Below are 54,055 nucleotides of genomic sequence, written 5' to 3' on the forward strand. Positions count from 1 at the left end.
GTCCACACTCGCGACGGCGACGACGAGTTCGATCACGTCATCCTGTGCCCCGGACCCTGGGCCCCAATGATGCCAGCCCTGGCCAGGCTGCCTCTGGAAGTACACCAGATCACGACGCTGTGGTTCCGGGCCGAAGATCCCCCGCAGTTCGACCCGCTCCACTCGCCAATCCTCATCCGCTCCGGACCGACCGCCTTTTCCTGCTTCCCCGCTGTTGACGGAGAAACGGTGAAGGTGAGCCTGCACAGCCTCCCCCGGCCACGGCTGAGCAGCGCCGACGAGGTCAGCAGGAATCCAAGTCCGGAACTGCTCACGGCCATGTGCGACGCCGTCCGCCGTTTCCTCCCAGGCCTCAATCCGGATCCGGTGCGTGTGGGCTCCTACGCCGATGCCTTCACCCCCGACCAGCACGGCATCATCGGGACGGTTCCAGGGCTACCCCACGTCACCGTCCTCACGGGCTTCTCCGGGCATGGGTTCAAGCTGGCGCCCACCTTCGGTGAGGTCGCAGCTGATCTGGCGCTGCGAGGGCATACCGACCATCACATTGACCACCTGGCCCCTGCCCGATTCGCGCCAGAAGGAGCGCTGTCATGACCACCGGAGAACTGTCCCTCGTCATTGTGTGCTGTCTCGTGGTCCTGAGCATCGGAGCATCAGTCTCGTTCCTGGCCGGGCGGCATGTCACGAGCGGAGAAGGCTGGCACGTCGCTGGCCGCTCATTGCCGCTGTGGGTCGTGGTCTTGACCCAGTTCGCCACCGCCACCGGCGGCGGAGTGCTGGTCGCCCACGTAGGGAATGCCTACAACGTGGGTTGGGCGTACTGGTTCTATCCAGGATGCGTCCTGGTCGGATTCCTGCTGCTCTCCTTGATCGGGGGCTGGCTCCGGCGCGAGGAGTTCACTACCGTCCCGGAGATCTTGCGGCGGATCTATGTCGAACATCCCCTGGTCACAGTACTTGCGGCCTTGGGCGCCATAGTGGTCCCTTTCGGCTGGCTGGCCACCCAGTACGTCGCTTTCGCGTCCCTGTTCTCCGAGCTCACCGGCGCTTCTCCCGTCGTCCTGACCGGCGTCATGGGACTCATCACGCTCATCTTCGTCTTGCCCGGAGGCCTGCGCTCGGTGGCATGGAGCGACGCCATCATGGGCGCCATGATGCTGGTGCTGTCCGTGGTCGTCGTCAGCTACACCCTCTCCCTGGCAGGTGGCTGGAGTGGCATCAGATCGGCCGTCCCCCAGGAGATCGTCAGCCTCCCCGAAGGCCTCGCCGCGGCCGGCGCCATGACAGTCCTGCTGTGGATGTTCGCCATCATTCCCGGGACACTGACGAACCAGATGTACTACCAGCGCGTCTTCGCGACACGCGACATCGCCAAGGCACGGCTGGGCCTGGTTCTCGGGGGCGTGGTGGTCTTCCTCGGCTCGGCCTACCCGTTTCTCCTGGGACTCACCACTCGTGCGCTCAATGACAGTTTCGTCGGCGACGATTCCGAGCAGGCCGCTGGATGGATACTGACCCAGCTGCCTATCGGCCTGCTGGCCGTCTTCGCCGCCTTTCTCCTGATCACCATCGCGACCACGACGTCAAGCGCCTTACAATCCGTGGTGACCAATGTCGTGCAAGACGTCACCATCCGTGTGCTGGGACGCTCCCCTGAACGGGACACCCGGAGCCTGTCGAGAATCATCTCCGTGGCGGTCATGATCCTCGCGGCGCTCTTGGCCATTGCGTACCCGGCTGCCCTGGCCTGGCTGGTCGCCACCTACGCCTATTCCGCTTCCCTACTGGCAGCCCCGATCTTCCTGGGTTACATCTTGTACCGCAGACGTGGCAGGCTCCGGGCTGTCACTGCCAGCATTTCTATGCTCGGCGGCCTGCTCGGGTGCGCCACGGCGCACATCCTCGATACCACCGTTCCGTACGCGATCTTCGGCATCGGAACGAGCGCTGCGTGCCTGCTCCTGACGCACGCCATGACGGCGCAGCGCGCTTCACGCGCAATCTCCCCGGACACCCCCAGCCGCATCAACCAGGAGGCCCCGTGACTCTGAACACTCATTCGTCCCAGCACGTCGTTGTGATCGGGGGCGGGATCCTCGGCATCTCGGTCGCGACAGAACTCGCGATTCGCGGCACACCTGTGACGTTACTGGAGGCCGCACGCATCGGGGCCGGAACCACCTCGACGTCGTATGCGTGGGTCAATGCCAACGGGAAAGAACCAGAGAGCTATTTCCGCCTCAACCAAGCAGGGCTCGATGCGCACCGGAGTCTCGCGACACCCCAGACGCCGTGGATCGCTGCCACAGGGCACCTTGAGATCGCCGAGGATGAGGCTCATGAACGGGACCTCAGAGCCCGGGCAGAACGCATGACTTCCCGCGGCTACGCCGTGGAAGAACTCACGTCCGCCCAGGCGCAGCGCCTCGAACCGGGGATCATCGTGCCGCCGAGCGCGAAAACGATAGTCTTCTTCCCCGACGAGGCACACGTCTACCCTCACCTCTACGTTGCTGAACGTCTCGTGCAGTTCCAGGCGCACGGCGGGATTCTGCGTGAAGGGGCACGGGTCACAGGAATTGATCGTTCCGGCTCCCCTCTGAACGTGCTCCTCGCTGACGGATCGCATATCGAAGCAGATCGAGTCGTACTGGCCACCGGACGATGGACCGGGCCGCTGGCTGCCTCGCTGGGGCTCGACGTCCCGATGGCCGCGCACACCGCCCCCGGAGACGTGACCGTGGGCCACCTGGTACGCACAGCCCCCACTCCCGCCCGCCTGCATCGGCTCGTGACCACGCCGTGGCTCAACGTGCGCCCAGAGGGCGGAGGCCGGCTTCTGATCCAGGCGCTGGACCTCGATGTCTCAGCCTCCCCTGAGGCCGCGGAATCCGACCGGGCCAGCCTTGTCCCGGAGTACCTGTCGCGCCTTCGTACGATCCTGCACGGGACGGAGTCACTCGAGACTGCCGAGATCCTCGTGGGTCAGCGCGCGATGCCCATCGACGGGCGGACCATTGCTGGACCTGCGCCGGAGGCACCGGACATCTACGTAGTGGCCACCCATAGCGGCGTGACGCTGGCGCCTTTCCTCGGGCGAGCCGTTGCCCGCGAGGTCCAGGGTGACATCGAACCTCTTCTGGAAGATTTTCGGCTCACCCGCTTCGCAGAAGGGGTCCCAGTCGACTTACCGCGAGGGCCGCGGAAGCCCGGTGAGCAATGAGGTGAGATCGTTCGCAGCGTGTACGACGAAGCCCCGGACCACTGTGACCAGTGATCCGGGGCTTCGGCGATGGGTGCCCCCTGCAGGATTCGAACCTGCGGCCTTCTGCTCCGGAGGCAGACGCTCTATCCCCTGAGCTAAGGAGGCGCGGGCCAGGTCAGCCGGGCTGACGTTCTGACCCAGTTAGATTACCAGCCCTCAGCCGGTGACCGAAATCTGGTAGCTCCACAGCTCCGAGGACATGCCGACCGGGGGTCGCTTCTGCTCCCCCTGGTCACCGGAGTCCCGATCTCCTGAGCCGCCCTGACCGTGCGAACGCTGGAAATGCTCGGAGTTCCGCCAGTTGTCGAAGTCCTCCTCCGATGCCCAGCGGGTGACGACGAGCCAGACCGTGCGGCCATCGGTGGGCTGCAAGAGCTCGAACCCTTCGAAGCCCGAAGTGCCCTCCATGGAGCCATGCCGTGCGGCGAAGCGGGCTCCCAGCTCATCGCCGGAGTCCTCAGGAACGGTGATCGCATTGATCTTGATGACGCTCATGGATTCATTGTGACACCCCCGGGCTGAGGCCGCGCGGAGATGTCAGCCAGAACTCGCCTGCCCCGGCAGTCAGAACAGCGCCGGCTGCCGGGGGCCGAGATCCGCGGCCGGCAGCTCCGGCGACACGCGCTCCCGCCACATGGGGTCCCGGCGACGGTCGACACCGTGCCTGCGCCGCGCCTCCTTCGCCCGCGCCGCAAGCCACGTTCTGTACTCGGAGGAGGCATAGGAGCCTCCCCGGTAGATCCGTCGATACCGCCGCACCAGGCGGGGATGCTCCCGAGCGAGCCAGTCCAGGAACCACTCCCGCGCCCCCGGCCTGAGATGCAGCGCTCCGGTGGTCACATCAGCCGCTCCCGCCTCGGCCAGCTCGGCATGCAGCGCATCCAGATGCTCCTCGGAGTCGGTGAGCCACGGCAGGATCGGCATCGCCAGCACCGTGCATTCCAGTCCGGCATCGACCACGGAGCGGATCAGGCTCAGCCGGGCGCGCGGGTCCGGGGTGCCCGGTTCGACGCGCTGCTGCAGGTCCCGATCCACCATCGCCAGCGAAACCGCCACGGAGACCGGCACCTGCTGCGCAGCCTCGCGCAGCAGCGGCAGGTCCCGCTTCAGCAGCGGGCCCTTGGTCAGAATGGAGAACGGAGTCCCAGACTCGGCCAGCGCCGCGATGATGTCAGGCATGAGCCGATACCGGCCCTCCGCGCGCATATAGGGATCCGAATTGGTTCCCAGCGCGACGTGCTCCCTACCCCAGCTGGGCTTGGACAGCTCAGCTCGCAGGACATCCGCGATGTTCGTCTTCACCACGATCTGGGTGTCGAAGTCCCGGCCGGAGTCGAAGTCCAAGTACTCATGGGTCTTCCGCGCGAAGCAGTAGACGCATCGATGGAGACACCCCCGGGTGGGGTTGATGGTCCAGGTGAAGGGCATGTTCGAACCTGCCGGCACGCGGTTGAGCGCCGACCGACAGGCGATCTCATGAAACGTGACACCGTCGAAGTCTGGGGTGCGCACCGTGCGCACCAGGCCTTTGAGCGGCAGCAGCGCCCCGCCGTCGTCGCCGTCGATCCTCTGACCCTGCCATCGCATACCTGCCATTCGAACACAGTTTCGAATGAAAGTCGAGAGACTCCGACCTCGGCGAGGCACCTCTGGGCCTGCCGTTCAGAGGAGCACGACCACGCCGATCAGCGAGACACCCAGGGCAAGGACCGTGCCGAACACGCCCAGCGCCAGGGCCGGCCCACCTCGACGCAGGAGGTCGGGCAGGTCCACCCCGGAACCGATCCCCACCATCGCCATCGTCATCAGCATCGTGGTGACAGCACGGACCGGATCCATGACCCCCTCTGGAATCCCCACCACAGAGGCCAGCACGGCCGCACCCAGGAAGCCCAGAACGAACCCGGGGATCAGCGGCGTTCGCCGCCGTCCCGCCTCTCGCTGTGCCGCGCTCCCGCCCGGATCGCGCCGACGCGCCACCACTCCGAGCCCCACCATGATCGGCGCCAGCAGCACCACTCGAGCCAGCTTGACCACGACGGCGACCGCGAGCGCCGTGGCGCCGACCATCCCTCCCGCAGCCACCACCTGACCCACTTCGTGGACACCGGCTCCGATCCAGATGCCGGCGGACCGCTCGTCCAGCCCGAGCATGGTGACGAGCAGCGGAAGCACGAGCATGGCGATGGTCCCACAGAGAGTCACCACGGCCACCGCGATCGCCGCAGCCGCATCCACCGGCCGACCGCGGCTGTCCCGTCCGTCTCCACGGTCCAGAGCAGCTGCGGCCGCGGCGACCGCAGAGGCGCCGCAGATCGCAGTGCCGGTGGCGAGCATGGTCGACTCCCCTCGAGGGGTGCCCAGCGCCCGACCTCCCAGCACTGTGCCGACGAAGGTCACCACCACCGTGCCGGCGACGATGACCAGTACCTCCCAGCCCAGAGCCAGCATGTCGCCCAGCACCAGCTGGAGCCCGAGCAGCACGATGGCCAGCCGCAGCACGGTCCTGGAGGCGACGCGCAGTCCCGCCTCGAAGGTCGGCGGGATCCAGCGCAGTCCACGCAGACCGATGCCGAGGAGGATGGCCAGCAGCAGTCCGGAGACGCCGGGGATCTGCTCGGCGAGCAGGTGGGCGGCCACGGCGGCCATCAGCGCCACAGCGAGCCCCGGGACGAGGCGCCGCACAGGGCGCCCGACCCGTCCGAGGCCTCGGCGGTCGGCGGGCAGCCCCTGGCGGAGGCGGCGTCGAGCAGGAGAGGTCACCGCGACAGTCTAAGCCGGAGGCGAGAGCCCGCAGGACCAGGGCCGCTCCGCCGTCGCCACCTCCTCTGCCACCCTTCAGGTTGACATGACTTTATGATGGATAGCATAGTGTCACAGATACCAGAAGGAGTGAGCTCATCGTGACGAGTCCCGCAGGGAGCCAGTCGACGGCCCGGGCACCGGCACCCCACCAGCACCTGGAGCTGGCCGTGTCCACCGTCGTGTTCTCCCTGCGCCCGGGCCCCGCACAGGACCGCCCGACGCTGTGGCTGCCGCTGGTCCGCCGCATCCGCGACCCCTTCTGCGGCCGCTGGGCCCTGCCCGGCGGACCCCTGGAGGACCATCACGACCTGGCCGCCTCGGCCCGGGAGACGCTGAAGGCCACCACGGGCCTGGAGCCCCGGCACCTCGAACAGCTCTACGCCTTCGGCGACGTCGACCGGTCCGGCCAGACGGACCAGCGCGTGGTCTCGATCGTCTACTGGGCCCTGGTCCGTCCCGAGGAGGACGCCGAGGCCGACCACGGGGACAACGTCGCGTGGTTCCCGGCCGATGAGACCCTGCGCCGCCATGAGGACGGCACCGCCCCGTTGGCCTTCGACCACGGCGTCATCCTGCGCTATGCCCTGCAGCGACTGCGCGCCAAGATCACCTACTCCCCCATCGCGCACGCGTTCTTGCCCGAGGAGTTCCCGCTGACCCGGCTCCGCGAGGTCTATGAGGCGATCCTCGGCAGAGACCTGGATCCGTCGAACTTCCGCCGCCAGGTGCTGGCCCAGGGCTCGGTGGAGAGCACCGGGCGTCGGATGACCGGCACGAACCACCGGCCGCCGCTGCTCTACCGCTCGGCCCCCAACCGCTCCCGCTACACGCTCACCATCGAGGAGAACCCATGAGCCTGTCCGTCCACGACCGCATCGAGCTCAAGCCCAAGGAGTCGTGCAACGACTCGCTGCCACGCGGCCCCTGGGAGTTCGACGTCGCCCCCGGATACGGGCCCGGCGCCTCCGAGTCCGACCCGATTCCTGACCGCACGGTCCGCCCCGGTCAGCTGCCGCAGCTGTACCGAGAGCTCGAGGACGAGCAGCTCCATGCTCGGATCCGTGCGGCGAAGGAGGCCCTCGGCGAGAAGCTCGTGATCCTCGGACACTTCTACCAGCGTGACGAGGTCGTCCAGTACGCCGACTTCGTCGGAGACTCCTTCCAGCTGGCCAACGCGGCACTGACCAAGCCGGAGGCGGAGACGATCATGTTCTGCGGCGTGCACTTCATGGCCGAGACTGCCGACATCCTCTCCTCGGCCGATCAGCAGGTGATCCTGCCCAACCTCGCGGCCGGCTGCTCCATGGCTGACATGGCCGATGAGGAGTCCGTGGAGGAGGCCTGGGAGGACATCGCCGAGGTCTACGGCTTCGACCCGGAGGATCCCCAGCCGGATGCTGAGGGCAAGCTCCCGGTGATCCCGGTGACCTACATGAACTCCTCGGCGGCGCTGAAGGCCTTCTGCGGCCGCCACGGCGGCATCGTGTGCACCTCGTCGAACGCCGCCACCGTACTGGAGTGGGCGTTCGAGCGTGCTCACCGAGTGCTGTTCTTCCCTGACCAGCACCTGGGCCGCAATACCGCCAAGGCCATGGGAGTGCCGCTGGAGCAGATGCCGATGTGGAACCCGCGGCAGGAGCTCGGAGGCAACACCGAGGAGGGGCTGCGAGAGGCGAAGGTGCTCCTGTGGCACGGCTTCTGCTCAGTGCATCGCCGCTTCACTGTGGACCAGATCTCCCAGGCCCGCGCCGAGCACCCCGGCTGCCAGGTCATCGTCCACCCGGAATGCCCCATGCCGGTGGTCGACGCCGCCGACGCCGCCGGTTCCACCGACGCGATCAGGAAGTTCATCGCCGCCTCGTCCCCCGGTGACACGATCGCGGTGGGCACCGAGATCAACATGGTCAACCGGCTGGCCGCCGAATACCCGGACCGCACGATCTTCTGCCTGGATCCGGTGATCTGCCCCTGCTCGACCATGTACCGGATCCACCCGGGGTACCTCGCGTGGGTGCTGGACGAGCTCGTCGCCGGCCGGGTGGAGAACCAGATCATCGTCGACGACGAGGTCGCAGCAGAGGCGAAGGTCGCCCTGGACCGCATGCTCGCGGCGAAGCCGAGGTGATCCCGTGACGACCCCCCTGCTCCCTGCCCGCGACGTCGCGGGGGACCCGCTGCTCACGCGCAGCCAGATCGAGACTGTGGTGCATCGCGCCTTGGAGGAGGACGCCCCCTTCGGGGACCTCACCTCGTGGGCATTCGTGCCGGCCGACGCACAGGCCGAGGCCGACCTGGTCGCCCGCGAGGCCGGCGTGTTCAGCGGCGGCGCGGTGTTCGCCGCGGCGATGACGGCGCTGTCCCAGGATGTGGAGGTCACGGTTCATCACGACGACGGCACACCCTTCGTCGCCGGCCAGCGGCTCGCCTCGGTGCACGGCCCGGCACGGCCCATCCTGACCGCCGAACGGGTGGCTCTGAACCTTGTGCAGCGCATGACGGCGGTCGCTGGTCTGACGGCCCGCTACGTCGAGGCGGTGGCTGGCACGGGGGTGCGCATCGCCGACACACGCAAGACGACTCCGGGGCTACGCGCGCTGGAACGTCATGCCGTGCGCTGCGGCGGCGGACACAACCACCGGTCAGGCCTCTCCGACGCCGTGATGGCCAAGGACAACCACCTCGCCCTGGTGGACGACCTCGCCGCGGCGATCTCCGCCGCACGAACCCGACTGCCGCACACCGTGCACATCGAGGTGGAGGTCGACCGGATCGACCAGATCGCCCCGGCGCTGGCCGGCGGGGCCGACACGATCATGCTGGACAACTTCTCCCTCCCGGAACTGCGCCGCGGAGTGGAGATCATCGCCGGCCGTGCCGTGGTCGAGGCCTCCGGAGGCATCACCCTGGACACGATCGGCCAGGTGGCCGCCACCGGCATCGATGTCATCAGTGTCGGCGCATTGACACATGGCGTGCCAGCTGTGGACCTCGGACTCGACATGACCACGTCGCGCTGACCTCCCCGACGCGCCGCAGCGCCCGACCCGGTGAAGGATCCTCAGATGACACAGACCGCCGACCCGCAGGAGCGGCCGACGCCCTCCCCCTCCGGGACGATCTACCTGGACTCGGCCGCCTCAGCCCCGGTGCGCAGGGAGGTCCTGGAGGCCATGTGGCCCCTGCTCGCCGGGGTGCACGCCAATCCTTCGAGCCGACACGAGCCCGGACTCGCCGCCGAGCGCGCCCTGACCGACGCCCGCGCCCGTGTGGCACGCTCCCTGGGCGCCAGGCCGGGTGAGATCCTGTTCACCTCGGGCGGGACCGAGGCTGACAATGCCGCGGTCAAGGGGATCGCCTTGGCGGCTCCCCGAGGCCGGCACGTACTGATCTCCGCCGTGGAACACCCAGCGGTCGCCGAATCGGCCTCCTGGTTGGAGAGGATCGGCTACGAGGTGGACGTTCTGCCTGTGGACGATGCCGGAGTCGTCGACCCCGACGAGCTGCAGCGCCGCCTGCGGTCTGACACCACCTTGGTCAGCGTGCAGACGGCCTCCAACGAGGTCGGCACGGTCCAGGACATCGCCTCCCTGGCGGCCGTCGCCGCCGAGACCGGCACGCCGTTCCACACCGATGCGGTCCAGGCGGCTGGATCCGAGACCATTGACGTCCGCGAACTCGGGGTGCAGGCCCTGAGCCTGGCCGGACACAAGCTCGGCACCCCGAAAGGCGTCGGCGTCCTGTGGCTGCGGCGTCGGACCCCGTTCGAGCCGCTGATCCACGGCGGCGGCCAGCAGCGCGGCCGACGCTCCGGCACGGAGGACGTCGCCGGCGCCGTCGGCATGGCCACCGCGCTGGAGCTCGCCGCCGCAGAGGACACCGAGACGCTGCGTCGCCGACGCGACGACTTCATCGCCGCCGTCGAGGAGGGTGTCCCCGGAGCTCGCCTGACCGGTCACCGCACCCGGCGGCTGGCCGGTCACGCCTCCTTCGTCCTGCCGGGCCGCAGTGGAGAATCCGTGCTGTTGGATCTGGAGCGGGCCGGGATCTTCTGCTCCTCCGGGTCCGCCTGCGCCGCCGGCTCCTCGGAGGCGAGTCCCAGCCTGACGGCTATGGGCGTGCCGGAGGACCTGGCACAGACCGCCGTCCGGTTCACCTTCGACGTCAACACCTCATCAGCTGACCTCGCACGTGCCGCTGAGGCGCTGATCCGCAGTGCCTGTGCGGCACCATGAGGGCCAGCGACACGGCGATATGAAAACCTGAGCATATGACGCTCAACTTTGGAATACGACGCCCCGGACAGCTGTTGATCTGACTGCAAGCCGTCAACCAGACAACAGATCGAAAGGGGCTGATCCTCATGACCACCCGTCTGACCCGCCTGGACCCGCTGTCCCTGATGGACGACGTCTTCCGGTCCCTGCGCACCCCGCTGTTCTACTCCGCGGCCTTCGCGGCTCCCCGCATGGAATCAGGACAAGGCACGGGCTTCGTCCCCGCCGTCGACGCCCACCGCGACGGCGAGGACCTGGTGCTGCGTGTGGACCTTCCCGGGGTGGACCCGGAGAAGGACGTCTCAGTGGAGCTGACCGGACTCAGCCTCACCGTCTCCGGTGAGCGCCGTGACGAGCGCGAGGCAGAAGGACTGCGCGAGGTCCGATACGGCAGCTTCTCCCGGACGGTGACTCTGCCGCAGGAGGTCCCCTCGGACTCCGTGACAGCGGACTACGACGCCGGCGTGCTGACCGTGAGGGTCGCAGGCGTCTACTCCGCAGAGACTCCGCAGCGCATCCAGGTGACCCGGTCCGGCTCCGGCGCCCAGGAGCAGATCGAGAGCTGAGCACCGATCCGTGACCGGGGTCTGCTCACAGCTCGGCGAGCAGCGCCTTCCAGAAGGGCTTCCACCGGTCGATCTCCTCAGGAGAGCCGAGCTTCGCATGCTCCAGGCCGACGGTTGCCCTCTCGTCACCCTTGGGTGTGACGCCCACACTCACCCTGGTGCCGTCCTCCAAGGAGACCCGCCAGTATCTCCACTTCGGGGTCTCAGAGGTCGTGGGCGCCTGGGCGAGCCCGACGCCGTTGAACTCCTCACGGTCGGCGACGAGTTCCGTCCAGGCCGCCCACGCTTCATCCCGCGTGCCGCGGAACGTCTTGCTGGCCGAGGCCTGGAACATCCCGTCGCTGGTCTGCCCCGGGACCCGCATCCCATGATGCTGCTCATAGGCCACCGCCACTCCCTGGGCCCACCAGCCGGGGTTGTCCAGGCTTTCGGGCATGCGGGCGATCGCGAGCCCGGCGATCTGCGGATGGTCCATCTCGCGGGCGCCTGCGCCGTCGAGCTCCTCGAGCCAGGCGTCCCACGGCCGGCCCGTCGCGCGGGCGATCGCTGCTGTGTTCTGTGACGTCACCATGGACTGATCGTAGTCGGCCCGCCCCGGCAGGAGTAGGCTTGCCAGCGGCCCGACGACCGAACAGGAGCACCCATGAGCCACCGGCCCTACCTCGCCGCCGACGACCGCTACTCGAGGCTGGACTACCGCCGGGTCGGTCGCTCCGGCCTGGTGCTGCCGCCGCTCTCGCTGGGCCTGTGGCACAACTTCGGTGACGACGTCCCTTTCCAACGGCAGCGGGACATCGTGCGGTTCGCCGTCGACTCCGGCATCACGCATTTCGATCTGGCGAACAACTACGGTCCCCCTCCGGGTTCGGCGGAGATCAACTTCGGTCGGCTCATGAGGGAGGACCTCGCCCCCTACCGGGATGAGCTGATCATCTCCACCAAGGCGGGCTGGACCATGCACCCGGGCCCCTATGGCGGGCCGGGAGGCAGCCGGAAGTATCTGCTCTCCAGCCTGGATGCCTCGTTGGACCGTCTCGGGCTGGACTATGTGGACATCTTCTACTCCCATCGCCCGGATGCGGACACCCCGCTCGAGGAGACGATGGCCGCTCTGGACACCGCCGTCCGCTCCGGCAGGGCCCTCTATGCCGGAATCTCCTCCTACTCCCCGGAGGACACCCGCCGGGCCGCGGCCATCCTGAAGGAGCTGGGCACTCCCCTGCTGATCCATCAGCCCTCGTATTCGATGTTCAACCGGTGGATCGAGCAGGACGGCCTGCTGGACACGGTCGAGGAGGAGGGCGTGGGCGTGATCGCCTTCAGTGCGCTCGCTCAGGGAATGCTCACGGAGAAGTACCTCGACGGCGTCCCGGAGGACTCTCGTGCCGCGACCAAGCCGTCCTTCCGGGACGGCTTCCTCAGCGAGGAGAACCTGGCTCGGATCCGCGCACTCTACGACATCGCCCAGCGGCGCGGCCAGACGCTGGCCCAGATGGCACTGGCCTGGGCTCTGCGAGACGAGCGGGTCACCTCGCTGGTGATCGGTGCGAGCAGGGTCGAGCAGCTGGAGCAGAACCTGCAGGCCCTGCGCAGCGCGCCGTTCACCACCGAGGAGCTGGCCGAGATCGACCAGCACGCCGTCGACGCCGGCATCGACATCTGGGGCGACGCGCGCCGCAGCACGTCCGCCTGATCCGGCTCATCAGGCGAGGCGGAAGCCGACGACGTCGACGACGTCCTCCTCCGTGATGTGCGGATAGTGGCCCCGCAGCCCGGAGCGCAGAGCCTCCAGCGACGAGGCGTTCTCCCGCCGCACGTCCTCGGCGGTCAGCTCCCCGAACCGGCGTTGCCCGATGGTCTCCACGACGCCGGAGAGCACCTGGAACCCTGCGACCTCCGCCTGCTCGAAGACCATGGTCACCGGGCCGATCCGTTGGGGGTCTCCCAGCCGGATGGTCACGGTCTTGCGACCGTCGGCGACATCGTCGTAGTACTGGCCGGCGAAACGCAGCACCCGCCCGGCATCAGCGTCCGGCGACCGGTACCCGTGTGGCAGCAGGTCGCGGATCGACACCGGCGTCGCCGCCTCCCCTGCGGTGGCGTCGGTCGGCGGCACCAGCACCTCGAGGTCAGGATGAAGATCGAGCATCACCTGGCGGCATCGTCCGCAGGGCGCGATGACGTCACGGCCGTCATCGCCCACAGCGGTGATGGTCATCAGCCGGTCAGAGGACACTGCGGCGGCCTGGCCCAGCACCACGAGCTCCGCGCAGGGGCCACCGGTGAAGTGGTGGACGTTGACCCCGGTGTGGATGCGCCCGGAGATGTCGATCGCTGCGGAACCGACGGTGTGCTCGTCCCCCGGCCCGAGACGGGACGTGACCTCCCGTGCGGCAGTCAGGACACGGCGGTCGTTGAGCGTCAGCATGGAGTGCAGTCTACGGGCAGACGATGAGGCCCGGCCCCGTGATGGGACCGGGCCTCAGAGCCTGCCTGAGCCGAGCGTGTCTGCTTGAGTCAGATCGCCATGAACTTGGCGAACACCTCCGGCACCTCGCCGTGGGCCATGAGACGGGCCAGGCGGGGGCCGATCTCAGCAGCCCTGGCGGGATCGCGGGTGATCAGGTAGGAGTGGCTGGCCCAGTCCCCGAACCCTGGCGGAGCCTGCCCCAGCCGCAGGTGGGTGCATCCCGTGGCCTGGGCCACCGCAATCCCCCCAGCGATGTCCCACGGTGCCGCACCGGTGAGTTCGAAGGCCCCGCTGGCCCGACCCGCGGCCACGTGAGCGACCTGCAGGGCGAACGACCCCGGATTCCGGACGATCCCGAAGCTGCGGCAGATCTCCACAAGCTCTTCGAGCTCGGCCCCGGTGGAGCGCAGCCCCTGGAAGGGCTGCGAGGTCAGCACTCCGGGCCGCCCGGGATCCTCGGCCGCCGAGGCCAGCACGGAGTCGTCGACCCACGCCTGATCGTCGGAAGCCCAGAAGGTCTCGCGCCGCAAGGGGTCATGCACTGCACCGGCCACGATCACCCCCTCCACCTCGGCGGCCACCGAGGTGGAGATGTAGGGGATCCCCGCGATGAAGTTGTGGGTGCCGTCGATGGGATCGATATGCCACCGCAGGGACGCAGAACCGACGGAATCGGTCGGCTCCGTGGCACCGAACTCCTCTCCGGCGATGGCCGCGTGCGGAGTCGCCTCCGCCAGGATCTCCCGGATCCGACGCTCCGAGGATCGGTCGACCTCGGTGACCGGATCGAACTCCGAGGTCTTGTGCTCGACCTCGACCGTCTCAGTGAAAGCCTGCCGAATGTCATCGGCCACAGCTTCGGCCGCGCGCCGGGCGATGCGGGCCAGACCCAGCGAGTCGTCCGTCGCGCCGTCGTGGTGAGTATGTGTCACAGAATCTGCCTCCTGAGCCAGCCGGAGAATCTCTCCGTGGCATAGACGGTGATGAAGATCATGATGATCAGGGCCAGGGTCTGATCCATCTGCCGGCCCCTGATCGAGGCATCCAGTGCGAGCCCGATGCCGCCGGCTCCGACGATGCCCATCACCGTGGCCGCTCGGACGAAGACGTCGAACATATAGAGCCCGACCCCGACGATCCCGGGCATCACCGTCGGGATCGTGGAGGTCACCGTGCGTTGCAGCCAGCTCGAACCCACAGCTCGCATAGCTTCGTTCTGCTTCGACAGGTCGGTGTCCTCAATCGTGTCGGCGATGAGTTTTCCGGCCAGTCCGATGGATCCGATGGTGAGGGCCAGCACCCCGGCCAGCGGTCCCATCCCGAAGGCGACCACCAGCAGCACCGCGATGATCAGCTCCGGCATGCCCCGGACCACGACGGTGGAGAACCGGGCCAGCTTCTCCGCGATCGGATGGAAGGTCGCGTTCTTCGCCCCCAGGATCCCGATCGGCAGCGAGATGATCAGCCCCAGCACGGTGGCGGCCAATGCCATCCAGATGGTCTCCAGCATCAGATCCAGATGGCGCGTGAAGTTGGTGACGAAGTCCGGCGGGAACATGCTCACCACATAGGGCACGATGTCCTGGATCGCGGCGATGAGCTGCACCGGGCCGAAGCCCAGCAGCACGAAGCTGCCGACCGTCAGCACCACCGCGGAGACGCCCATGATCCAGCGCCGCAGCCGGAAGACGTCCCAGCCCACACTGATACGGCCTTCGGCCTTGGGCCGACGCCAGGCAGGTGTGCGCGCGCGCTGCAGATCCGCATCCCTGGCACCAGCCTGAGCGGCGCCGAGGGGCGCAGCGCCGCCGCGTCCCGCGCGGCGGGCAGTGAGACCTCGATACATCGCACGCAGGGAGAAGGGATTCTCCTTGGCTGGAGCCTCGCGGCCCAGCACAGCGGCTCGCGCCATCGCGGAGAGCCGCTCCGTGAGCAGCACCAGGACGAAGATGATGATCGCAATGGCCATCACCCGGGCGTAGACCATCTGTCCCTGGACCCGCTGCAGCTCCAGACCGATGCCACCAGCACCGACGAAGCCCAGGATCACCGCGCTGCGCAGGTTGATGTCGATCCGGTACAGCGACAGCGAGATCCAGTTGGTCATCACCTGCGGCAGCACCGCCGAGAAGAAGGTCTGGATCCGGGTGGCGCCTGAGGCCCGACTGGCCTCCACGATTCCCATGTCGATCTCTTCGATCCGGTCCGCGAAGAACTTCCCGATCATCCCGATCGAGCTGATCCCCATCGCCAACACCCCGGCAGTGGGCCCCACACCGATGGCTCGGACGAAGATCAGGGCGAACACCAGAGAAGGCACCGCACGGGTCAAGGTGATGATGAATCGACAGATGTTGTACGCCACCGGCCCGGTGGTGATGTTCCGCGCCGCCAGCGCCGAGACCGGCACCGCCAGCACCAGGGCGATGGCCGTACCCGCCAGCACCATCCACAGCGTCTCGATGACGGCGACGACGTAGCGCTGCCAGTCCACGAAACTGGGCGGCATCATCCGATCGATCAGATTGACCACCGAATCCATCCGGCCCCACACGTTCCAGGGCGTGAACCCGGTCTGCCAGAGCGCCACCCCGAAGAGCGCGATCACCGCCAGACCGACCAGCTGCAGACGCCGTCGCTTCTTGTCCTTGGGCGGCCGCAGCACCCGCGGACGCACAGTCTCCATCACACTCATGCCGCCTCCGGATCAGTGCTGGCATAGATGGTCGAGGCATCTGCGATCGTGATCTGGGAGGCATCCCGGTCGAAGACGATCTCTCCATGGCGCAGGCCCACCATCCGGTCAGCCCACTCGATGGCCAGCTCCACCTGGTGCAGACTGCAGATCACCGTCAGCCCGTCCTCCTCACAGACCTTCAGCAGCAGCTCCATGATCTGCCGAGACGACTCCGGATCCAGGGAGGCCACCGGCTCGTCGGCCAGCACCAGCTCGGGCTTCTGGAACAGTGCCCGCGCGATGCCGACCCGCTGCTGCTGCCCGCCCGAGAGCGTGCCGGCCTTCTGGAAGGCCTGGTCCCCGAGCCCGACCCGCTCCAGCTGAGCCAGGGCCTCATGGCGCATCGCATTGGGATAGGTCATCACCCCGTACCGGGGTCCCCGCAGTGTGCCCAGCGCTCCGGCCATGACGTTCTCCAGCGCGGTCAGCCGACCCACCAGGTTGAAGTGCTGGAACACGAACGCCACCCGCTGTCGGAACCGGCGCAGCTGACGGGCCGACATCGCCATCGGGTCCTCACCGAGCACCGTCATCTCCCCGGAGGTCGGATCATGCAGCCGGTTCAGCACCCGCAGCGTGGTCGACTTCCCCGACCCCGAGAGCCCCATCAGCACCAGCTTCTGACCCCGCGGGACGTCCAGGTCGATCCCGCGCAGCGCCAGAACCTCACCGTCATTGAACTCCTTGGTGATCCCCCGCAGGCTGACCGCGAGGTCACTCGAGCTGTTCGTCATCGTCGCTCCTTCAGCTCTGGCAGGCCGGGGCATCGGTGAGCTCGCAGACCTCTGCGATCGGCTCCCAGTAGGACTCGTCCTCGGAGACGATCCCCCAGAACTGGCCCATGACCCGGCAGAAGTCCCCGGTCTCACCTTCGGCCTGCAGATCGTCAGGGCACTCGCCGCGCTCGTAGATGGCATCTCCGTTGAGCTCCAGGATGGTCTCGGTGATCATCGTCTGCAGCTCCTCGTCGATCTCCGTGGAGACGGAGATTCCACCTTCCGGCACCTCGTCCCGCCAGATGATGTCCAGGGCTCCGGGCTCGACGTCGTCGTTGTCGTTGTCGTCGAAGAAGATGACCTCGGCGTACTCGCGGTGGGTGAATACTGCGGCGCATTCGCCGTCGTACATGCTCCGGGCCGCCGAGGCGTGGTCACCGACGAAGATGCCGTTGACGTCACGTTCCGGATCCATCCCTTCGCTCAGGAAGGCGGCTGCTCCGAAGAGATAGCCAGTGGCGGATCCGGGTGAGATGAAGCAGATGTCCTCTCCGGCGAGCTGCGTGATGTCCTCGATCCCGGAGTCGGCCCGGACGGCGGCCACCGCCTCGTTGCGCGGACCCTGTTCGTCCGGAGCCGTCGCGCCCACGGTGTCGAGCTGGGCGCCGTTGTCTCGTGCGATCCACTGGGCGAACGGCCCCAGCTGGACGAAGTCCAGGTCCCCGGCGATGGTCGCCTAGATCACGGCGGCCGGATCCGTCGCCTCGAAGAGCTCGATCTGGTAGCCGGTCTCCTCCTCGAACTTGTCGATGAAGAAGCTCCAGTTGTCGAGGGTCTCGGTCGCCGTCTCCAACGGAACGACCCCGAAGTTCAAGGTGCCGCCGTCTCCCGCGTCGCCGCCGTCGTCTCCGGCCCCGCAGGCCGTCAGCCCCAGCGCCGCGACGGCGGCCCCTGCCGTCCAGCGCATGATGTGTCCCCTGTGTCCCATGATGCTCTGCCTCTCATCCGGTGCTGATGATCCAAGAGTTTGTACTACAAACTATTAGGACTATAAAGTGATACAGGTCACGAGGTCAAGAGACGGTCTACCAGAGACTGGCAGGACGCAGATCCGCCCTGGTCAGATGATGCCGCGGCGTGTGGCCAGCTCCGTCAGCAGCCCCCGCAGGGTGTCGATGTCACCGTCAGGAAGCCCCGCCACCAGCTCATCCTCAGCGACCCGAGACATGTCGGCGCAACGGCGCTGAAGCTCCGCACCGGCCTCGGTGAGGGTGATGGCATAGCGCCGTCGGTCACGGGCGTCCCTGACCCGCTCGATGAGCCCGTCCTTCTGGAGGGCATCAGCGATGATCGCCACACTGGCCTGATCCAGCACCAGGGCACGGCAGACCTCGAACTGCGCCACGGGCTGCGGCAGGCTCGCCACCGCCGTCAGCATCGCTGCCGACCGGGCGCTCAGCCCCAGGGGCTCCAGCAGCGTGCGCAGCCGGTCGGCCCGCAGCTGGTTCAGCCGATTCATGAGCCAGCCGATGTCGCCGGCCATCGGAAAACGGGAAGTCTGAGCAGTGGCCACCATGGGCACCACTCTAGTCGGGCACCGGACTTCCGCTTGGGTCAGGGCAGAAGCAGCTGGAAGGCATCATGTCGCGGCGCCGGCTCCACCACGATCTGTGTCAGGTCCTCCACCGCCCACGCGGGCTCATACTCCGCGGCATGAGATCCGACGCCGAGGACCGCCATGCCGGCAGCGACCCCAGCCTCGACCCCTGCCTGCGAGTCTTCGAAGACCACACACTCCGCCGGGGCGACTCCCAGCTTCTCCGCCGCCTTCAGGAAGCCCTCCGGCGAGGGCTTGCTGGCCGTGACATCTTCCGCAGTGACCCGCAGATCAGGCATCCGCAGCCCCGCCGCACCCATTCGGGCGGCCGCCAATCGGGCATCCGCCGAGGTCACCAGCGCATGAGGAAGGCCCTCCAGTGCGCCCAGGAGAGCAGAGGCTCCCGCGATCGCGACGACCCCGTCGGCATCGACCGCCTCAGTGGCGAGCATCTCGCGGTTCTCCCGCAGATTCTCCTCCTGAGGCCGGCCAGGCAGAAGCATGGCCATGCTCTCCTGCCCCTGCCGGCCGTGGACGGTCCGGAGCACGAGCTCCGGGTCGAGCTGATGCCGCCGCGCCCAGCGCAGCCAGAGCTTCTCCACCACCGCGCGCGAGTCCACGAGCGTTCCGTCCATGTCCAGCAGGGCGGCGTGGAAGGTTCTGGCGGACGGGGAACCGGAGGTGGCCATGAAAGCTCCTGGGGTCGACGACGGACATCACCCTGGTCTCACCTTCTGGACGGCGATTGATCCTGTGTGATGCAGATCATAAGGTGCGAACGGCGCCCGAAGGGCGTCTCGGCATCCAGATGAGGAGCGCATCATGAAGACCCGGGCGACGGCGCTGATGGCAGCGACGGTCATCACCACCCTATCCGTCTCGCCCGCTGCGGCCGAGCCGCCGGACGGACCGCCCGGCCACTCTCCCCAGGCGCAGTTCACTCTGCAGGCGGATGTCCTGGACGGCGGCGAGCAGGTGACCTCCGTGACGATCGACGGACACCGCCTGAGACCGCTGGACGAAGAGTCCCTCACCACCTCCACGTTCACCGTCCACGCTGAAGCCCGGTATCCCGACGACGTCGATCTGATGGGCGAGGAGCAGACCGTGTACGCGGAGGAACGCGCGGTGACCGACGCGCAGCTGACCCCGTCCGGCGACATCCAGCTCGACCTGGAGACAGCGTTCGACCTCCCAGGCGGGGCCACGCTGGGGTATCTCGACCCTGCAGGTCGCAACATCACCCTGGACCTGGACTACACGGTGGAGCAGGAGGAACCCCTGAGGCTGCGCACGGGGCGCGAGGTGACCTTCAGTGCGCTGGAACAGGGCGAACTCGTCAGTCCGGAGGTCGATGCCTTCGACACGGGAGTCTCCTCGACGGGAGTGAACTATCGACTGTCCCGCCCCGCCCCCGGCCGGGACCAGAAGCCCCTGATCGTCTGGCTCCACGGCAACGGCGAAGGCGGGCACGGAGGCTTCTACGACAATGAGCCGCAGCTGCGGGCGAACCGTGGCGCGGTCGGCCCGGCGACCCCTGAGGCGCAGGAGATCTTCGACGGCGCCTATGTGCTGGCCCCACAGGTCCCGGACACCTGGTACGAGACGCCGTCAGCCGACTACGCTCAGCAGCTGCGAGACCTGATCGACGAGGTCGCCGGACGGGAGCGCATCGACACCGACCGCATCCATGTCATGGGGGCCTCCGCGGGCGGCTACATGGCCACGGTGCTGATCTCCGCCTTCCCTGATGACTTCGCCTCGGCTGTGATCACGTGTCCGGCCTACACCACGACCGGAGCCGAGGATCGGCGCGTGGACGAGGAGGACATCTCCCGGCTCGCAGACACCCCCACCTGGTTCATCAATTCCACTGATGACCCCGTGGTGCCCGCGGAGGAGACCAGTATGTGGGCCCATGACCTGCTGCCGGACTCGATCCTGAGCCTCTATGATGAGGTGTCATTCCGTGGGGTCGACTACCCAGGACACTTCTCCTGGATCTACACCGCACAGAACGACCCCACATATGACGGGGTCTCCCTGTGGGAGTGGATGGCCGACCAGTCACGCTGAAGCCCCTGCCGGAGCGAGGTGGAGATGACCGACCCCGATCCCCCGACCATTCCCCAGCTGCGAGCTCTTTCCCATGACACCGACAGGGCCTTGTGCCCTGCGGCGCAGCACATCCTGGGCGTCCGCGTGACGCCGGAGCACCCGGTGTTGGTGAGCAGGAGACGCATCCTCGCCCAACGAGGAGCGCTGACCTTGCACCATGAGCAGCAGGACATCGACGCCGACCTGCGTCGGCAGCTCAAAGACAAGGGGTGGGGCCGTTCCGCCCGCGACAGGCGCTTCCGCCGTCGGCTGGCCCGGAGCATCGACATCGACGTCGCCGGAGGCCTCACGCTGACGGGGAACCTCAAGACGCATACGGCCAGCGGGGACGGCATGCTGTGGCTCGGGCGGCGAGGCGGAGACATCTCCCTGTTCGAGCTCCAGGAGGCCACCTTGGTGGTGCTCTCGCCCCAGGAGGTCCTGGCCCACGATGCAGGACTGACGTCCTCGCTGGAGGAGGCGATCCCGCTGTCGATGGCGGCGGTACGCGACACCACCTTCGCCTGGCTGATACGGGGCAGCGGAACGCTCGCCACGGCGACACCTGGTGAGACGGTCGTGGTGGAGGTCCACGAGGATGAGCCTCTCCGGGTGGAGGGAGACGCACTGCTGGCCTTCACACAGGGGATCGACATCTCCGTGCCGGAGGACTACACACGCCAGACCACGATTCGAGGCGTCAAGTGGTTGCTGCAGTTCATCCCTCGGCTCAACCTGAGGCCCGAACCGGAGCCCGTCTGGTTGACGCTGAGCGGCGCCGGACATGTCATCGTCCGCGCCCGAGATTGACCGGCCTCTTCGAGTGGGACCTGCGGGTCAGGAGTCGTCCATCCGGGCCCGCAGCACGTCGAACTCGCACCCCGGGGCGTCCGGATCGAAGCCATGCTCGATGAGCCAGCGCGACGCCGTCAGGCTGCGCAGTGACCACCAGGCGCGGATCACCTCACGGTCGACGTCGGCGGTGCCGTAGCCGACGAGCAGATCATCGAGACGTTCCTCATGCCCGAGCGTCAGGATGGCGAGGTCGAACATGGCGTCGCCGGGGGCGGCCTCGGACCAGTCGATGACGCCGGTGACCTCATCAGCGTGGACGAAGACGTGGGTGAGCTGAAGGTCACCGTGGATGAACACCGGCCTCCGGGGTCTCAGTGCAGGCTCGGCGATCTCCCGGTTCCGCCGGACCACCTCGGCAGGCAGCACACCAGTGTCGAGCAGCCATGCACATTCACGGTCGAGCTGGTCCGCCACGTCCTCGAGTCGGCGACCCGGCCACGGCGGCAACGGCGCCTCGTGCAGTCTGCGGACGGCGGCTCCCGCCGCGGCCCACGCCTGCCGCGACGCCGGCGAAGGCTCTCCGAGGACTCCAAGTGCTGCACCCGGCACGGCAGCGATGGCGAGCACCGGCGGCTCATGCCAGAGGATCCGTGGGGTGGGAATCGGCGCCCTGGCCATCGCCCGGATCTCGACCTCGGCGTGCGCCGGGTCCCCGTCGATCTTCAGAAAGACGTCCCCCACGCGCAGGGTGGCACGCTGCCTGTGCGCGACGACGACCTCGACCTCAGCCATGCCGGCCATTCTTGCAGAGGTTCGGCTTCGCAGCTGGACGCACGAGGGCCCCGGCGAGGTGGTCCTCGCCGGGGCTCTCGTGATCGGTCGGGATGACAGGATTTGAACCTGCGACCCCACGACCCCCAGTCGTGTGCGCTACCAAACTGCGCCACATCCCGATTCGTCGTGGCCGTTCCGGCCACCAGAAGAGTCTACAACAACTCAGGGCCGGATGCCGCATCGGCAGCGGGTGTCTCGGCCCTCACTTCTTCTTGCGCCGCTTCTCCCGCACGCGCATGGAGATCTCGATCGGGGTGCCCGTGAAGTCGAAGGTCTCCCGCAACCGACGCATGATGAACCGCCGGTATCCGGGGTCCAGGAAGCCGGTGGTGAACAGCACGAACTTCGGCGGCCGGCTCGAGGGCTGGGTGCCGAAGAGGATGCGCGGCTGCTTGCCGCCGCGCACCGGATGCGGGTGGGCCGCCACGAGCTCACCGAGGAAGGCGTTGAGCCGCCCGGTGGGGATCCGCTGCCCCCAGTTCGTCAGCGACGTCTCCAGCGCCGGCGCCAGTCTGTCCTTGTGCCAGCCCGTCTGCGCCGAGACGTTGACCCGCGGAGCCCAGGAGACATGCCCCAGATCCCGCTGGATCTCCCGCTCCAGGTAGTACCGACGCTCGTCGTCGAGCAGGTCCCACTTGTTGTAGGCGATCACCAGCGCCCGGCCGGAGTCCACCGCCAGCTGCACGATGCGCACGTCCTGCTCAGAGATCGGTTCGTCCACCGCCAGGAGCACGACGGCGACCTCCGCCTTGTCCAGGGCGCGCTGGGTGCGCAGCATCGCATAGTACTCCGAGCCCTGCGCCATGTGCTGACGACGTCGGATGCCCGCCGTGTCCACAAATCGCCAGGTCTCGCCGCCCAGCTCCACCAGCTCGTCCACGGGGTCTCGGGTGGTGCCGGCGACGTCGTCGACGACCACACGCTCGGATCCGGCGAGCTTGTTCAGCAGGGAGGACTTCCCCACATTCGGCCGCCCCACCAGTGCCACACGGCGCGGCCCGCCCAGCGGCACCAGTCCCCCGTGCTGGGCGGTGTCCGGCAGAGCCTTCACCGCGGCGTCGAGCAGGTCACCGGTGCCGGTGCCGTGCAGCGCCGAGACCGGGTACGGCTCGCCCAGACCCAGGTTCCACAGGGCGTAGACCTCGGCCATCTGGGCCTCGGAGTCCACCTTGTTGGCGGCCAGCAGGACGGGCTTCTTCTTGCGGCGCAGCATCCGCACCACGGCCTCGTCCACCGCCGTGGCACCCACCAGTCCGTCGACGACGAAGAGCACGGCGTCCGCCTCGTCCACGGCGACCTCCGCCTGGTCGGCCACCTGCCGGTGGATCCCCCGGGCGTCCTGCTCCCAGCCGCCGGTGTCCACGATCGTGAAGTCCTTGCCGTTCCATTCGGCGTCGTAGGAGACCCGGTCCCGGGTCACCCCGGGAACATCCTCTACGACAGCCTGCTTGGAGCGGATGATTCTGTTCACCAGGGTGGACTTGCCCACGTTCGGGCGCCCCACGATCGCCAGCACCGGGGGCGCGGGCACGAAGGGCATCGCCTCCTCGCCGAAGTCCGCATCGCTGAGCAGCGCCGAGTCCTCGTCGTCGAGCTCGTAGTCCTGCAGGCCCGCGCGCAGCGCAGCGGCCCGGGCCTCCGCCTCCTCGTCGGTGATCGCGGCGAGCCGCTCGGCCAGGCGGTCGTCCTCGACAGCGGGAGCAAACTCCTCGGCGCCCTGGAGGGTCTCGTCATCGTGTCGGGCCATTGCTGCTCCTGGTGGTGGGGGTTCCGCCGGGGCGGAGTTCTCTGATGAATGTGTGCGGCACGGGGCCACATCGGACGGGCGTCGGGTCGACGCCGGCGGGGCGAGAGGTCAGCGGACCGACTTCACACGGGAGACCAGGGCCTCCACGGTCTCCTCGAAGGTCAGGTCCGAGGAGTCGAGCACGGCGACGCCGTCGGCGGCCTCGGTGAAGTTCACCGCCGTGGAGTCCCGGGCATCCCGGGCGAGCACCTGACGCTGCAGCGCCTCGGCGGACTGGCCCCCGCCCATCTGCAGCCCTCGGCGCGCCAGCCGGACCTCCGCGGAGGCGGTCAGCAGCACCCGCACCTGAGCGTCCGGGGCCACCACGGTGGTGATGTCCCGGCCTTCGGCCACGACGAATCCCGCCTGATCGATGATCCGGCGCTGGGCGGCCACCAGCAGGGCTCGGGCCGCCCGGTTGGTGGAGATCTCCGAGACGCTCTCGGAGATCCGCGCCTCCCGGATGCTCTGCGTGACGTCGCACTGACCCACTGTGACGGTCTGATGGTCCGGGTCGGTGGAGATCGTCAGCGGCAGCTCCTCCACGGCGACGGCGACGGCGGCTTCGTCGTCGAGGTCCACGCCGCGGTCCAGGCAGTACCAGGTGGCCGCCCGGTACATGGCGCCGGTGTCCAGGTAGGCCGCCCCCAGGCGCCGGGCGGCGGCCCGACACACGCTGGACTTGCCGGATCCGGAGGGGCCGTCCACCGCGATGATGAGACGCCGCCCCTGCGCGTGAGGATCTGATGCACCGGTGACGGTGCGATCGGCCGCGCCTGCCGTCATGACTGGACCACCTTCCATCCGAAGTGGGTGAGCGCCTCGGCCAGCTCATCACGGCGGCCGGGCAGCACGGACAGCTCCACCATACCCACCTGATGGCCGGCGGAGTGGTCCATGCGCATGTCTTCCACATTGACCCCGACCTTCGCCACATCGTTGAGCACCGCGGCGATCTGACCTGGACGGTCATCGACGATGACGATGAGTCGGGCGAACGACTGCGGAGGCGCCCCGTGCTTGCCGGGCACCCGGGCCCGCCCCGAGTTGCCCTCGGAGATCAGCTGGGCGATGTCCGCCTGGCCGCCCGGGGCACGGGGGTCCTCGAGCGTGCGGATCAGACGCGCGACGTCGTCGCGCAGCCCGTGCAGGATCTCCACCACCGGGGCGGCGTTGGAAGAGAGGATCTGCACCCACAGATTCGGGTCCGAGGCGGCGATCCGCGTCACGTCCCGCAGACCATTGCCCGCCAGTGCCAGCGCCGAGGTGGGAGCATCCTGCAGCCGGGAGGCCACCAGGGAGGCCGCGATCTGCGGCAGATGCGAGATCAGGGCGACCGAGTCGTCATGTTCCTGCGGGTCCATGTAGTGGACGGTCGCGCCGCAGCGGCGGGCGACCTCCTCCGCCCAGGCCACGGCCGCCTGCGTGGGCACCTGCTCCCCGGTCGCCGGATCCTGGGCCGGAGAGATGACCCACGGCATCGAGGTGAACAGCTCGCCACGAGCCGCCACAGGACCGGACTGCTCGCGTCCGGCCATCGGATGGGTGCCCACATAGCGGGTCAGGTCAACCGGTGTCACCTCGTGGGCACGGCCGTCGGCCAGCTCGCGCAGCGCGCGCAGGATCTCAGCCTTCACGGAGGCGACGTCGAGGACCACGGCCTGCGGAAACTCCACCAGAGCGTCGGCGACCTCCTCGGCGACGACCTCGGGCGGAGCCGCGATCACCACGATCTCGGGGTCGGGATCCCCGACCTCTCGGATGGACCCGGCCCCGATGTCCCGAGCGATCGCCTCGGCGGTGCCGGACGGGTCGGAGAGCTGCACCTCGTGCCCATCTGCGCGCAGGCCGATGCCGATGCTGGCACCGAGCAGGCCAGTGCCGCGGATCAGCACGCGCGGGGTCTCCCGACCGGCGTCGGGTGTCGTGCTCAGGGGGTTCACCGATGTCCTCCTCGCCCGCGATGGCCGGCACCACGGTGCGTCCGGCTCGTCGGGGCCTGCTGCGTCGTCGAGTCCTGCTGATCCTGCTTGCCTTTCGACGTCCCCTGCCCGGAGGGCGGCGGCGCGCTGGTCAGGTCCATCAGATGCCCCAGCTCCCGGGCACCCAGGTCCCGCACCGTGCCCTGGGGCTGGTCGCCGATGGTGATCTCCCCGATGGCGGTGCGCACCAGGCGCGTCACCGGGTGTCCCACCTGTTCGAAGATGCGGCGGACGATCCGGTTCCGCCCGGAGTGCAGCGTGACCTCCACCATGCTGCGCCCCTGGGCGCTGGCGATCTCCCGGAACGCGTCCACCGCGATGGGACCATCTTCGAGCGCGATCCCCTCGGTGAGGGTGCGTCCCAGCGAGCGGGGCACCTTGCCCCGGACCTCCACGAGGTACGTCTTGGGGACCTCGTAGGAGGGGTGGGTCAGCCGATGGGCAAGCTCGCCGTCGTTGGTGAGCAGCAGCAGCCCTTCGGTCTCCCGGTCCAGGCGTCCCACATGCACCAGCCGCGCCGCCTTCATGGAGGCGTCGAGGTGGTCTTCGATGCAGGGCCTTCCCTGGGGGTCAGTCATGGTGGTCACCACACCGGCAGGTTTGTTGAACATCACATAGCGATGCGTCACATCGAGGCTGAGGCGCACTCCGTCCACGTGGATGGTGACCTTCTCCGGCAGCACCCGCACACCCGGCTCGACGACGACCCGCCCGTCGACCTCCACACGCCCTTCGGCGATGAGGTCCTCACACACGCGACGAGAGGCGACGCCGGCCTGCGCGAGCACCTTCTGCAGGCGCACACCGTCAGAGTCATGCACCGCAGCGAAGTTCTCCTCCGCCTCGCTCAGGCGCGGCTTGGCGCGCCGGGGCTCCGAGGAGATGAGCCGCTGGGGATCCTCACCGGCGAAGGGCCCGCCGGACTCCCCCGCCCGGGGTGTGCGAGGGGCCCGCGCCGCGCGCGGCTCTCTGGGCGCCCGACGGCGCTTCCCGGAAGAAGTCATGGGCTCCATTCTACGGGCGTGCGCAAACCGGGACGCCCGGCGGTTCAGCCGTCCTCGGCAAGCTCTTCGGCCGCCTCCACACCCGGCAGATGGGGAGACAGCTGAGGCAGCTCTTCCAGGGTGTCCACCCCCAGCTTCTCCAGAAACATGCGCGTGGTGGTGTACAGGGTCGCGCCGGTGACCGGGTCGGTGCCGGCCGTGTCGATCAGGCCCCGGTGGACCAACGTGCGCACCACCCCGTCGACATTGACGCCGCGGATGGCGGCCACCTGCGAGCGCGCCACCGGCTGCCGGTAGGCGATGATCGCCAGGGTCTCCAACGCGGCCTGGGAGAGCCGAGCGGTCTGCCCGCCCAGCACGAAGGCCGAGACCTGGTCCGCGTAGTCCATCCGGGAGTAGTAGCGCCAGCCGCCGGCGACCTCGCGCAGCTCGTAACCCCGACGCCGTCCTCCCTCGTGCCCGTCAGCCTCGGCCCGCAGTTCGTCGAGCAGCCACACGACCTGGTGTTCGGGGATCTTCACGGCGGCCGCCAGCTCGGCCGGTGTCACCGGCTCCTCCGTGACCATGAGCACCGCCTCCACTGCGGCCAAGAAGTCCTCATGGGCAACGAGCTGAGCGTCGGTGGAGGACTCCAGCGCAGGGTCAGCCTCCCGGACCCCAGGCGCCGTTCCCGGCTCGCTGTGCTGCTCCGGGTCAGCCATCGTGGTGCTCCTCGTCCGTCGGTCTCATGTCCTCATCCCCGGGGCCCGGGCTCTCCGCGGCGCCGTCCGCCGCATCGTCCCACTCTGCCGCAGCCCGCTGGGCGGCCTCGGTCTCACCCTGCGCCGAGCCGGACCAGGTCACGCTCAGCTCCCCCAGCGGAGAGTCCTGGCTCAGCTCCACGTCGCGGTCCCGGAAGAGCTCCAGCAGTCCCAGGAAGCGCACGACGACGACCAGCCGATTCTCGGCGTCGCGCACCAGCTCAGAGAAGCTCAGCGTGCCGCCCTGCCGCAGCATGCCGGTCATGGTCGCCATCTCATCGCGCACGTTCACCGCGTGGGCGTGGAGATGCTCGAGTCGGACGTCGTCGGGCTCCATGGCGGGCCGGGCGAAGACCTTTTCGGCGATGGCGCGCAGATCCTCCGGCGTGGTGCGCCAGACCAGCTCGGGAAGCAGCCCCGCCAGCTGGGGATCCGTGCCGGGGTGGCGCGGGTGTCGGTCGGCGTTCTCATCGAGCGTGGCCCGCACGTGGGAGGCGATCTCCTTGAACGCCCGGTACTGCAGCAGGCGCGCGAAGAGCAGGTCGCGGGCCTCCAGAGCGGCGATGTCCTCCTCCGACTCCACCTCTCCGCTGGGCAGGAGCTGGGCGGCCTTGAGGTCCAGCAGCGTGGCGGCGATCAGGATGAAGTGGGAGGACTCGTCCAGCGCCTGGGGGCTGAAGGTCCCCTCGGCGGCGCCGGCATCGGCGGAGAGCTTCCGCACATAGGCCACGAACTCGTCGGTCACGGCGGCCAGGGCCACCGTGGTGACGTCCATCTGCCGTTTGGCGATGAGCCCGAGCAGCAGGTCGAAGGGGCCGTCGAAGTTCTCCAGCGAGACGGTGAACCCGCTGGTGCCCTCGAGCTCTGCCGCGCTCTCGACATCCATGCTCGTGACGCCGGACCGGGCGTCCGGCTGCGGGCTGGTCTCGCTCACCGGCTGCTCCGCAGAGGTCAGGGCGCGCCGCCGCGGACCACGAGCTCCCGGGCCAGCTGGCGGTAGGCCTTGGCGCCCTCATGCTTATGGGCGTAGGAGGTGATGGGTTCGGCGGCGACCGTGGCGTCGGGGAACTTGACCGTGCGCTTGATGACCGTCTCGAAGACCTTGTCCCCGAAGGCCTCCACGATCCGGGAGATGACCTCCCGGCTGTGCAGGGTGCGGGTGTCCACCATGGTGGCCAGCACGCCGTCGATCTCCAGGTCCGGGTTGAGCCGGTCCTGGACCTTCTCGATGGTGTCCACCAGCAGTGCCACGGCGCGCAGCGCGAAGAACTCGGCCACCAGCGGGATGATGACCCCGTGCGCGGCGGTCAGGGCGTTGACGGTCAGCAGCCCCAGGGACGGCTGGCAGTCGATGATGATGACGTCGTAGTCGTCCCGCACCTGGCGCAGGGCCCGTTCGAGGACCTGCTCGCGGGCGACTTCGTTGACCAGTTGGACCTCCGCGGCGGAGAGGTCGATGTTGGCCGGCAGCAGGTCCACTCCGGGCACGTGGGTGGTGAGGATGGCGTCCCGTGCGGTGACCTCACGCTCCATGATCACGTTGTACACGGAGGTCTCCAGCTCGTGCGGGCTCGTGCCGAGACCGGCGGAGAGGGCGCCCTGCGGGTCGAAGTCGACCATGAGCACCCGACGCCCGTACTCGGCGAGCGCGGCGCCCAGGTTGATCGCCGAAGTGGTCTTGCCGACCCCGCCCTTCTGGTTCACCATCGCGATGGTGCGGGCCGGCCCGGTGCCCTCGAGAGGACTCGGGACGGGGAACTCATGCTTGGGACGGCCGGTGGGGCCGATGATCGCCTCACCGTGGATGGTGAAGAGCTCGGTCGGCTGGTCGTTGCTCACTGACTCCCTCGCTTCTCCGTCACGCCGTCGTCTGGTCGGTCGCACCGTCGGGGCCCTGTCCGGGGGCGTCGTCGGCTCGACAACCCGACCAGACTACCCCTGCGGCGGCGTCGACCACACGCCGACTGTTCATCCCGAGATTGAAGGACGACCCTCACCGGCTCCGCGAGCCATGCCTCACCGACTGCGACGCAGCACCGGGACGAGCTCGTCGAGCACCGCCCGGTCCTCGATCGTGGAGGGCACCTGAGGCTCCTCGTCGTCGGCGATCTGCCGCATCGTTCTGCGCAGGATCTTCCCGGAGCGGGTCTTCGGCAGCCCGGGCACCACGGCGACGTCCTTGAAGTCGGCCACCGGCCCGATGGTCCGCCGCACCAGGTCGGTCAGCTCCTCGCGCAGGAGCTCCGGGTCCCGCTCGTACCCGGTCTTGAGCACCACATAGCCGGCGGCCCGCTGGCCCTTGAGATCGTCGGCCACACCGATGACGGCGCATTCGGCCACCGCAGGGTGCGAGGCGACGGCGGCCTCGATCGCCCCGGTGGAGAGACGGTGACCGGCCACATTGATGACATCGTCGGTCCGGCCCATGACGAACAGGTAGCCGTCCTCGTCGAGGCAGCCGGAGTCCCCCGTGGCGTAGAAGCCGGGGAAGGCCGACAGGTAGGAGTCGATGTAGCGCTGGTCGTCCCCCCACAGGGTGGGCAGCGTGCCCGGAGGCATCGGCAGACGCAGGGCGATGTTGCCCTCCTCCCCCGGTGGCAGCTCCTGCCCGTCAGCGCCGAGGATGACGACGTCGTAGCCCGCCATGGGCAGGGTCGCCGAGCCCTCTTTGATCGGCAGGGGCTCGATGCCGACGGGGTTCGCCGCGATGGGCCATCCCGTCTCGGTCTGCCACCAGTTGTCGATCACCGGGACTCCGAGGGCCTCTCCGATCCACCGCTGCGTGTCCGGATCGAGCCGCTCGCCGGCGGCGAAGAGGTGCTGCAGCGAGGAGATGTCATGGTCGCCCACCAGAGCTGCCTCCGGGTCCGCCTTGCGGATGGCGCGCAGCGCCGTCGGTGCGGTGAACAGCGCGGAGATCCGGTGCTCCTCCACCATCCGCCAGAAGGCCCCGGCGTCGGGCGTCCCCACCGGCTTGCCCTCGTAGAGCACCGTGGTGGCGCCGACCAGCAGAGGACCGTAGACGATGTAGGAGTGCCCCACCACCCACCCGACGTCGGAGGCGGTCAGCATGGTCTGCCCGGGGCCGACGTCGAAGACAGCGGACATGGACCAGCTCAGCGCCACTGCCGTGCCGCCCTGATCCCGGACCACCCCCTTGGGGCGTCCCGTCGTCCCGGAGGTGTAGAGGATGTACAGCGGGTCGGTGGCGGCCACGGGAACAGGTCCCGCCGAGGTCGCCTGGGCCGAGAGCCGCTCCCAGTCCTGCCAGCGGGCGGTCGAGTCCCCCGCGACGTCCGCCATGCTGTGGGAGAACCCGTCCCGGTGCTGGACGACGACCTCACGGACCGGATGCTGCGCCAGGCTGATCGCCTCCGCCACAGTGGGCAGGTACTCCACCCGCCGGGACGGCTCGATCCCGCCGCTGGCGGTGAGCACGACGTCGGCGGAGGAGTCGTCGATGCGGGACGCCAGCTCCTGAGCTGCGAACCCGCCGAAGACCACCGAATGGACTGCCCCGAGCCGGGCGCAGGCGAGCATCGCGATGGGAGCCTGCGGGATCATCGGCAGATAGATGATCACCCGGTCTCCGGCACCGACGCCGAGACCGGCGAGCATCCCGGCGGCTCGGGCCACCTCCTCGGTGAGCTCCGCATAGGTGTAGCGGCGCACCGTGCCGGTGACCGCCGAATCGTGGATCAGGGCGACCTGGTCGCCGCGGCCCGCCTCCAGGTGGCGGTCCAGGCAGTTGCGGCTCAGATTGAGCCTGCCGTCGGGGAACCAGCGGTGGATCGGTGCCGCCGAATCGTCCAGAGCCTGGTCCGGCATCCGGTCCCAGTCGACGCACCGGGCCGCGTGCAGCCAGAAGTCCTCGCGGTCGCGCAGCGATCGACGGTGGACATCCCGATAACCGCCCGGCACTGTGCGCTCAGCTCCCATGGTGCTCCTCCTGATCCATGATCCGTCCTCTGCTCGATTCCCCGCCCGGCGCTGCGTGGCACCCTGCCAGACTATGACGCCGATCACATCTTGTGAAGGCCTGTGTATACACAAGTGCGCGGCATCGTCGAATCGACCGTGAATCATCGCCCTGAACCGCCATCTGTGTATACACTTCCGGTATGCGTGCCAGTGACCGTGCTTACCGACGCCTGCGCGAGGAGATCCTCGACGGCGCCCTCGCCCCGGGGACGGTCCTCGGCGAGGTCGAGCAGTCCGAGCGCCTCGGAGTCTCTCGCACCCCGGTGCGGGAGGCGCTGTCCCGGCTCACCGCCGACGGCCTGGCGGACCAGGCCCAGGGCCGGGGCACCGTGGTCAGCTCCGTCTCCCTGGGCGACGTCGATCTGCTCTTCGAACTGCGCCTGCCGCTGGAGATGCAGGCCGCTCGGCTGGCGGCCCAACGCGGCGACCCGGAGCGCTTCACCGCACTGGCCCGGCGGTTCGCCCAGGCCGAGGAGGCGCTGAGCTCCGCCGCCGGCGCCGTTCCCGAGGACCAGGAGGCGCGCTACTACGACCTCGCCGAGGAGCTCGACGACGCCGTCGCGGAGGCCGTGGACAACCCCTACCTCACGGGCATGCTGCGCAGTCTGCGCGTCCATCTCGTCCGAGTGCGTCGCCTGGCCCGGGACGAACCCGCCCGCCTGACCGAGTCCGCCCGCGAGCACCGGAGCGTGTGCAGCGCCATCGCCTCCGGCGACCCCGACACCGCCGCGGCCGCCATGCTCATCCACCTGCGGCGCAGCCTGGCCTACATCACCGGCCGGGCCGCGTCCCCCGCCGAGTCACCCCAGACCTGAGAATCACCCATCGGAGAGGAACGTCAGCCCATGATCACCCACAGCGTGCGCGTCTACCGCAGCGAGGAGAACCTGCCCCGCGAGGACCAGCTGGCCTGGAAGATCGCGCAGGTCGCCGTCGACCCGGTGTCCGTGGATCCGGAGGTCACCGACATGGTGATCAATCGCATCATCGACAACGCCTCGGTCGCGGTCGCCTCCCTGAACCGGGCCCCCATCGTCGCCGCCCGTTCCCAGGCCCTCGACCAGCCCGTCTCCGCCAACGGTGCAGGGGCCTCCGTCTTCGGCATCACGGAGCGGACCAGCCCCGAATGGGCGGCCTGGGCCAACGGCGTCGCCGTGCGTGAGCTGGACTATCACGACACGTTCCTGGCGGCCGACTATTCGCACCCGGGCGACAACATCCCGCCCATCCTGGCTGTGGCCCAGCACACGGGGCGCTCCGGCCCCGAGCTGATCCGCGGCATCGCCACCGGCTACGAGATCCAAGTCGACCTGGTCAAGGCCATCTGCCTGCACCAGCACAAGATCGACCACGTCGCCCACCTCGGCCCCTCCGCGGCCGCCGGCATCGGCACCCTGCTGCGCCTCGACGCCGAGACGATCTTCCAGGCCGTCGGCCAAGCTCTGCACACCACCACCGCCACGCGTCAGTCCCGCAAGGGCGAGATCTCCACCTGGAAGGCCCACGCCCCCGCCTTCGCCGGGAAGATGGCCGTCGAAGCCGTGGACCGGGCCATGCGCGGCCAGACCTCGCCGGTGCCGATCTACGAAGGCGAGGACGGCGTCATCGCCTGGATGCTGGACGGCCCGGAGGCCCGCTACGAGGTGCCGCTGCCCGCCACCGGCGAGGCCAAGCGCGCCATCCTCGACACCTACACGAAGGAACACTCGGCCGAGTACCAGGCCCAGGCCTGGATCGACCTGGCCCGGAAGCTGCACCAGCAGCACCCCGAGGCCACGGACCCGAACGCCGTCGAGTCCATCCTGATCCGCACCAGCCACCACACCCACTACGTGATCGGCTCGGGCGCCAACGACCCGCAGAAGTACGACCCCACCGCCTCCCGCGAGACGCTGGACCATTCGATCCCCTACATCTTCACCGTCGCGCTGCAGGACGGGGCCTGGCACCACGTGGACTCCTATGCCCCTGAGCGCGCAGGCCGTGAGGACACGGTGGCGCTCTGGCACAAGGTCACCACGGAGGAGGACCCGGAGTGGACCCGCCGCTACCACTCCCTGGACATCGCGGAGAAGGCCTTCGGCGGGTCCGTGGAGATCCGGCTGACCGACGGGCGCACCATCACCGATGAGATCGCCGTCGCCGACGCCCACCCGCTGGGCGCCCGCCCCTTCGCCCGGGAGCAGTACATCGACAAGTTCCGCACCCTGGCCGCGGGCGTCATCGCCGACGACGAGATCGAGCGCTTCCTGGACGTCGTCCAGCGACTCGAATCGCTGCCCGCCGGCGAGCTCCACCAGCTCAACCTCCAGGCCGCCGACGGAGTCATCGACCCCACCGAGGCGCCGAAGGGGATCCTCTGAGATGCTGTACTCCACCACCACTGCGCAGCAGAAGCGCCGTGCCCTGCGCGAGATGCTCGCCCCGGGTGCGGCCCGGCAGTTCCCCGGCACCTTCACCCCTCTCTCGGCCCCGCTGATCGAGGAGAAGGGGTTCGACGGCGTCTACATCTCCGGGGCCGTGCTCGCCAACGAACTGGGCCTGCCCGACGTCGGGCTGACCACGCTCACCGACGTGGCCCACCGGGCCGGGCAGATCGCCCGCGCCACGAACCTGCCGGCCCTGGTCGACGCCGACACCGGCTTCGGCGAACCGATGAACGTCGCCCGCACCGTCCAGGAGCTCGAGGACGCCGGACTGGCCGGCTGCCACATCGAGGACCAGTTCAACCCGAAACGCTGCGGTCACCTGGACGGCAAGAACATGGTGGACCTGCAGACCGCGACCCGCCGGATCGCCGCCGCCGCCCAAGGACGTCGGGACGAGGACTTCCTCATCATGGCGCGCACCGACCTGCGCGCGGTCGAAGGGCTCGACGCCGCCATCGACCGTGCCAAGGCGCTGATCGACGCCGGAGCCGACGCCATCTTCCCCGAGGCGATGAAGGACCTCAGCGAATTCGAGGCCGTCTGCGCCGCCGTCGACGTCCCGGTGCTGGCCAACATGACCGAGTTCGGCAAGTCCGCGCTGTTCACCCGGCAGCAGCTCGCCGACGCCGGCGTGGCGATGATCATCTACCCGGTCACCTCGCTGCGCGCGGCGATGGGCGCGATCGAACGCACGCTGGACACCCTGGCCGCCCACGGCACCCAGGAGCCCGCCGTGGCGGAGATGATGACCCGCGCCCGGCTCTACGAGCTGGTCGACTACGAGGCGTACAACACCTTCGACACCGGCATCTTCAACTTCGAGGTGCCGGACGTACACTCCCCGAGCGGCACCGACCACTGAGCGGGACCCACCACTGACCTGAGGAGGTCACCGATGTCCGAGAACCACGACGCCGAGCAGATCCGCAAGGGACTGGCAGGCGTGGTCGCCGACCACACCGCCATCTCCAAGGTCAACCCGGAGACCAACTCGCTGCTCTACCGCGGCTACCCCGTCCAGCAGCTGGCCGCTCAGCTCTCCTTCGAGGAGGTGGCCCTGCTGCTGTGGACCGGTGAGCTGCCCACGGAAGCTGAACGGGACGAGTTCCTCGCCTTCGAACGTTCGCACCGCGCCCTGGACCCCCAGGTCAAGGCCGCCGTCGACCTGCTGCCCACCGACTGTCACCCGATGGACGTGGGCCGCACCGCGGTCTCCGTGCTGGGTGCGCGCCACCCGCAGGCCGAGGACTCCTCCCCCGAAGTGGAGCTGGCCAAGGCCAAGGCGCTCTTTGCGGCGTTCCCCGCAGTGGTCGCCTATGACCAGCGCCGCCGTCGGGGTCTGGCCGCCGTAGAGCCGCGTGACGACCTGGACTACTCCCAGAACTTCCTGTGGATGACCTTCGGACAGGAGCAGGCGCCCGAGGTGGTCGACGCGTTCCGGGTCTCGATGGTGCTCTATGCCGAGCACTCCTTCAACGCCTCCACCTTCACCGCCCGGGTGGTCACCTCCACCCTGGCGGACCTGCACTCGGCGGTCACCGCGGCGATCGGCGCCCTCAAGGGCCCCCTGCACGGGGGAGCCAACGAGGCCGTGATGCACACCTTCGAGGAGATCGGCATCGACACCGCCGAGACGCAGGCCGACGCCGCGGTGCGCGCGAAGGCCTGGATGGAGCAGGCGCTCGCCGAGAAGCGCAAGGTCATGGGCTTCGGCCACCGGGTGTACAAGAACGGCGACTCACGGGTCCCCACCATGAAGAAGGCCCTGGACGCCATGGTCGCGCACTACGGCCGCGGTGAGCTGATGGGCCTCTATGACGGGCTCGAGGCGGCGATGGACGAGGCCAAGGGCATCAAGCCCAACCTCGACTACCCGGCGGGCCCCACCTACCACCTCATGGGCTTCGACACCGAGATGTTCACTCCGCTGTTCATCGCCTCCCGCATCACCGGCTGGACGGCCCACATCATGGAGCAGCGAGCCTCCAATGCGCTGATCCGCCCGCTGAGCGCCTACAACGGACCCGCTGAGCGGAGCCTATGAGGCTCCGTTCAGCGGGTCGGTGAGACGAATGGGGCCGGCGGGCAGGCCAGGCAGGGACTGCCCCCGCTGCCCTGATCAGCGCAGCGGGGAGCCCAGGGCCTGGTCTGCGGCGGCCAGGATGTCGCCGTCGCGGACCAGGTCCACCACCTCATCGATCTCCGGGGCCAGGTACCGGTCGGTGTCCGGGCCGGCGACCCGGGAACGCACGGCCCGGCGCACCGCGGTGATCGCCGGGGCGGTGCGGGCCTGGTCCACTCCGCCGTCGCGCATGTCGAGGCCACGGGCCGCGGTGAGGATCTCCACCGCCAGCACCCGGATGATCCCGTCGACGGCGCGGCGCAGCTTCAGCCCGGCCGCCCAGCCCATCGAGACGTGGTCCTCCTGCATCGCCGAGCTGGGGATGGAGTCCGCCGAGGCGGGCACGGCGAGCCGCTTGAGCTCGGAGACGATGCCGGCCTGCGTGTACTGGGCGATCATGTGTCCCGAGTCCACACCGGGGTCATGGGCGAGGAAGGCGTTGAGGCCGTGACTGCGGGAGGAGTCCAGCATCCGGTCGGTGCGCCGCTCCGACATCGAGGCGCAGTCCGCCACGGCGATGGCCAAGAAGTCCAGGACGTACCCCACCGGGGCCCCGTGGAAGTTGCCGTTGGACTCCACACGGCCGTCCACCGTGACCACCGGGTTGTCGATCGCGGAGGCCAGCTCATAGCCCGCCACGGCTTCGGCGTGGGCGAGCGTGGAACGTACCGCGCCGTGGACCTGGGGCGCGCAGCGCAGCGAGTAGGCGTCCTGGACCCGGGTGTGACGGTGCTCGCCGCCTCGGGTCTCGGCGATGAGGTCCGAGTCCGCGAGCAGGCGCCGCAGGTTCGAGGCGGCGTCAGCCTGCCCGGGCTGTGGGCGCAGCGCGTGGAGGTCCTCGGCGAAGACGGAGTCGGTGCCGCGCAGCGCCTCGATGGTCATCGCCGTGGCGATGTCTGCGGTACGCACCAGCCGCCGCAGATCGGCGGCGGCCATGAGCAGCATGCCCAGCATGCCGTCGGTGCCGTTGATCAGCGCCAGGCCCTCCTTCTCCTGCAGCTCGATCGGCTCGATTCCGGCCGCGGCGAGCGCCTCACCGGCCGGACGACGCACGCCGTCGGCGTCGAAGACCTCTCCCTCCCCCATCACGGCCAATGCGCAGTGCGACAGCGGCGCGAGGTCACCCGAGCAGCCCAGTGAGCCGTACTCGCCGACCACAGGAGTGATCCCGGCGTTGAGCAGCGCGGCATAGCGCCGAGCGACCTCCGGGCGGACGCCGGTGCGGCCGGTGGTCATGGTGGCCAGCCGGTTGAGCATCAGCGCACGGACGACCTCGCGGTCCACGGGCGCACCCGAGGAGGCGGCGTGGGAACGCACCAGGGAGCGCTGCAGCTGGCGGCGGCGCTCCGGCGGGATCTGCTTGACCGCGAGCGCGCCGAAGCCGGTGGAGACTCCGTAGTGCGGCAGCGGATCCTCGGCCAGCGTGTCGATCACCGCGCGGGAGAGCCTCATGGCCTCCTCGGCCTGCTCGCTGAGCGCCACCGGGGCACCGTGTCGGGCGACGGCCAGCACCTCTTCCTGCCGCAGCGGGCCCGGGCCCATGGTGACCGTCTGCTCAGCCGCGTGCTGCGCTCCGTCTGCTTGTGTCGTCGACGCTGACGTCATGATCCGAACCTCCAGGTGTTGCCATCTGATGAAAATCGCGTTTCAATAAGTGAAACGCACTCACGCCGTCTTGGCAAGGCCCACCACCCCGGGCCGGAGAAGGAGAGCATCGTGGCAGAACCGTCGACACGCACCGTCAGCCGCGCCCTGGACCTGCTCGCCGCCGTCTGCGACGCCGGCGACGTGTCCTTGGCGGACGCGGCTCGGCGCACCGAGCTCAACTCCTCCACCGCGCTGCGCCTGCTGCGCACCCTGGAGGGCGCCGGCTTCGTCCGCCGCGACGACGACGGCGTCTACCGCCCCGGACTGCGCATCGTCCAGCTCGGCGCCCAAGCGCTGAGTGCGGAATCCCTGGTCTCCCTGGCCGAGGCGCCGCTGCGTCGGCTCGTGGAGGCCACCGGCGAGTCCTGCTACCTGAGCGTGCCTCACCTGCAGGGCACCCGCGGCGAGCATGGGATCTACCTGGCCATGGAGGAGGGCACGCACTCCATCCGCCACACCTCCTGGGTCGGACGGACCGTCCCGCTGGAGGGTACGGCCGTCGGCGCCGCCCTGCGCGGCGACGTCCCTGACGCCGGACCGGAGGCCGGCTACGTCGTCGCCGGCGACGTCGTCGAATCCGACGTCACGGCGATCGCGGCCCCGGTCCGCGTGCCCGCCGCCGACCGGGAGGGCCGCATCGTGGCGGCCCTCTCCGTGGTCGCCCCCTCCTACCGGATGGATGAGACCACCGTGACCGCCTGCGGGCGGCTGCTGGCCGAGGAGGCCCGCAGCATCCTGCACGCCGTCGAGACCGCCGACTCCTGAGCCGTCCAGACCCGAGCCGTCCAGACCCGAACCACCGACCGCTGACACCCGCTGACACCCGCCGTCACCGACCACCGAGGATCACCGATGACCACTCACACCACTGACACCACGCACGCCACCGGCACCGCCGCTGACTCCGCCGCTGACTCCGCCCGGCCGGCCGCCCACACCCGCCACGACCCGTCCCGCAGCATCCGCGCACCGCGCGGCACCGAGCTGACGGCCAAGAGCTGGCAGACGGAGGCCCCGCTGCGGATGCTGATGAACAACCTCGACCCCGAGGTCGCCGAGCATCCCGAGGACCTGGTGGTCTACGGCGGCACCGGACGCGCCGCCCGCGACTGGGAGTCCTACGACGCCATCGTCGCGACGCTGAAGGACCTCGAGGACGACGAGACCCTGCTGGTGCAGTCGGGCAAGCCGGTCGGCGTCTTCCGGACCCACGAGTGGGCGCCCCGTGTCCTGATCGCCAACTCGAACCTGGTCGGCGACTGGGCCACCTGGGAGCAGTTCCGCAAGCTCGACGCCGAGGGCCTGATGATGTACGGCCAGATGACGGCCGGGTCCTGGATCTACATCGGCACCCAGGGCATCCTGCAGGGAACGTACGAGACCTTCGCCGCGGTGGCCACGAAGCGCTTCGGCGGCACGCTGGCCGGCACCCTGACCCTCACCGGAGGATGCGGGGGGATGGGCGGCGCCCAGCCGCTGGCGGTGACCCTCAACGACGGGGCGTGCCTGATCGTCGACGTCAACGAGACCCGCCTGCGCCGCCGGGCCGCCAAGCGCTACCTCGACGAGGTGGAGCTGGACCTGGACCGCGCCCTGGAGAAGGTGCTGGCCGCCAAGGCCGAGGGCCGGGGCCTCTCGGTCGGCTATGTGGGCAACGCCGCCGAGGTGTTCCCCGCCCTGCTGGAGCGGCACCGTGCCGGTGAGTTCACCGTCGACATCGTCACCGACCAGACCAGCGCCCACGACCCGCTGTCCTACCTGCCGGTCGAGCACACCATGGAGGACTGGGAGGCCGCGGCCCAGGCCGATCCAGCCGGGTTCACCGCCAAGGCCCAGGCCTCGATGGCGGCCCATGTCCAGGCCATGGTGGAGTTCCAGGACGCCGGTGCCGAGGTCTTCGACTACGGCAACTCGATCCGTGACGAGGCCCGTCAGGGCGGCTACGACCGGGCCTTCGAGTTCCCCGGCTTCGTGCCGGCCTACATCCGCCCGCTGTTCTGCGAGGGCCTCGGCCCGTTCCGCTGGGTCGCGCTCTCCGGCGACCCGGAGGACATCCGCGTCACCGATGAGGCGCTGAAGGAGCTGTTCCCGGAGAAGGAGCACCTCCACCGCTGGCTGGACGCCGCCGCCGAGCGCGTCGAGTTCGAAGGACTGCCGGCCCGCATCTGCTGGCTCGGCTACGGCGAGCGCCACCAGGCAGGCCTGCTGTTCAACCGGCTCGTCGCCGAGGGCAAGGTGTCCGCGCCGATCGTCATCGGACGCGACCACCTGGACTCCGGATCGGTGGCCTCCCCCTACCGGGAGACCGAGGCCATGGCCGACGGCTCCGACGCGATCGCCGACTGGCCGCTGCTCAACGCCCTGACCGCCACCGGCTCGGGAGCCTCCTGGGTCTCGCTGCACCACGGCGGCGGGGTCGGCATGGGCCGCTCCATCCACGCCGGGCAGGTCTCGCTGGCCGACGGCACCGAGCTGGCCGCGCAGAAGCTCGAGCGGCTGCTCACCAACGACCCCGGCATGGGCGTCATCCGCCACGTCGACGCCGGCTACGACCGCGCCGTCGAGGTCGCCGAGGAGCGCGGTGTGCGCATCCCGATGCACGAGAACCGCTGATTCCGGAGCACCGCACCATGGACCCCCGAGACCACTCCAGCGCCCCTGCGGACGGGAGCCAGACGTCCTCACGCCCGCGGGGCCGCTGGCGGTTCTTCCTCTACAGCGCGGTCGGCGTCGTCATGTTCTTCGTGCCGGTCACGATCGGCGAGTCGACGACGATCCCGCTGGACCACCTGGTCACCGCGCTGCGTGAGGCACTCGGCGGCGCGGCCGCCTATGTCGCGCTGGCGATCATCCTGGCCGGCACCGTCCGTCCCTTCGTCACCGGCCGGTGGCGCCGCTCCCCGGCCCGCACCGTCTTCGCCCTGCTGAACGTCGTCGGCCTGACCACCAGTGTCATGATCGTCAGCGGGGTCGGCCCGGACGTCCTCTTCGCCCCGGAGCTGGGTCCGTTCCTCTACGAGGCGCTGGTGATCCCGGTGGGGCTGCTGGTGCCGGTAGGAGCGATCTTCCTGGCCCTGCTGGTCGGCTACGGCCTCATGGAGTACCTGGGCGTGCTCATGCAGCCGGTGATGCGCCCGCTGTGGCGCACCCCCGGCCGGTCGGCGATCGACGCCGTCGCGTCCTTCGTGGGCAGCTACTCGCTGGGTCTGCTGATCACCAACCGGGTCTACACCTCCGGGCAGTACACGGGACGCGAGGCCGCGATCATCGCCACCGGCTTCTCCACGGTCTCGGCCACCTTCATGGTGGTGGTCGCCCGCACCCTGGACCTGATGCACCTGTGGCTGTGGTACTTCTTCCTGACCCTGGTGGTCACCTACGCAGTCACGGTGATCGTGGTGCGGATCCCTCCGTTGAGCCGCATCCCCGACGACCACTTCCCCGGCGTCGAGCCGCAGCCGGAGGAGCGCATCACCCAGCACCGGATGCGCGCCGCCTGGTCCGCCTCCGGCGAGGCCCTCCAAGCCGCGCCCCCGGTGGTGAGGAACATGTCCCGCAGCTTCCTGGACGGTCTGCTGATGGCTATGCAGATCCTGCCCTCGATCATGTCCATCGGGCTCATCGGGCTGCTGCTGGCCACCTTCACACCCCTGTTCGACTGGCTGGGATATCTGTTCCTCCCGCTGACCTGGGCGCTGCAGCTGCCTGACCCGCAGCTGGCCGCCACCGCCTCGGCCCTGGGCATCGCGGAGATGTTCCTGCCGGCCACGCTGGTGGCGGGACACGAGTCCGAGCTGCTGCGCCTGGTCATCGGCGTCGTCTGCGTCTCCGGGGTGATCTTCTTCTCCGCCCTGGTGCCGTCCATCCTGGCCACCGAGATCCCCGTGAAGATCTGGCACCTCGTGGTCATCTGGGCGCAGCGGGTCCTGCTCACCCTGCTCTTCGCCACTCCCCTGGCCGCACTGATCCTAGGAGTCACATGACTGAGACCGCATCCGCCGTCACCTCCCTGATGGCCGCCATCGCCGACGTCGGCACCGACCCGCGGCGCGGCGGGTACAGCCGCCCCGTCTGGTCCCCCGCGGAGAAGGACCTGCGCAGCTGGTTCCTCCAGGAGGCCCACAGCCGCGGGCTGGACACCGAGGAGGACCGCAACGGCATCCTCTGGGCGTGGTGGGATCTGCCCGCCGGACGCCGCGTCACCTCCTTGGAGGCCTCCCGGCAGGGTGCCCTGGTCACCGGCTCCCACCTGGACTCCGTGCCCGGCGGCGGGGCCTACGACGGCCCGCTCGGGGTCGCCTCCGCCCTGGCCGCCGTGGACGTGCTGCAGGCCCGGGAGGCCGCCGGAGCCCTAGACCGCCGCCGGCCGCTCGCCGTGGCCGTCTTCCCCGAGGAGGAAGGCTCCCGCTTCGGCGTGGCCTGCCTGGGGTCCCGTCTGCTGGCCGGGACCATTCCGGTGGAGCGGGCCCTGGGGCTGCGCGACGCCGCGGGCATCACCTTCGCGGAGGCCGCCCGCGCCGAGGGCCTGGACCCCGCCCACATCGGCCCCGACCCGGCCGCACTCGCCCGGATCGGACAGTTCGTCGAGCTGCATGTGGAGCAGGGCCGAGGACTCAACACCGATGAGCACCTCAGCGCCGGGGCGCCGGCGATCGCCGTGGGCTCCACCATCCTGGGCCATGGACGCTGGCGGATCAGCTTCCACGGCCAGGGCAACCACGCCGGCACCACGCTGATGTCCGATCGCTGCGACCCGATGGTCGCCGCCGCGGAGACCGTGATCGACGTACGACGCCTGGCCCGGGTGCAGCCCGAGGCGCGGGCGACGGTGGGGCGGGTCGAGCCTGTTCCGGGCGGCACCAACGTCATCGCATCCCGCGTGGACCTCTGGCTGGACGTCCGCCACCCGGAGGACGAGGTCACCGCCGCCCTGGTGGAGGACATCTGGCGCCACGCCCAGCAGGCGGCCCTCAGCGAGGGCTGCACGGCCGAGCTGACCGAGGAGTCGCTCTCCGGCACCGTGCACTTCGACCCGCAGCTCGCGGCCTCCCTCACCGAGGCGGTGCGCCGCACCGCGCCCGCCGCTCCTCTGCTGCCCACCGGCGCGGGCCATGACGCCGGCGTGCTCGCCGCGAAGGTGCCCACCGGCATGATCTACGTGCGCAACCCCAGCGGCGTCAGCCACGCCCCGGAGGAGCATGTGGAGGACGACGACGCCGTGCTGGGAGTCCACGCCCTGGCCGACGCCCTGGAGGATCTGCTGTGAGCGCCACCCACAACCTGCCCGGGCTGGTCAACGCCCATTCCCACGCGTTCCACCGGCTGCTGCGCGGGCGCACCCACGCGGGTCCGCACGGCGCGCCCGGCGACTTCTGGCGGTGGCGGGAGGAGATGTACCGCTCCGCCGAGGCGCTGACCCCGCAGACCATGGAGCAGCTGGCCACCGCCGTCTACGCCGAGATGGCCGCCTCGGGCTGGACCGCCGTCGGCGAGTTCCACTACCTGCACCACCGGCCGGACGGGACCCCCTATGGCGGCGCGGACGCCGAGGGCGAGCACGCCATGGAGCGGGCCCTGGCCCGTGCCGCCCGGCGGGCCGGGATCCGGCTGGTCCTGTTGGACACCTGCTACCTGCGCGGCGGCCTCTCCCCGGCCGGGGAGCCGCTGGCGCTGAGCCCCGTGCAGCAGCGGTACGCCGACGACGGCGTGGCGGGCTGGGCGGCCCGCTGGGAGCGGCTGCACGACGCGCTGGTCCAAGAGGACTGCGGCTCCGGACTCATCACTCTCGGAGCCGCCATCCACTCCCTGCGCGCCGTCGACGCCGACCAGCTCGCCGAGCTCTCCGAGTGGGCCTCCGAGCACCCTGAGGTGCCGCTGCACATCCACCTCTCCGAGCAGCCGGCCGAGAACGCCGCCGTGGAGGCCGAGCACGGGATGAGCCCCACCCGGCTGCTGCAGGAGCACGGCCTGCTCGGCCCCCGCCTGTCCGCCGTCCACGCGACGCATCTCAGCGACGAGGACATCGCACTGCTGGGCGACGCCGCCGCCACGGTGGTGATGTGTCCGACCACCGAAGCCGACCTGGGCGACGGGATCGGCCCGGCCCACGAGCTCGCCGATGCCGGGGCGGTCATCGCCCTGGGCTCGGACCAGCACGCCGTGGTGGACCCCCTGCTGGAGATGCGGGCGCTGGAGCATGGTGAACGGCTGCGCAGCGGCCAGCGGGGACGGTTCAGCCCAAGCCAGCTGGTGGAGGCGGCCACCGGCGCCGGGCGCCGCAGCCTGGGGCTGCTGAGCGTCGCCGAGACCGAGGACGCCGTGCTCCTCGACGCCGCCTCCGTCCGCACCGCCGGCGGTGACCCGGCCCAGAGCCCGCTGACCGCCACAGCCGCCGATGTGCTCTCGGTCCGCGTCGCCGGCACCGAGATCGCCCGCGAAGGCCACCACATGAAGCTCGGCGACCCGGCAGATCTCTACCGGGCCCTGTTCGCCGACCACCCCGAGCTGAGGAGCTTCCGATGACGAGCACCCCTGCCAGCGCCTCCCCTGCCAGCGCCTCACCTGCCAGCACGGTGATCACCGGAATCGGTGAGCTCACCACAGTCGACGCGGAGCACCGGGTCCTCCACGACGCCGCCGTCGTGATCGACGACGGCCGGATCGCCTGGATCGGGCCCTCCGCCCAGGCGCCCGCCGCCGACACCTCCTACGATGCGGAGGGCCGGGCGGTGCTGCCCGGCTGGGTCGACTCGCACACGCATCTGGTCTTCGCCGGCGACCGGGGCGCGGAGTTCGAGGCCCGTATGGCCGGCCAACAGTACTCCGCCGGAGGCATCGGGGTCACCATGTCCGCGACTCGCGAGACCGACGACGCCACCCTGGCGTCCCTGCTGGCCGCGCGCGTGGGCGACGCCCGCCGCGGAGGCACCACCTTCCTGGAGACCAAGACCGGCTACGGCCTGAGCGTCGAGGAGGAGCAGCGGCACGCCCGGCTGGCCGAGCAGGCCGCCGACGTCGTGACCTTCCTGGGCGCGCACTTGGTCCCGCCGGGGGCGGATGCGGACGAGTACCTGGACCTGGTGTGCGGACCCATGCTGGAGGCGGTGGCCGAGCATGTGCAGTGGGCCGACGTGTTCTGCGAGCGTGGAGCCTTCGACGTCGACGCCTCGCGGCGCGTGCTGCAGGCCTGCCGCGACGCCGGTCTGGGACTGCGCGTGCACGGGAACCAGCTCGGCCCGGGCCCCGGGGTGAAGCTGGCCGTGGAGATGGGTGCCGCCAGCGTGGACCACGTCAACCACCTCGACGACGCCGACGTGGCGGCTCTGGCCGACTCCGAGACGGTGGCGACCTGCCTGCCGGCCTGTGACCTCTCCACCCGGCAGCCTCTGGCGCCGGGGCGCCGGCTCCTCGATGCCGGCGCAGAAGTCGCTCTCGCCTCGAACTGCAACCCGGGCACCAGCTACACCACGGCGATGGGCTTCTGCGTCGCCACCGCCGTGCTGCAGATGGAGCTCACCCTGAAGGAGGCGCTCCGAGCGGCGACCATGGGCGGGGCACGTGCCCTGCGGGTCGAGGACGAGGTCGGGTCCGTGGAGGTCGGCAAGCGGGCCGACCTGCACGTGCTGGACGCGCCGGCGGCGATCCATCTGGCCTACCGGCCGGGGATGCCGCTGACCCATGCGGTGTTCAAGGACGGCCGCCGCGAGGTCTGAGCCGCCCGGCAGGCGCTCACAGGGCCCGAGGGTGGGCGGAGACGTAGCTCTCCTGCAGCGCCTCCGCGGTGACCTTGGTGTAGATCTGCGTGGTGGTCACCGAGGCGTGGCCCAGCATCTCCTGGACCAGGCGGATGCCGGCCCCGCCCTCCAGCATGTGGGTCGCGCAGGAGTGCCGCAACGTGTGGGGTGAGACGTCGGTCTCCAGGCCCGCCGCCCGGGCGTGCTGCTGCAGCACGGTCCAGGCGGACTGGCGGGAGAGCCGGCCGCCCCGCTGGTTGAGGAACAGGCCCGGTGTGCCGGGCCGGCGCGTGGCGGATCGGCTCACCGCCTCGGCCAGCGCGGGGCGTCCCGCGGTCAGATAGTCGGCCAGCGCCCGCTGGGCGAAGCTGCCGACCGGCACGATCCGCTGCTTGTCGCCCTTGCCGGTGACCCGGACCACGACGAGCCCGTCCTGGGACCGGTGCTCAGAGTCCTGGTGAGCAGAGTCCCGGAGCTCCACCAGGTCGTCCACGTCGAGGCTGACGGCTTCGGTGATGCGGGTGCCGGTGGCGTAGAGGAACTCCAGCAGGGCCCTGTCCCGCAGTCCGAGCGGCGTGCTCGTGTCCGGAGCCTCCAGCAGACGGCGCACCTGGTCGATGGTCAGTGCCTTGGGCAAAGACTGCCGCGGCTTCGGGGCGGCAACCTGCGCCGCCGGGTCCCCGGCGGTGCGCCCCTCCGCGGCCCACCACCTGTGCAGACCCCGCACCGAGGCCAGCGCCCGGGCCATGGAGCTCGCCGCCAGCGGCGCGCCGCCGTCGTCGCCGGTGCTGAGCCCACGCAGGTAGGAGGCGACGGTGTCCTCCCCCACCTGGTGGGGCGCGGTGATCCCCTGCTCCAGCAGGTGAGCTCCGTATCGCAGCAGGTCCCGGCGGTAGGAAGCCAGGGTGTTCGCCGCCGAGCCGCGCTCGATGCGCAGGTGGGTCAGGTAGTCCTGGATCTCTCGCCCCACCGGGCTCTCCGGCACCGCCTCGCGCAGGCGGCGATGGCGGCGCCGGAGCTCCTGGTCCTCCACCGTGGCGGCGGGCGCCGGATCAGGCGCGACGGTCCAGGCCGGCCTTGATCAGACCGGCGAACAGCGGGTGGGCGTCGGTGGGACGGGACTTCAGCTCCGGATGCGCCTGCGTGGAGACGTAGTAGGGGTGCTGGTCCCGGGGCAGTTCCACGAACTCGACCAGACGGCCGTCCGGGGAGGTGCCGGAGAACACCAGTCCCGCCTCGGCCAGCTGCTCACGGTAGGTGTTGTTCACCTCGTAGCGGTGGCGGTGACGCTCGGAGATCGCCGTGGCGCCGTAGGTCTCGGCCACCACGCTGTCCTCGGCGAGGACGGCGTCGTAGGCGCCCAGCCGCATGGTGCCGCCCAAGTCGCCGTCGCCGGAGACGATGTCCTTCTGCTCGGCCATGGTCGCGATCACCGGGTAGGCGGTGTCCGGGTCGAACTCGGTGGAGTTCGCCTCCGTCATGCCCACCACGTTGCGCGCGTACTCCATGACCATGGTCTGCAGGCCCAGGCACAGCCCCAGGGCGGGGATGCCGTGCTCCCGGGCGTGCCGGAAGGCCCCGATCTTGCCGTCGAGGCCGCGGACCCCGAACCCGCCGGGCACGCAGATCGCGTCCACGCCCTCCAGCGCCTTGGCCGCGCCCTCCTCGGAGGCACACAGGTCCGAGGCCACCCAGCGGATCTTGGTCTTGGCCCGGTGGGCGAAGCCTCCGGCGCGCAGCGCCTCGGTGACTGAGAGGTAGGCGTCCGGCAGATCGATGTACTTGCCGACCAGCGCGACCTCGACCTCGTGGTCGGGATGGTGGACGACGTCCAGCAGGCGGTTCCACTTGGACCAGTCGACATCCTTGAACTTCAGGTCCAGCTTCTGCACCACGTAGGCGTCGATGGCCTGCTTGTGGAGGATCCGGGGGATGTCGTAGATGCTGGGCGCGTCGGGACAGTTGATGACGGCGTCCTCGTCGACGTCGCACATCCGGGAGATCTTGCCCCGCACGTCCTGGGGAAGCTCCCCGGCCGAGCGCAGCACGATGCCGTCGGGCTGGATGCCGAGGCTGCGCAGCGCCGCCACCGAATGCTGGGTCGGCTTGGTCTTCAGCTCCTGGCTCGGACCGATGTAGGGAACCAGGGAGACGTGGAGGAAGAAGACGTTCTCCCGCCCGACGTCCTGCCGCACCTGACGGGCCGCCTCCAGGAACGGCTGGGACTCGATGTCACCGACTGTTCCGCCGATCTCAGTGATGATGACATCCGGGGCGTCCCGCTCGCCGTCGGCCTCGGCCGGCAGACGCATGCGGCGCTTGATCTCATCGGTGATGTGCGGGATCACCTGGACGGTGTCGCCGAGGTAGTCGCCGCGACGCTCACGCTCGATCACCGAGGAGTAGATCTGCCCGGTGGTGACGTTGTTCAGGCCGTCGAGGTTCTCATCCAGGAAGCGCTCGTAGTGGCCGATGTCCAGATCCGTCTCGGCGCCGTCTTCGGTGACGAAGACCTCACCGTGCTGGAAGGGGTTCATCGTGCCCGGATCCACATTCAGGTACGGATCGAGCTTCTGCATGACGACCGAGAGGCCGCGGGCCCGGAGCAGATGCCCCAGGGAGGAGGCGGTGAGCCCCTTGCCGAGAGAGGAGACGACGCCACCGGTCACGAAGATCTGACGGGGGGTCTGGGGACTGGACTGGTTCCGAGAACTGTTTCGATGCACCACGGAGTTCAAGACTATCAGCACCGGTCCACCGGCAGTACCCCGCCGCGGCACCGGCAGGTGCGACGTCGGCCACTCGCCTCCTCCCAGCTCCGGGTGCGCGAGCGGAGACCTCAGACTCCGGAGGCCGCCTCGAGCAGCTCGCGGGCGTGGGCACGGGCGGAGTCGGAGTCCTCCTGGCCCGCGAGCATGCGGGCCAGCTCGCTGACCCGCTCCTGCTCGTCGAGGGTCCGGACGTCGGTGGCGGTGAACCCGCCGCTCCCGGAACCGTCCTCCACCGAGGACTTGAAGACCCGCACATGATGCTGGGCGAAGGCGGCGACCTGCGGCAGATGGGTGACGACGATGACCTGCACATGGCGGGCCAGCATCGCGAGGCGACGTCCGATCTGCACCGCGGCCTTGCCGCCGACCCCGGCGTCGACCTCGTCGAAGATGAACGTGCCGGCCGAATCGTGGGCCGCCAGCACCACTTCGAGGGCGAGCATCACGCGGGAGAGCTCACCTCCGGAGGCGCCTTTGCCCAACGGCAGAGGGTCCGCGCCGGCGTGCGGAGCCAGCAGCATGGTCACGGCGTCCGCCCCATGAGGGCCCAGCTCCTCGGTCTCGGTGACCTCCACGACCATGCGCGCATGCGGCATCGCCAGGGCGGCGAGCTCCTCTCCGACCGCCTCGGCCAGACGACGCCCGGCCTCGGCGCGGCGGCGTCGCAGCTCGGCGGCGTCGGTACGCAGTCCCTCCTCGAGACGCTCGATCTCCGCAGAGAGCGTCTCGAGGCGGTCGGTGTCTGACTGCAGGGTCCCCAGGCGTCGCCGGGACTCCTCGGCCCAAGCCAGGACCGCGTCGACGTCGGGGCCGTACAGCCGCACCAGGCGGTCGAGGTCGGCTCGTCGCTGGTGCACCTCCGCCAGGCGCTCGGGGCCCGATTCGTCGAGTCCGGCGGCATAGATGCCCAGCTGGGAGGCGGCGTCGTTGAGCAGTCCCGAGACCGAGCTGATCTGCTCAGCGATCGCGGCCAGTTCCTCATCCTGGTCCTGCACGGGGCCCAGCGCGGTCGAGGCCGCTTCGACCAGCTCGACGGCGTGCGGGGCGTCTCCGACGGCCTCCGCCGCGTCCGGGCCGGCGAGCGCCTGCTGCGCGGACCGGGCCGCCTCACGCAGCCCCTCGACGTTCTCCAGCTTCAGGGACTCGGCCTTGAGCCGGTCGTCCTCCCCCGGCTGAGGGTCCACCTCATCGATCTGTTCGAGCGCCTGCTGCAGCTGCTCGGCCTCCAGCCGACGTTCCCGCTCGTGGGTGGTGATCTCCTCCAGCTCTGCCCGGCGGGCCTGGTAGGCCTCGTAGCGGGCCCGGTAGTCGCGGGCCAGTGCGGCGAACTCCTCGCCGGCGTAGCTGTCCAGCGCCCGGCGCTGGGCGGCGGCGGACTTCAGGCGGAGCTGGTCGGTCTGCCCGTGGACGGTGACCAGAGATGAGCCGATCTCGCCGAGCAGGGAGACCGGCACGCTGCGCCCGGAGACGCTGGCCCGGCTCCGGCCCTTGGCGCTGACCGCGCGCCCCAGCAGAAGCGTGGACCTCGGCGTGGCGTCCGGCGTCGTCGGCGCCTCGGCGGCCTCCTCGTCGTCGAACCACGCGCCGGCCTCACGCGCAAGCTCCACGGCCCGATGGTCCGCCTGCACCTGCAGCTCGGCGTCGACGGCGGCGCGCGGCGCGCCGCTGCGCACAGCAGCGGCCTCCGCCCGGGCGCCCAGGAGCAGCCCCAGGGCCGTGACGACCATCGTCTTGCCGGCGCCGGTCTCGCCCGTCACCACGTTCAGGCCGGGGTGGAGCTCGAGTTCGGCGCGTTCGATGACGCCGAGGTCGGTGATGGTGACGTGGTCGATCACGAGGTGGGTCCCTCCTCGAGGTGTCGGGCTCCTGTGGTCATCTCTCCCCCCATGGGGTGATCGGTGGGGTGGTCCGGGCCCTGGACGGTGTTCGCCGCATCCACGGGTCCCCTCCAGCCGGAGGTGGGCAGGTTGAACTTGTCCACGAGCCGCTCGGAGAACGGTGTCTGCTTGACCCGGGCGAGCAGGACGGGCTCGGCGGATCGGGTCACCTCGACACGGGAGCCGGCCGGCAGCTCGGTGGCGCGGCGTCCGTCGCACCAGAGCACCCCCTGCTCCTCCTCGCGCTGCAGGACCTCGACGGCCAGCACGGAGTCCGGTGCGACGACGAGCGGCCGGGCGAACAGGGCATGGGCGGAGATCGGGACCATCACCAGGGCCTCCACCTCGGGCCAGACCACGGGGCCGCCCGCGGAGAAGGCGTAGGCGGTGGAGCCGGTCGGGGTGGCCATCACGACGCCATCGCATCCGAAGGCGGAGATGGGGCGGCCGTCGACTTCTACGACCAGGTCCACCATGCGTTCCCGCGCGTGCTTCTCCACGCTGGCCTCGTTCAGCGCCCAGGTGCTGCCGATATGGTCGCCGGACTGCCAGACCTGCACATCGATCGCCATGCGACGCTCGACGGTGTAGTCCTGCTCGACCACCCACTGGACGGAGGCGTCGAGCTCGGTGCGCTCGGATTCGGCGAGGAACCCGACATGACCCAGGTTGATTCCCATCAGCGGCAGGTCCGCGCCGCGGACGAGCTCGGCGGCCCTCAGGATAGAGCCGTCGCCGCCCAGGACCATGCCGACCTCGCAGCGCGACAGCGGCACATCGGTGTCGGCGACGGCGATCGGGACGTCCCGCAGCCGGTCTCCGACGAGGTGTCCCAGCGAGGCGATGTCCCGCTCGAGCATGACGGGGGTGAGTCCTGCCTGATGGAGACGCTCCGCCACCGCGGCGGCGGCGTCGACGGCGTCGTGGCGACCGGTGTGGGCGAGCACGAGGATCTCCCGGCTTCCGTGCGCCTCCGTCATAGGGCCTCCTCCAGAGTTCGTTCGCCGTGGTGCTGGTCCGTGCCACCCGGTCCCAGGCCGGTGCCGGTCAGTCGCGGTAGTCGACCTGGTCCAGCCTAGCGGCACTCGCCGGGCCGCTGCTGGCCCCGGTCGACGTCTCGGAGCGTCTCAGGTGCAGGAAGAACTCGAGGTTGCCGTCCTGTCCGGGCAGCTGGGACCGGTGGGCGGAGAGCAGGTGCAGTCCGTGCTCCTCGGCCGAGCCGACGATGGCGGTCACCGCCTCCCGGCGCAGCTCCGGGCTGGTGACCACGCCGGTGCGGGCGATTCTCTCGCGGCCCACTTCGAACTGGGGCTTGACCATCAGCAGCAGATCGGCCCCGGCACGAGCCTGTCCGGCCAGTGGGGCCATGACCAGTCGCAGGGAGATGAAGGACAGGTCCGAGACGATGAGGTCGAAGGGTTCGCCGAGCTGCCCAGGGCTCAGGCCACGCAGATTCAGACCCTCATGGTTCTCCACACGGGGATCCTCCCGCAGTGCGGGCGCCAGCTGGTCATGGCCGACATCGACGGCGACCACCCGCCGGGCTCCCTGCGCCAGCAGCACCTGGGTGAATCCGCCGGTGGAGGCTCCGGCGTCCAGGCATCGACGCCCCTGCGCAGCGATCTCCGGACAGGCGGTGAGAGCCCCGAGCAGCTTATGAGCCGCCCGGCTCACCCAGGGGTCGTCCTCGGTGACCTCCACTCGCTGGGAGGTGCGCACCGTCGTCGCCGCCTTGGACACTGCGCGCCCGTCCACGCGCACGGAACCGGCACGGATGAGCTGCCCGGCCCGGCTGCGGCTCGTCGCCAGGCCGCGGGAGACGAGAGCTCGGTCCAGTCGCTCGGAGCTCATGGGGCGTCACCGTCCATCGAAGCTCAGTGCCGCCCCGTGGCCTCGAGGCGCTCCGACAGCTGCCGGTGCAGGTGCTCGGCCTCGGTGATGTGGGCGTCGAGCTCGTCGATCTCCATGTCGGTCACCGACTCCCCCTGGTGGGGGCTTGCCGGCTCCGGGTGCTGCTCGGTCATGCGGTGGCTCCTGCGAGGTCTTCGGCGAAGAGGTCGGCGAGGGTCTCGAGGATGTGGTCCGGACGGCTGGCGGCTTCGGCCGCCCCGACCGATTCCCGGGTATCGATGCCGGTCAGCACCAGGGCGGTGGTGAACCTCGCCCGGTTGCCGCCGAGGATGTCGGTGTCCAGCCGATCGCCGATGACCAGAGGGGCCTGCAGACCGAGAGCCTGGGCGGCCTGCACGAACATCACGGGCTCCGGCTTGCCCGCGGCGGTCGGGATGGTCCCGGTGGCACGGCCGACTGCTTCGATCAGCGCACCGTTCCCCGGTGCGATGCCGTGCTCCCGCGGAATGGTCAGGTCGCAGTTGGTGGCGAACCAGCGGGCGCCGTCGTTGACCGCATAGGCGGCCTCTGCCAGGTCGATCCAGCGCAGCTGGGGGTCGAAGCCCTGGATGACGGCGGCAGGCCGGTCGGCGGCGGAGTCCACGACCTGGAACCCTCCGTCCTCGACCAGCTGACGCAGATACCGACTCCCGGTCACCAGCACCCGGGCGCCCCGCGGGATCTCCCGTGCCATCAGGCTCACTCCGGCAGGAGCCGAACCGAAGACCTCGTGGGGGGAGGCGGGCATGCCGAGATCAGTGAGATGGCCGGCGACCTCCTCTGCCGAACGGGAGGCGTTGTTGGTGACGAACGCGCACGGGATCTCCCGACGCCGCAGCTCGGCCAGAGCCTCGACCGCTCCGTCCACGGCTCCGGGACCCGCATAGAGGACGCCGTCGAGGTCGAAGAGGACGCCATCATGGTGGTCGATCACGGCGCGCGTCATCCCTGGTCCTCACCCGCTCGAGGCCTGGGGGCACCGCCCATCACGTCCTTGACCTTGGGCAGCTCTGCAGGTTCGTCGTCGAAGTCCATGATCTCCGGAGACTCGAAGGCGCCTGCGCCGAGGGCCCTCTCCGCGACGAAGGCCTGGCGGCGCCACTGCTCCGCCTCCTCGCCGCGGCCGACGGCCTCCAGGGCATCGGCGTAGACGGTGAAGAGACGGGGTGAGAAGCTGAACGCGCGATCGCGCTGCAGCTCAGGGACTTCAAGCGCGGTCACGGCTGAGGCGTGGTCGCCCAGATCTGTGTGGGCCCCGGCGACGACGATGGCCAGCTCCGCGCGGACCGCACCGGTGAGTCGCTGGGCCTCGGGGCTCTCCCCCAGCTCCACAGCCTTCTGCGGTCGACCGAGCCCGCGTTCGCAGTCCGCTTGGACCGGGAGGTGGGTCTGGTCGCCGCTGATCCGCCGGTAGGTGCGCAACTCACGCAGCGCCTCGGAGAAGTCGCCCGCCGCGTAGGCGGTCAGCGCCACAGCCTCGCGCACGACGGCGAGTCGGCCGCCGCGCCGCGACGCCGCCAACGCGTGCTCCTGGGCCAATGCTGGGTCCACGTCGATGAGGCGTCCGGCCATCACGAGATGCTTGGCCACCCAGGTGCGGTTGGTGTCATTGAGCGTGCCCAGCTGGGAGGCCGCCTCCCGGTCCAGCTCCTTGCCGGTGACGTCCTCATCGATCTCCGGTGACCGCGGACGGTCCTCACGGTTGGAGCGGCGCAGGTCTCCCCTGGAACGGGAGGCACCGGCGCTACGCTCCTCGGGACGGTCAGGGCGGCTGCGACGCGGGCCGCGACGGTCGTCATATCGAGAGTTCACTGATCCAGGATACCTTCCGTGCCGAAGGATGACGGGAGTGAGCGCCTGTCAGCGCTGAGGGCAGACGCAACAAGAGCCGGGTCGAAGAATCAACGGTGATCCTTCAACCCGGCTCTCGTCCT

General features: G+C 69.7%; 51 protein-coding genes and 2 tRNA genes (1 of these 53 running past the window's edge). 21 read left to right on the forward strand and 32 right to left on the reverse strand.

What is annotated here, in order from left to right; translation table 11 throughout:
- The 3 genes in view from solA to Q7C18_RS07910 are tightly spaced (each overlapping or abutting the next) and all read left to right on the forward strand, a layout consistent with a single transcriptional unit that may run on beyond the window.
- A protein-coding gene (gene solA / locus Q7C18_RS07900; RefSeq protein ID WP_311024938.1) for an N-methyl-L-tryptophan oxidase crosses the window boundary here: on the forward strand, window positions 1-597 show its 3' portion. Its footprint begins 504 nt before the window's first position; only the last 597 of its 1,101 coding nucleotides appear in the window; the start codon falls outside the window, past its left edge; the stop codon is at window positions 595-597.
- Window positions 594-2,048: a sodium:solute symporter family protein gene (locus tag Q7C18_RS07905; protein WP_311024883.1), complete on the forward strand. Its 1,455-nt coding sequence runs from the start codon at window positions 594-596 to the stop codon at window positions 2,046-2,048. Before solA ends, Q7C18_RS07905 begins: the two co-directional genes overlap by 4 nt.
- The gene (locus Q7C18_RS07910; protein ID WP_311024884.1) at window positions 2,045-3,226 is read left to right on the forward strand and encodes an FAD-dependent oxidoreductase; all 1,182 of its coding nucleotides are present in this window, start codon (window positions 2,045-2,047) and stop codon (window positions 3,224-3,226) included. Before Q7C18_RS07905 ends, Q7C18_RS07910 begins: the two co-directional genes overlap by 4 nt.
- Before the next feature lie 74 nt (window positions 3,227-3,300).
- On the opposite strand, the gene Q7C18_RS07915 is transcribed toward Q7C18_RS07910, so the two are convergent.
- The 4 genes from Q7C18_RS07915 to Q7C18_RS07930 all read right to left on the reverse strand — a co-directional run bounded on the left by Q7C18_RS07915 (window position 3,301) and on the right by Q7C18_RS07930 (window position 6,031).
- A tRNA-Arg gene (locus tag Q7C18_RS07915) sits at window positions 3,301-3,373 on the reverse strand.
- Window positions 3,374-3,424: 51 nt separating this feature from the next.
- Window positions 3,425-3,763, reverse strand: coding sequence for an antibiotic biosynthesis monooxygenase family protein (locus Q7C18_RS07920; RefSeq protein ID WP_311024886.1), 339 nt, complete (start codon window positions 3,761-3,763; stop codon window positions 3,425-3,427).
- A 69-nt stretch (window positions 3,764-3,832) separates the two neighbouring features.
- Entirely contained in the window at window positions 3,833-4,855 is a 1,023-nt protein-coding gene (locus Q7C18_RS07925; protein WP_311024887.1) for an Rv2578c family radical SAM protein, read from the reverse strand.
- A gap of 75 nt (window positions 4,856-4,930) precedes the next feature.
- Window positions 4,931-6,031: a putative sulfate exporter family transporter gene (locus Q7C18_RS07930; protein WP_311024888.1), complete on the reverse strand. Its 1,101-nt coding sequence runs from the start codon at window positions 6,029-6,031 to the stop codon at window positions 4,931-4,933.
- Window positions 6,032-6,171: 140 nt separating this feature from the next.
- Between Q7C18_RS07930 and Q7C18_RS07935 the strand changes: the two genes are divergently transcribed.
- The 5 genes from Q7C18_RS07935 (at window position 6,172) to Q7C18_RS07955 (ending at window position 10,913) form a co-directional block, all read left to right on the forward strand.
- Window positions 6,172-6,927 carry an NrtR DNA-binding winged helix domain-containing protein gene (locus Q7C18_RS07935; RefSeq protein WP_311024889.1) on the forward strand — a complete coding sequence of 252 codons (756 nt, stop codon included), beginning with the start codon at window positions 6,172-6,174 and terminating at the stop codon, window positions 6,925-6,927.
- Window positions 6,924-8,198 carry a quinolinate synthase NadA gene (gene nadA, locus Q7C18_RS07940; RefSeq protein ID WP_311024890.1) on the forward strand — a complete coding sequence of 425 codons (1,275 nt, stop codon included), beginning with the start codon at window positions 6,924-6,926 and terminating at the stop codon, window positions 8,196-8,198. Before Q7C18_RS07935 ends, nadA begins: the two co-directional genes overlap by 4 nt.
- Before the next feature lie 49 nt (window positions 8,199-8,247).
- Window positions 8,248-9,090: a carboxylating nicotinate-nucleotide diphosphorylase gene (gene nadC, locus Q7C18_RS07945; protein ID WP_311024940.1), complete on the forward strand. Its 843-nt coding sequence runs from the start codon at window positions 8,248-8,250 to the stop codon at window positions 9,088-9,090.
- A 45-nt stretch (window positions 9,091-9,135) separates the two neighbouring features.
- A complete protein-coding gene (locus Q7C18_RS07950) occupies window positions 9,136-10,305 on the forward strand; it encodes a cysteine desulfurase family protein (RefSeq protein WP_311024892.1) in 1,170 nt (389 codons plus the stop codon).
- A gap of 128 nt (window positions 10,306-10,433) precedes the next feature.
- A complete protein-coding gene (locus tag Q7C18_RS07955; RefSeq protein WP_311024894.1) occupies window positions 10,434-10,913 on the forward strand; it encodes an Hsp20/alpha crystallin family protein in 480 nt (159 codons plus the stop codon).
- Between the two features lie 25 nt (window positions 10,914-10,938).
- On the opposite strand, the gene Q7C18_RS07960 is transcribed toward Q7C18_RS07955, so the two are convergent.
- On the reverse strand, window positions 10,939-11,484 hold the full coding sequence (locus Q7C18_RS07960) for a hypothetical protein (protein ID WP_070160560.1): 546 nt from the start codon (window positions 11,482-11,484) through the stop codon (window positions 10,939-10,941).
- Between the two features lie 72 nt (window positions 11,485-11,556).
- Between Q7C18_RS07960 and mgrA the strand changes: the two genes are divergently transcribed.
- Window positions 11,557-12,606 carry an L-glyceraldehyde 3-phosphate reductase gene (gene mgrA / locus Q7C18_RS07965; protein WP_070160558.1) on the forward strand — a complete coding sequence of 350 codons (1,050 nt, stop codon included), beginning with the start codon at window positions 11,557-11,559 and terminating at the stop codon, window positions 12,604-12,606.
- Between the two features lie 9 nt (window positions 12,607-12,615).
- Here mgrA and Q7C18_RS07970 read toward each other — a convergent pair whose 3' ends face one another.
- The 8 genes from Q7C18_RS07970 to Q7C18_RS08005 form a co-directional block, all read right to left on the reverse strand.
- Complete coding sequence (locus Q7C18_RS07970; RefSeq protein WP_070160557.1) at window positions 12,616-13,341, reverse strand: ASCH domain-containing protein; 726 nt, start codon at window positions 13,339-13,341, stop codon at window positions 12,616-12,618.
- Between the two features lie 89 nt (window positions 13,342-13,430).
- Window positions 13,431-14,315 (reverse strand): inositol monophosphatase family protein, encoded by an 885-nt coding sequence (locus Q7C18_RS07975; protein WP_311024897.1) that lies wholly within the window; start codon window positions 14,313-14,315, stop codon window positions 13,431-13,433.
- On the reverse strand, window positions 14,312-16,069 hold the full coding sequence (gene phnE, locus Q7C18_RS07980) for a phosphonate ABC transporter, permease protein PhnE (protein ID WP_311024898.1): 1,758 nt from the start codon (window positions 16,067-16,069) through the stop codon (window positions 14,312-14,314). Before phnE ends, Q7C18_RS07975 begins: the two co-directional genes overlap by 4 nt.
- A gap of 5 nt (window positions 16,070-16,074) precedes the next feature.
- The gene (gene phnC, locus Q7C18_RS07985; RefSeq protein ID WP_070160551.1) at window positions 16,075-16,854 is read right to left on the reverse strand and encodes a phosphonate ABC transporter ATP-binding protein; all 780 of its coding nucleotides are present in this window, start codon (window positions 16,852-16,854) and stop codon (window positions 16,075-16,077) included.
- Window positions 16,855-16,864: 10 nt separating this feature from the next.
- A complete protein-coding gene (locus Q7C18_RS07990; RefSeq protein WP_311024941.1) occupies window positions 16,865-17,566 on the reverse strand; it encodes a PhnD/SsuA/transferrin family substrate-binding protein in 702 nt (233 codons plus the stop codon).
- 6 nt (window positions 17,567-17,572) lie between these two features.
- Complete coding sequence (locus Q7C18_RS07995; RefSeq protein ID WP_311024899.1) at window positions 17,573-17,824, reverse strand: hypothetical protein; 252 nt, start codon at window positions 17,822-17,824, stop codon at window positions 17,573-17,575.
- Between the two features lie 132 nt (window positions 17,825-17,956).
- The gene (locus Q7C18_RS08000; protein ID WP_083277546.1) at window positions 17,957-18,412 is read right to left on the reverse strand and encodes a MarR family winged helix-turn-helix transcriptional regulator; all 456 of its coding nucleotides are present in this window, start codon (window positions 18,410-18,412) and stop codon (window positions 17,957-17,959) included.
- Window positions 18,413-18,450: 38 nt separating this feature from the next.
- A complete protein-coding gene (locus Q7C18_RS08005; RefSeq protein ID WP_085437970.1) occupies window positions 18,451-19,122 on the reverse strand; it encodes an HAD-IA family hydrolase in 672 nt (223 codons plus the stop codon).
- Window positions 19,123-19,255: 133 nt separating this feature from the next.
- Here Q7C18_RS08005 and Q7C18_RS08010 point away from each other — a divergent pair, with 133 nt between their 5' ends.
- Window positions 19,256-20,509: a prolyl oligopeptidase family serine peptidase gene (locus Q7C18_RS08010; protein ID WP_311024901.1), complete on the forward strand. Its 1,254-nt coding sequence runs from the start codon at window positions 19,256-19,258 to the stop codon at window positions 20,507-20,509.
- Between the two features lie 24 nt (window positions 20,510-20,533).
- The gene (locus Q7C18_RS08015) at window positions 20,534-21,340 is read left to right on the forward strand and encodes an AIM24 family protein (protein WP_311024903.1); all 807 of its coding nucleotides are present in this window, start codon (window positions 20,534-20,536) and stop codon (window positions 21,338-21,340) included.
- A gap of 27 nt (window positions 21,341-21,367) precedes the next feature.
- On the opposite strand, the gene Q7C18_RS08020 is transcribed toward Q7C18_RS08015, so the two are convergent.
- From Q7C18_RS08020 to Q7C18_RS08065, 10 genes are all read right to left on the reverse strand, one after another.
- On the reverse strand, window positions 21,368-22,117 hold the full coding sequence (locus Q7C18_RS08020) for an aminoglycoside phosphotransferase family protein (protein WP_311024904.1): 750 nt from the start codon (window positions 22,115-22,117) through the stop codon (window positions 21,368-21,370).
- A gap of 87 nt (window positions 22,118-22,204) precedes the next feature.
- A tRNA-Pro gene (locus tag Q7C18_RS08025) sits at window positions 22,205-22,278 on the reverse strand.
- Between the two features lie 83 nt (window positions 22,279-22,361).
- Window positions 22,362-23,906: a ribosome biogenesis GTPase Der gene (gene der / locus Q7C18_RS08030; protein WP_070160790.1), complete on the reverse strand. Its 1,545-nt coding sequence runs from the start codon at window positions 23,904-23,906 to the stop codon at window positions 22,362-22,364.
- 108 nt (window positions 23,907-24,014) lie between these two features.
- Window positions 24,015-24,731: a (d)CMP kinase gene (cmk, locus tag Q7C18_RS08035; RefSeq protein ID WP_311024905.1), complete on the reverse strand. Its 717-nt coding sequence runs from the start codon at window positions 24,729-24,731 to the stop codon at window positions 24,015-24,017.
- Window positions 24,728-25,888, reverse strand: coding sequence for a prephenate dehydrogenase (locus Q7C18_RS08040; RefSeq protein WP_083277580.1), 1,161 nt, complete (start codon window positions 25,886-25,888; stop codon window positions 24,728-24,730). Before Q7C18_RS08040 ends, cmk begins: the two co-directional genes overlap by 4 nt.
- Window positions 25,885-26,931, reverse strand: a complete 1,047-nt coding sequence (locus Q7C18_RS08045; RefSeq protein WP_311024906.1) for a pseudouridine synthase — start codon at window positions 26,929-26,931, stop codon at window positions 25,885-25,887. Before Q7C18_RS08045 ends, Q7C18_RS08040 begins: the two co-directional genes overlap by 4 nt.
- Before the next feature lie 44 nt (window positions 26,932-26,975).
- The gene (gene scpB / locus Q7C18_RS08050) at window positions 26,976-27,632 is read right to left on the reverse strand and encodes an SMC-Scp complex subunit ScpB (protein WP_311024908.1); all 657 of its coding nucleotides are present in this window, start codon (window positions 27,630-27,632) and stop codon (window positions 26,976-26,978) included.
- Window positions 27,625-28,605: a ScpA family protein gene (locus Q7C18_RS08055; RefSeq protein WP_311024909.1), complete on the reverse strand. Its 981-nt coding sequence runs from the start codon at window positions 28,603-28,605 to the stop codon at window positions 27,625-27,627. Before Q7C18_RS08055 ends, scpB begins: the two co-directional genes overlap by 8 nt.
- A gap of 17 nt (window positions 28,606-28,622) precedes the next feature.
- Complete coding sequence (locus Q7C18_RS08060) at window positions 28,623-29,510, reverse strand: AAA family ATPase (RefSeq protein ID WP_311024910.1); 888 nt, start codon at window positions 29,508-29,510, stop codon at window positions 28,623-28,625.
- A 177-nt stretch (window positions 29,511-29,687) separates the two neighbouring features.
- Window positions 29,688-31,610, reverse strand: a complete 1,923-nt coding sequence (locus tag Q7C18_RS08065) for an acetate--CoA ligase (RefSeq protein WP_311024911.1) — start codon at window positions 31,608-31,610, stop codon at window positions 29,688-29,690.
- Between the two features lie 182 nt (window positions 31,611-31,792).
- Between Q7C18_RS08065 and Q7C18_RS08070 the strand changes: the two genes are divergently transcribed.
- The 4 genes from Q7C18_RS08070 to Q7C18_RS08085 are packed head-to-tail and all read left to right on the forward strand — an operon-like array spanning window position 31,793 to window position 36,125.
- Entirely contained in the window at window positions 31,793-32,467 is a 675-nt protein-coding gene (locus Q7C18_RS08070; RefSeq protein ID WP_311024912.1) for a GntR family transcriptional regulator, read from the forward strand.
- A gap of 30 nt (window positions 32,468-32,497) precedes the next feature.
- Window positions 32,498-34,015 carry an MmgE/PrpD family protein gene (locus tag Q7C18_RS08075; protein ID WP_311024913.1) on the forward strand — a complete coding sequence of 506 codons (1,518 nt, stop codon included), beginning with the start codon at window positions 32,498-32,500 and terminating at the stop codon, window positions 34,013-34,015.
- 1 nt (window position 34,016) lies between these two features.
- Window positions 34,017-34,943 carry a methylisocitrate lyase gene (prpB, locus tag Q7C18_RS08080; protein ID WP_311024914.1) on the forward strand — a complete coding sequence of 309 codons (927 nt, stop codon included), beginning with the start codon at window positions 34,017-34,019 and terminating at the stop codon, window positions 34,941-34,943.
- A gap of 33 nt (window positions 34,944-34,976) precedes the next feature.
- Entirely contained in the window at window positions 34,977-36,125 is a 1,149-nt protein-coding gene (locus Q7C18_RS08085; RefSeq protein WP_070160798.1) for a bifunctional 2-methylcitrate synthase/citrate synthase, read from the forward strand.
- A gap of 75 nt (window positions 36,126-36,200) precedes the next feature.
- Here the strand turns inward: Q7C18_RS08085 and hutH are convergent, their stop codons facing one another.
- Window positions 36,201-37,808: a histidine ammonia-lyase gene (gene hutH / locus Q7C18_RS08090; RefSeq protein ID WP_311024915.1), complete on the reverse strand. Its 1,608-nt coding sequence runs from the start codon at window positions 37,806-37,808 to the stop codon at window positions 36,201-36,203.
- Window positions 37,809-37,919: 111 nt separating this feature from the next.
- Here hutH and Q7C18_RS08095 point away from each other — a divergent pair, with 111 nt between their 5' ends.
- The 6 genes from Q7C18_RS08095 (at window position 37,920) to hutI (ending at window position 45,562) form a co-directional block, all read left to right on the forward strand.
- Window positions 37,920-38,615, forward strand: coding sequence for an IclR family transcriptional regulator (locus tag Q7C18_RS08095; RefSeq protein ID WP_070160800.1), 696 nt, complete (start codon window positions 37,920-37,922; stop codon window positions 38,613-38,615).
- Between the two features lie 87 nt (window positions 38,616-38,702).
- Window positions 38,703-40,463, forward strand: coding sequence for a urocanate hydratase (gene hutU, locus Q7C18_RS08100; RefSeq protein WP_396954348.1), 1,761 nt, complete (start codon window positions 38,703-38,705; stop codon window positions 40,461-40,463).
- Window positions 40,464-40,480: 17 nt separating this feature from the next.
- Entirely contained in the window at window positions 40,481-41,833 is a 1,353-nt protein-coding gene (locus Q7C18_RS08105; RefSeq protein WP_311024917.1) for a YjiH family protein, read from the forward strand.
- Window positions 41,830-43,116, forward strand: a complete 1,287-nt coding sequence (locus tag Q7C18_RS08110; protein WP_311024918.1) for an allantoate amidohydrolase — start codon at window positions 41,830-41,832, stop codon at window positions 43,114-43,116. The genes Q7C18_RS08105 and Q7C18_RS08110 overlap by 4 nt, the downstream gene beginning before the upstream one ends.
- Window positions 43,113-44,372, forward strand: coding sequence for a formimidoylglutamate deiminase (locus Q7C18_RS08115; protein ID WP_311024919.1), 1,260 nt, complete (start codon window positions 43,113-43,115; stop codon window positions 44,370-44,372). Before Q7C18_RS08110 ends, Q7C18_RS08115 begins: the two co-directional genes overlap by 4 nt.
- Window positions 44,369-45,562, forward strand: coding sequence for an imidazolonepropionase (gene hutI, locus Q7C18_RS08120; protein ID WP_311024920.1), 1,194 nt, complete (start codon window positions 44,369-44,371; stop codon window positions 45,560-45,562). The genes Q7C18_RS08115 and hutI overlap by 4 nt, the downstream gene beginning before the upstream one ends.
- 16 nt (window positions 45,563-45,578) lie before the next feature.
- On the opposite strand, the gene Q7C18_RS08125 is transcribed toward hutI, so the two are convergent.
- The 8 genes from Q7C18_RS08125 to Q7C18_RS08160 all read right to left on the reverse strand — a co-directional run bounded on the left by Q7C18_RS08125 (window position 45,579) and on the right by Q7C18_RS08160 (window position 53,933).
- Window positions 45,579-46,616, reverse strand: coding sequence for a site-specific tyrosine recombinase XerD (locus Q7C18_RS08125; RefSeq protein WP_311024921.1), 1,038 nt, complete (start codon window positions 46,614-46,616; stop codon window positions 45,579-45,581).
- Window positions 46,617-46,635: 19 nt separating this feature from the next.
- Complete coding sequence (locus Q7C18_RS08130) at window positions 46,636-48,330, reverse strand: CTP synthase (RefSeq protein ID WP_311024943.1); 1,695 nt, start codon at window positions 48,328-48,330, stop codon at window positions 46,636-46,638.
- 92 nt (window positions 48,331-48,422) lie between these two features.
- On the reverse strand, window positions 48,423-50,189 hold the full coding sequence (gene recN / locus Q7C18_RS08135; RefSeq protein ID WP_311024922.1) for a DNA repair protein RecN: 1,767 nt from the start codon (window positions 50,187-50,189) through the stop codon (window positions 48,423-48,425).
- Window positions 50,186-51,211 carry an NAD kinase gene (locus Q7C18_RS08140; RefSeq protein ID WP_083277345.1) on the reverse strand — a complete coding sequence of 342 codons (1,026 nt, stop codon included), beginning with the start codon at window positions 51,209-51,211 and terminating at the stop codon, window positions 50,186-50,188. Before Q7C18_RS08140 ends, recN begins: the two co-directional genes overlap by 4 nt.
- A 67-nt stretch (window positions 51,212-51,278) precedes the next feature.
- The gene (locus Q7C18_RS08145; protein ID WP_311024923.1) at window positions 51,279-52,082 is read right to left on the reverse strand and encodes a TlyA family RNA methyltransferase; all 804 of its coding nucleotides are present in this window, start codon (window positions 52,080-52,082) and stop codon (window positions 51,279-51,281) included.
- Window positions 52,083-52,105: 23 nt separating this feature from the next.
- Window positions 52,106-52,255: a hypothetical protein gene (locus Q7C18_RS08150; RefSeq protein ID WP_170922677.1), complete on the reverse strand. Its 150-nt coding sequence runs from the start codon at window positions 52,253-52,255 to the stop codon at window positions 52,106-52,108.
- Window positions 52,252-53,067: an HAD-IIA family hydrolase gene (locus Q7C18_RS08155; protein WP_311024924.1), complete on the reverse strand. Its 816-nt coding sequence runs from the start codon at window positions 53,065-53,067 to the stop codon at window positions 52,252-52,254. The genes Q7C18_RS08150 and Q7C18_RS08155 overlap by 4 nt, the downstream gene beginning before the upstream one ends.
- On the reverse strand, window positions 53,064-53,933 hold the full coding sequence (locus tag Q7C18_RS08160) for a hypothetical protein (RefSeq protein ID WP_237090118.1): 870 nt from the start codon (window positions 53,931-53,933) through the stop codon (window positions 53,064-53,066). The genes Q7C18_RS08155 and Q7C18_RS08160 overlap by 4 nt, the downstream gene beginning before the upstream one ends.
- Window positions 53,934-54,055 lie beyond the last annotated feature (122 nt).

The sequence above is a fragment of the Nesterenkonia sp. CL21 genome, from assembly GCF_031705515.1.
GTDB lineage: Bacteria > Actinomycetota > Actinomycetes > Actinomycetales > Micrococcaceae > Nesterenkonia > Nesterenkonia aethiopica.

What these genes read in the sequence shown, in the direction of transcription:
- Q7C18_RS08020 (WP_311024904.1), bottom strand. Translation starts at nt 22,117, where the DNA reads ATGGCTGAGGTCGAGGTCGTCGTCGCGCACAGGCAGCGTGCCACCCTG.
- Q7C18_RS08145 (WP_311024923.1), bottom strand. Translation starts at nt 52,082, where the DNA reads ATGAGCTCCGAGCGACTGGACCGAGCTCTCGTCTCCCGCGGCCTGGCG.
- hutH (WP_311024915.1), bottom strand. Translation starts at nt 37,808, where the DNA reads ATGACGTCAGCGTCGACGACACAAGCAGACGGAGCGCAGCACGCGGCT.
- scpB (WP_311024908.1), bottom strand. Translation starts at nt 27,632, where the DNA reads ATGGCTGACCCGGAGCAGCACAGCGAGCCGGGAACGGCGCCTGGGGTC.
- Q7C18_RS08110 (WP_311024918.1), top strand. Translation starts at nt 41,830, where the DNA reads ATGACTGAGACCGCATCCGCCGTCACCTCCCTGATGGCCGCCATCGCC.
- hutU (WP_396954348.1), top strand. Translation starts at nt 38,703, where the DNA reads ATGACCACTCACACCACTGACACCACGCACGCCACCGGCACCGCCGCT.
- Q7C18_RS07995 (WP_311024899.1), bottom strand. Translation starts at nt 17,824, where the DNA reads ATGGGACACAGGGGACACATCATGCGCTGGACGGCAGGGGCCGCCGTC.
- Q7C18_RS08010 (WP_311024901.1), top strand. Translation starts at nt 19,256, where the DNA reads ATGAAGACCCGGGCGACGGCGCTGATGGCAGCGACGGTCATCACCACC.
- Q7C18_RS07960 (WP_070160560.1), bottom strand. Translation starts at nt 11,484, where the DNA reads ATGGTGACGTCACAGAACACAGCAGCGATCGCCCGCGCGACGGGCCGG.
- cmk (WP_311024905.1), bottom strand. Translation starts at nt 24,731, where the DNA reads ATGACGGCAGGCGCGGCCGATCGCACCGTCACCGGTGCATCAGATCCT.
- Q7C18_RS08155 (WP_311024924.1), bottom strand. Translation starts at nt 53,067, where the DNA reads ATGACGCGCGCCGTGATCGACCACCATGATGGCGTCCTCTTCGACCTC.
- Q7C18_RS07920 (WP_311024886.1), bottom strand. Translation starts at nt 3,763, where the DNA reads ATGAGCGTCATCAAGATCAATGCGATCACCGTTCCTGAGGACTCCGGC.
- Q7C18_RS07950 (WP_311024892.1), top strand. Translation starts at nt 9,136, where the DNA reads ATGACACAGACCGCCGACCCGCAGGAGCGGCCGACGCCCTCCCCCTCC.
- Q7C18_RS08000 (WP_083277546.1), bottom strand. Translation starts at nt 18,412, where the DNA reads ATGGTGGCCACTGCTCAGACTTCCCGTTTTCCGATGGCCGGCGACATC.
- Q7C18_RS08015 (WP_311024903.1), top strand. Translation starts at nt 20,534, where the DNA reads ATGACCGACCCCGATCCCCCGACCATTCCCCAGCTGCGAGCTCTTTCC.
- Q7C18_RS08085 (WP_070160798.1), top strand. Translation starts at nt 34,977, where the DNA reads ATGTCCGAGAACCACGACGCCGAGCAGATCCGCAAGGGACTGGCAGGC.
- Q7C18_RS07970 (WP_070160557.1), bottom strand. Translation starts at nt 13,341, where the DNA reads ATGCTGACGCTCAACGACCGCCGTGTCCTGACTGCCGCACGGGAGGTC.
- prpB (WP_311024914.1), top strand. Translation starts at nt 34,017, where the DNA reads ATGCTGTACTCCACCACCACTGCGCAGCAGAAGCGCCGTGCCCTGCGC.
- Q7C18_RS08150 (WP_170922677.1), bottom strand. Translation starts at nt 52,255, where the DNA reads ATGACCGAGCAGCACCCGGAGCCGGCAAGCCCCCACCAGGGGGAGTCG.
- Q7C18_RS08105 (WP_311024917.1), top strand. Translation starts at nt 40,481, where the DNA reads ATGGACCCCCGAGACCACTCCAGCGCCCCTGCGGACGGGAGCCAGACG.
- Q7C18_RS07955 (WP_311024894.1), top strand. Translation starts at nt 10,434, where the DNA reads ATGACCACCCGTCTGACCCGCCTGGACCCGCTGTCCCTGATGGACGAC.
- Q7C18_RS08075 (WP_311024913.1), top strand. Translation starts at nt 32,498, where the DNA reads ATGATCACCCACAGCGTGCGCGTCTACCGCAGCGAGGAGAACCTGCCC.
- phnC (WP_070160551.1), bottom strand. Translation starts at nt 16,854, where the DNA reads ATGACGAACAGCTCGAGTGACCTCGCGGTCAGCCTGCGGGGGATCACC.
- der (WP_070160790.1), bottom strand. Translation starts at nt 23,906, where the DNA reads ATGGCCCGACACGATGACGAGACCCTCCAGGGCGCCGAGGAGTTTGCT.
- phnE (WP_311024898.1), bottom strand. Translation starts at nt 16,069, where the DNA reads ATGGAGACTGTGCGTCCGCGGGTGCTGCGGCCGCCCAAGGACAAGAAG.
- Q7C18_RS07905 (WP_311024883.1), top strand. Translation starts at nt 594, where the DNA reads ATGACCACCGGAGAACTGTCCCTCGTCATTGTGTGCTGTCTCGTGGTC.
- Q7C18_RS08070 (WP_311024912.1), top strand. Translation starts at nt 31,793, where the DNA reads ATGCGTGCCAGTGACCGTGCTTACCGACGCCTGCGCGAGGAGATCCTC.
- Q7C18_RS08045 (WP_311024906.1), bottom strand. Translation starts at nt 26,931, where the DNA reads ATGACTTCTTCCGGGAAGCGCCGTCGGGCGCCCAGAGAGCCGCGCGCG.
- Q7C18_RS08140 (WP_083277345.1), bottom strand. Translation starts at nt 51,211, where the DNA reads ATGACGGAGGCGCACGGAAGCCGGGAGATCCTCGTGCTCGCCCACACC.
- mgrA (WP_070160558.1), top strand. Translation starts at nt 11,557, where the DNA reads ATGAGCCACCGGCCCTACCTCGCCGCCGACGACCGCTACTCGAGGCTG.
- Q7C18_RS08065 (WP_311024911.1), bottom strand. Translation starts at nt 31,610, where the DNA reads ATGGGAGCTGAGCGCACAGTGCCGGGCGGTTATCGGGATGTCCACCGT.
- Q7C18_RS07925 (WP_311024887.1), bottom strand. Translation starts at nt 4,855, where the DNA reads ATGCGATGGCAGGGTCAGAGGATCGACGGCGACGACGGCGGGGCGCTG.
- nadA (WP_311024890.1), top strand. Translation starts at nt 6,924, where the DNA reads ATGAGCCTGTCCGTCCACGACCGCATCGAGCTCAAGCCCAAGGAGTCG.
- hutI (WP_311024920.1), top strand. Translation starts at nt 44,369, where the DNA reads ATGACGAGCACCCCTGCCAGCGCCTCCCCTGCCAGCGCCTCACCTGCC.
- Q7C18_RS08005 (WP_085437970.1), bottom strand. Translation starts at nt 19,122, where the DNA reads ATGGCCACCTCCGGTTCCCCGTCCGCCAGAACCTTCCACGCCGCCCTG.